At 56.3% G+C, this 57671-nt stretch carries 59 protein-coding genes and 1 tRNA gene (1 of these 60 running past the window's edge); 12 read left to right on the top strand and 48 right to left on the bottom strand.

All coding sequences use genetic code 11. From position 1 onward, the window contains the following. The 4 genes from BMAGN_RS07715 to BMAGN_RS07700 form a co-directional block, all read right to left on the bottom strand. Window positions 1-351 carry the 5' portion of a trimeric intracellular cation channel family protein gene (locus BMAGN_RS07715; protein ID WP_022859511.1) on the bottom strand. 459 nt of this gene lie to the left of the window's left edge, so only the first 351 of its 810 coding nucleotides appear in the window; its start codon is at window positions 349-351; the stop codon falls past the left edge of the window. Window positions 352-491: 140 nt separating this feature from the next. After that, window positions 492-1610, bottom strand: coding sequence for a branched-chain amino acid aminotransferase (locus BMAGN_RS07710; RefSeq protein WP_022859512.1), 1119 nt, complete (start codon window positions 1608-1610; stop codon window positions 492-494). Window positions 1611-1866: 256 nt separating this feature from the next. Next, window positions 1867-2469 (bottom strand): 50S ribosomal protein L25/general stress protein Ctc, encoded by a 603-nt coding sequence (locus BMAGN_RS07705; protein ID WP_022859513.1) that lies wholly within the window; start codon window positions 2467-2469, stop codon window positions 1867-1869. 176 nt (window positions 2470-2645) lie between these two features. Then, window positions 2646-2918 carry a hypothetical protein gene (locus tag BMAGN_RS07700; protein ID WP_022859514.1) on the bottom strand — a complete coding sequence of 91 codons (273 nt, stop codon included), beginning with the start codon at window positions 2916-2918 and terminating at the stop codon, window positions 2646-2648. Between BMAGN_RS07700 and BMAGN_RS07695 the strand changes: the two genes are divergently transcribed. Further along, window positions 2917-3801 carry an alpha/beta hydrolase gene (locus BMAGN_RS07695; RefSeq protein ID WP_022859515.1) on the top strand — a complete coding sequence of 295 codons (885 nt, stop codon included), beginning with the start codon at window positions 2917-2919 and terminating at the stop codon, window positions 3799-3801. The genes BMAGN_RS07700 and BMAGN_RS07695 overlap by 2 nt on opposite strands. A gap of 128 nt (window positions 3802-3929) precedes the next feature. Here BMAGN_RS07695 and BMAGN_RS07690 read toward each other — a convergent pair whose 3' ends face one another. The 3 genes from BMAGN_RS07690 to BMAGN_RS07680 are packed head-to-tail and all read right to left on the bottom strand — an operon-like array spanning window position 3930 to window position 6788. After that, the gene (locus BMAGN_RS07690; protein ID WP_022859516.1) at window positions 3930-5339 is read right to left on the bottom strand and encodes an NAD(P)(+) transhydrogenase (Re/Si-specific) subunit beta; all 1410 of its coding nucleotides are present in this window, start codon (window positions 5337-5339) and stop codon (window positions 3930-3932) included. Further along, entirely contained in the window at window positions 5340-5645 is a 306-nt protein-coding gene (locus BMAGN_RS07685; protein ID WP_022859517.1) for an NAD(P) transhydrogenase subunit alpha part 2, read from the bottom strand. It lies immediately after the preceding gene. A gap of 3 nt (window positions 5646-5648) precedes the next feature. Then, window positions 5649-6788: an NAD(P) transhydrogenase subunit alpha gene (locus tag BMAGN_RS07680; protein WP_022859518.1), complete on the bottom strand. Its 1140-nt coding sequence runs from the start codon at window positions 6786-6788 to the stop codon at window positions 5649-5651. A gap of 317 nt (window positions 6789-7105) precedes the next feature. Between BMAGN_RS07680 and BMAGN_RS07675 the strand changes: the two genes are divergently transcribed. Further along, window positions 7106-9160: an AMP-dependent synthetase/ligase gene (locus BMAGN_RS07675; protein WP_022859519.1), complete on the top strand. Its 2055-nt coding sequence runs from the start codon at window positions 7106-7108 to the stop codon at window positions 9158-9160. A 119-nt stretch (window positions 9161-9279) separates the two neighbouring features. Here BMAGN_RS07675 and era read toward each other — a convergent pair whose 3' ends face one another. The 6 genes from era to BMAGN_RS07645 all read right to left on the bottom strand — a co-directional run bounded on the left by era (window position 9280) and on the right by BMAGN_RS07645 (window position 14614). Continuing rightward, window positions 9280-10257, bottom strand: a complete 978-nt coding sequence (gene era, locus BMAGN_RS07670; protein WP_022859520.1) for a GTPase Era — start codon at window positions 10255-10257, stop codon at window positions 9280-9282. Beyond that, window positions 10250-11647, bottom strand: coding sequence for a hemolysin family protein (locus tag BMAGN_RS07665; protein ID WP_022859521.1), 1398 nt, complete (start codon window positions 11645-11647; stop codon window positions 10250-10252). The genes era and BMAGN_RS07665 overlap by 8 nt, the downstream gene beginning before the upstream one ends. 42 nt (window positions 11648-11689) lie before the next feature. After that, the gene (gene ybeY / locus BMAGN_RS07660) at window positions 11690-12238 is read right to left on the bottom strand and encodes an rRNA maturation RNase YbeY (protein WP_022859522.1); all 549 of its coding nucleotides are present in this window, start codon (window positions 12236-12238) and stop codon (window positions 11690-11692) included. Beyond that, complete coding sequence (locus tag BMAGN_RS07655) at window positions 12235-13344, bottom strand: PhoH family protein (protein WP_022859523.1); 1110 nt, start codon at window positions 13342-13344, stop codon at window positions 12235-12237. The genes ybeY and BMAGN_RS07655 overlap by 4 nt, the downstream gene beginning before the upstream one ends. A gap of 21 nt (window positions 13345-13365) precedes the next feature. Continuing rightward, complete coding sequence (locus BMAGN_RS07650) at window positions 13366-13701, bottom strand: histidine triad nucleotide-binding protein (protein WP_022859524.1); 336 nt, start codon at window positions 13699-13701, stop codon at window positions 13366-13368. Window positions 13702-13816: 115 nt separating this feature from the next. Then, the gene (locus BMAGN_RS07645; RefSeq protein ID WP_022859525.1) at window positions 13817-14614 is read right to left on the bottom strand and encodes a 16S rRNA (uracil(1498)-N(3))-methyltransferase; all 798 of its coding nucleotides are present in this window, start codon (window positions 14612-14614) and stop codon (window positions 13817-13819) included. Window positions 14615-14724: 110 nt separating this feature from the next. Here BMAGN_RS07645 and BMAGN_RS07640 point away from each other — a divergent pair. Together BMAGN_RS07640 and BMAGN_RS07635 are read left to right on the top strand one after the other, a co-directional pair. Next, window positions 14725-14812 (top strand) — tRNA-Leu (locus BMAGN_RS07640). A gap of 571 nt (window positions 14813-15383) precedes the next feature. Next, the gene (locus tag BMAGN_RS07635; protein ID WP_022859526.1) at window positions 15384-15911 is read left to right on the top strand and encodes a hypothetical protein; all 528 of its coding nucleotides are present in this window, start codon (window positions 15384-15386) and stop codon (window positions 15909-15911) included. A gap of 515 nt (window positions 15912-16426) precedes the next feature. Here BMAGN_RS07635 and BMAGN_RS07630 read toward each other — a convergent pair. Beyond that, entirely contained in the window at window positions 16427-16876 is a 450-nt protein-coding gene (locus tag BMAGN_RS07630) for a Panacea domain-containing protein (RefSeq protein WP_034250480.1), read from the bottom strand. 116 nt (window positions 16877-16992) lie between these two features. Between BMAGN_RS07630 and BMAGN_RS07625 the strand changes: the two genes are divergently transcribed. After that, window positions 16993-17442, top strand: a complete 450-nt coding sequence (locus tag BMAGN_RS07625) for a hypothetical protein (protein WP_034250479.1) — start codon at window positions 16993-16995, stop codon at window positions 17440-17442. A 156-nt stretch (window positions 17443-17598) separates the two neighbouring features. Further along, the gene (locus BMAGN_RS07620; protein ID WP_022860294.1) at window positions 17599-17994 is read left to right on the top strand and encodes a helix-turn-helix domain-containing protein; all 396 of its coding nucleotides are present in this window, start codon (window positions 17599-17601) and stop codon (window positions 17992-17994) included. Between the two features lie 364 nt (window positions 17995-18358). Here the strand turns inward: BMAGN_RS07620 and BMAGN_RS08205 are convergent, their stop codons facing one another. From BMAGN_RS08205 to BMAGN_RS08195, 26 genes are all read right to left on the bottom strand, one after another. Next, complete coding sequence (locus tag BMAGN_RS08205; RefSeq protein WP_022860295.1) at window positions 18359-18733, bottom strand: holin; 375 nt, start codon at window positions 18731-18733, stop codon at window positions 18359-18361. A gap of 1 nt (window position 18734) precedes the next feature. Beyond that, the gene (locus tag BMAGN_RS08200; protein ID WP_022860296.1) at window positions 18735-19607 is read right to left on the bottom strand and encodes a peptidoglycan recognition protein family protein; all 873 of its coding nucleotides are present in this window, start codon (window positions 19605-19607) and stop codon (window positions 18735-18737) included. A 59-nt stretch (window positions 19608-19666) separates the two neighbouring features. Further along, window positions 19667-20068 carry a hypothetical protein gene (locus tag BMAGN_RS07605; RefSeq protein ID WP_034250476.1) on the bottom strand — a complete coding sequence of 134 codons (402 nt, stop codon included), beginning with the start codon at window positions 20066-20068 and terminating at the stop codon, window positions 19667-19669. A gap of 10 nt (window positions 20069-20078) precedes the next feature. Continuing rightward, window positions 20079-20612: a hypothetical protein gene (locus BMAGN_RS07600; RefSeq protein ID WP_022860298.1), complete on the bottom strand. Its 534-nt coding sequence runs from the start codon at window positions 20610-20612 to the stop codon at window positions 20079-20081. Window positions 20613-20723: 111 nt separating this feature from the next. Further along, on the bottom strand, window positions 20724-21095 hold the full coding sequence (locus BMAGN_RS07595; RefSeq protein WP_022860300.1) for a hypothetical protein: 372 nt from the start codon (window positions 21093-21095) through the stop codon (window positions 20724-20726). Then, window positions 21092-21220, bottom strand: coding sequence for a hypothetical protein (locus BMAGN_RS08625; protein WP_022860301.1), 129 nt, complete (start codon window positions 21218-21220; stop codon window positions 21092-21094). Before BMAGN_RS08625 ends, BMAGN_RS07595 begins: the two co-directional genes overlap by 4 nt. Before the next feature lie 11 nt (window positions 21221-21231). Beyond that, window positions 21232-24780: a collagen-like triple helix repeat-containing protein gene (locus BMAGN_RS08620; protein WP_026502135.1), complete on the bottom strand. Its 3549-nt coding sequence runs from the start codon at window positions 24778-24780 to the stop codon at window positions 21232-21234. A gap of 12 nt (window positions 24781-24792) precedes the next feature. Then, the gene (locus BMAGN_RS07585) at window positions 24793-26166 is read right to left on the bottom strand and encodes a hypothetical protein (RefSeq protein ID WP_022860303.1); all 1374 of its coding nucleotides are present in this window, start codon (window positions 26164-26166) and stop codon (window positions 24793-24795) included. Between the two features lie 13 nt (window positions 26167-26179). Continuing rightward, the gene (locus BMAGN_RS07580) at window positions 26180-27142 is read right to left on the bottom strand and encodes a hypothetical protein (RefSeq protein WP_022860304.1); all 963 of its coding nucleotides are present in this window, start codon (window positions 27140-27142) and stop codon (window positions 26180-26182) included. A 10-nt stretch (window positions 27143-27152) separates the two neighbouring features. Next, a complete protein-coding gene (locus BMAGN_RS07575; RefSeq protein ID WP_156095745.1) occupies window positions 27153-27965 on the bottom strand; it encodes a hypothetical protein in 813 nt (270 codons plus the stop codon). 144 nt (window positions 27966-28109) lie between these two features. After that, window positions 28110-34037 carry a hypothetical protein gene (locus BMAGN_RS07570; RefSeq protein WP_022860306.1) on the bottom strand — a complete coding sequence of 1976 codons (5928 nt, stop codon included), beginning with the start codon at window positions 34035-34037 and terminating at the stop codon, window positions 28110-28112. Between the two features lie 18 nt (window positions 34038-34055). Further along, window positions 34056-34421: a hypothetical protein gene (locus BMAGN_RS07565; RefSeq protein ID WP_022860307.1), complete on the bottom strand. Its 366-nt coding sequence runs from the start codon at window positions 34419-34421 to the stop codon at window positions 34056-34058. Window positions 34422-34459: 38 nt separating this feature from the next. Continuing rightward, window positions 34460-34885: a hypothetical protein gene (locus BMAGN_RS07970; protein ID WP_022860308.1), complete on the bottom strand. Its 426-nt coding sequence runs from the start codon at window positions 34883-34885 to the stop codon at window positions 34460-34462. A gap of 117 nt (window positions 34886-35002) precedes the next feature. Beyond that, a complete protein-coding gene (locus BMAGN_RS07555; protein ID WP_026502137.1) occupies window positions 35003-35629 on the bottom strand; it encodes a phage tail tube protein in 627 nt (208 codons plus the stop codon). Between the two features lie 83 nt (window positions 35630-35712). Further along, window positions 35713-36171 (bottom strand): hypothetical protein, encoded by a 459-nt coding sequence (locus BMAGN_RS07550; RefSeq protein WP_022860310.1) that lies wholly within the window; start codon window positions 36169-36171, stop codon window positions 35713-35715. Window positions 36172-36178: 7 nt separating this feature from the next. Then, window positions 36179-36532: a hypothetical protein gene (locus BMAGN_RS07545; RefSeq protein ID WP_022860311.1), complete on the bottom strand. Its 354-nt coding sequence runs from the start codon at window positions 36530-36532 to the stop codon at window positions 36179-36181. Continuing rightward, window positions 36529-37053, bottom strand: a complete 525-nt coding sequence (locus BMAGN_RS07965) for a hypothetical protein (protein ID WP_238548785.1) — start codon at window positions 37051-37053, stop codon at window positions 36529-36531. Before BMAGN_RS07965 ends, BMAGN_RS07545 begins: the two co-directional genes overlap by 4 nt. Window positions 37054-37058: 5 nt before the next feature. Beyond that, the gene (locus BMAGN_RS07535; protein WP_022860313.1) at window positions 37059-37493 is read right to left on the bottom strand and encodes a hypothetical protein; all 435 of its coding nucleotides are present in this window, start codon (window positions 37491-37493) and stop codon (window positions 37059-37061) included. A gap of 17 nt (window positions 37494-37510) precedes the next feature. Then, window positions 37511-38575 carry a major capsid protein gene (locus BMAGN_RS07530; RefSeq protein ID WP_022860314.1) on the bottom strand — a complete coding sequence of 355 codons (1065 nt, stop codon included), beginning with the start codon at window positions 38573-38575 and terminating at the stop codon, window positions 37511-37513. Window positions 38576-38643: 68 nt separating this feature from the next. Beyond that, entirely contained in the window at window positions 38644-39141 is a 498-nt protein-coding gene (locus BMAGN_RS07525) for a K structural protein (protein ID WP_022860315.1), read from the bottom strand. A 28-nt stretch (window positions 39142-39169) separates the two neighbouring features. Further along, on the bottom strand, window positions 39170-39709 hold the full coding sequence (locus BMAGN_RS07520) for a hypothetical protein (RefSeq protein ID WP_022860316.1): 540 nt from the start codon (window positions 39707-39709) through the stop codon (window positions 39170-39172). Between the two features lie 19 nt (window positions 39710-39728). Further along, window positions 39729-40790 carry a hypothetical protein gene (locus BMAGN_RS07515; protein WP_022860317.1) on the bottom strand — a complete coding sequence of 354 codons (1062 nt, stop codon included), beginning with the start codon at window positions 40788-40790 and terminating at the stop codon, window positions 39729-39731. Continuing rightward, window positions 40787-42433, bottom strand: a complete 1647-nt coding sequence (locus BMAGN_RS07510) for a hypothetical protein (protein WP_022860318.1) — start codon at window positions 42431-42433, stop codon at window positions 40787-40789. Before BMAGN_RS07510 ends, BMAGN_RS07515 begins: the two co-directional genes overlap by 4 nt. A gap of 42 nt (window positions 42434-42475) precedes the next feature. After that, window positions 42476-44374, bottom strand: a complete 1899-nt coding sequence (locus BMAGN_RS07505; RefSeq protein WP_022860319.1) for a hypothetical protein — start codon at window positions 44372-44374, stop codon at window positions 42476-42478. Next, window positions 44374-44811 carry a phage terminase small subunit gene (locus tag BMAGN_RS07500; RefSeq protein WP_238548784.1) on the bottom strand — a complete coding sequence of 146 codons (438 nt, stop codon included), beginning with the start codon at window positions 44809-44811 and terminating at the stop codon, window positions 44374-44376. The genes BMAGN_RS07505 and BMAGN_RS07500 overlap by 1 nt, the downstream gene beginning before the upstream one ends. A 579-nt stretch (window positions 44812-45390) precedes the next feature. Continuing rightward, complete coding sequence (locus BMAGN_RS08195; protein WP_033510740.1) at window positions 45391-45720, bottom strand: HNH endonuclease; 330 nt, start codon at window positions 45718-45720, stop codon at window positions 45391-45393. Between the two features lie 424 nt (window positions 45721-46144). Between BMAGN_RS08195 and BMAGN_RS08190 the strand changes: the two genes are divergently transcribed. The 6 genes from BMAGN_RS08190 (at window position 46145) to BMAGN_RS07465 (ending at window position 52314) form a co-directional block, all read left to right on the top strand. Continuing rightward, window positions 46145-46462 carry a helix-turn-helix domain-containing protein gene (locus tag BMAGN_RS08190; protein ID WP_081931582.1) on the top strand — a complete coding sequence of 106 codons (318 nt, stop codon included), beginning with the start codon at window positions 46145-46147 and terminating at the stop codon, window positions 46460-46462. A 799-nt stretch (window positions 46463-47261) separates the two neighbouring features. Continuing rightward, window positions 47262-47576 (top strand): hypothetical protein, encoded by a 315-nt coding sequence (locus BMAGN_RS07490; RefSeq protein WP_022860321.1) that lies wholly within the window; start codon window positions 47262-47264, stop codon window positions 47574-47576. Window positions 47577-47714: 138 nt separating this feature from the next. After that, window positions 47715-48593 (top strand): hypothetical protein, encoded by an 879-nt coding sequence (locus BMAGN_RS07485; RefSeq protein ID WP_022860322.1) that lies wholly within the window; start codon window positions 47715-47717, stop codon window positions 48591-48593. Between the two features lie 870 nt (window positions 48594-49463). Continuing rightward, window positions 49464-50048, top strand: a complete 585-nt coding sequence (locus BMAGN_RS07475; RefSeq protein ID WP_152593284.1) for a hypothetical protein — start codon at window positions 49464-49466, stop codon at window positions 50046-50048. Window positions 50049-50193: 145 nt separating this feature from the next. Beyond that, on the top strand, window positions 50194-50904 hold the full coding sequence (locus BMAGN_RS07470; RefSeq protein WP_022860325.1) for a hypothetical protein: 711 nt from the start codon (window positions 50194-50196) through the stop codon (window positions 50902-50904). Between the two features lie 141 nt (window positions 50905-51045). Beyond that, window positions 51046-52314 (top strand): beta clamp domain-containing protein, encoded by a 1269-nt coding sequence (locus BMAGN_RS07465; protein WP_022860326.1) that lies wholly within the window; start codon window positions 51046-51048, stop codon window positions 52312-52314. 121 nt (window positions 52315-52435) lie between these two features. Here the strand turns inward: BMAGN_RS07465 and BMAGN_RS07460 are convergent, their stop codons facing one another. The 8 genes from BMAGN_RS07460 to BMAGN_RS07430 form a co-directional block, all read right to left on the bottom strand. After that, window positions 52436-53608 (bottom strand): RNA-guided endonuclease InsQ/TnpB family protein, encoded by a 1173-nt coding sequence (locus tag BMAGN_RS07460; RefSeq protein ID WP_022860327.1) that lies wholly within the window; start codon window positions 53606-53608, stop codon window positions 52436-52438. Further along, a complete protein-coding gene (gene tnpA, locus BMAGN_RS07455; RefSeq protein WP_022860328.1) occupies window positions 53605-54048 on the bottom strand; it encodes an IS200/IS605 family transposase in 444 nt (147 codons plus the stop codon). Before tnpA ends, BMAGN_RS07460 begins: the two co-directional genes overlap by 4 nt. 431 nt (window positions 54049-54479) lie before the next feature. Further along, window positions 54480-55505 (bottom strand): AcrVA2 family anti-CRISPR protein, encoded by a 1026-nt coding sequence (locus BMAGN_RS07450; protein WP_022860445.1) that lies wholly within the window; start codon window positions 55503-55505, stop codon window positions 54480-54482. Then, on the bottom strand, window positions 55492-55884 hold the full coding sequence (locus BMAGN_RS07445; protein ID WP_022860446.1) for a hypothetical protein: 393 nt from the start codon (window positions 55882-55884) through the stop codon (window positions 55492-55494). Before BMAGN_RS07445 ends, BMAGN_RS07450 begins: the two co-directional genes overlap by 14 nt. A gap of 22 nt (window positions 55885-55906) precedes the next feature. Further along, window positions 55907-56053 (bottom strand): hypothetical protein, encoded by a 147-nt coding sequence (locus BMAGN_RS08585; RefSeq protein WP_155802542.1) that lies wholly within the window; start codon window positions 56051-56053, stop codon window positions 55907-55909. Further along, a complete protein-coding gene (locus tag BMAGN_RS08445; protein WP_152593282.1) occupies window positions 56028-56279 on the bottom strand; it encodes a hypothetical protein in 252 nt (83 codons plus the stop codon). The genes BMAGN_RS08585 and BMAGN_RS08445 overlap by 26 nt, the downstream gene beginning before the upstream one ends. Window positions 56280-56347: 68 nt before the next feature. Continuing rightward, window positions 56348-56773 (bottom strand): hypothetical protein, encoded by a 426-nt coding sequence (locus tag BMAGN_RS07435; protein ID WP_022860449.1) that lies wholly within the window; start codon window positions 56771-56773, stop codon window positions 56348-56350. 311 nt (window positions 56774-57084) lie between these two features. After that, window positions 57085-57621 (bottom strand): hypothetical protein, encoded by a 537-nt coding sequence (locus BMAGN_RS07430; protein ID WP_156095743.1) that lies wholly within the window; start codon window positions 57619-57621, stop codon window positions 57085-57087. Window positions 57622-57671: the final 50 nt, after the last annotated feature.

The raw sequence follows: 57671 nt of genomic DNA, 5'->3' as shown, positions 1-57671 counted from the left end.
GAGGGCCTTGCTCGTGCCGTTGACGGCGAACAGTGCCAGTGCGAGCGCGTCGAGCGTGAGCATCGTCCATTTGAGCTTGTGCACTTCGGGGTGGATCACCGCGACGATCAGTCCCGACACCAGAGCCGTGAGCACGAATCCGATATTCGACACGCCCACGGGCGGCAACGCCCCCAGAAACACGTCGCGGATCATGCCGCCGCCCAAGGCCGTCAGCCAGGACGTGATCACGATGGTCAACAGGTCGAACTGTTTGCGGATGGCCGCCATTCCCCCGCCGATACCGCAGAAGAACACGGCCAGGTATTCGATCAATTGGAAGAATGGGCTGGTCTGAAGAGCAATCCCCATGTCCCCGCCTTTCCGACGATTCGTATGCAATGAACCCAACCTTGGAAAGTATAGGGAACCGTGCCAACTGATCGCGCCCACAATGAAACGGTCCCGGAACCAACCGGCCCGGAACCGTTGCGATTACTGACGACGCGCGGTCAGTTCACACGCCACATCCAGTCGTGCGGATCCTCGATCTCGCCCATCTGGATGCCCAGCAGCTTGTTGCGCAGCGCCATGGTCAGCTTGCCCGGCGCCCCGTCCCCCACGGTCACGTCGAAGTCTTCCGACTTGAAGCGGCCGATCGGCGTGACGATGGCGGCGGTGCCGCACGCGAACACTTCGGTCACCTCGCCCGAGGCGATCTGTTCGAGCAGCTCGTCAAGCACGATCATCGTCTCCACCACGTCGCGACCCTCGTCGCGCATGAGCTGGATGAGCGAACGGCGCGTGACGCCCGGCAGGATGTTGCCCGTCAGGCTCGGCGTTTCCACATGGCCGTCGCGGTGGACGACCATCATGTTCATGCCGCCGAGCTCCTCCAGGTACGTCTTGGTGGCGGCGTCCACGAAGCACACCTGCTCACACCCCTGTTCCACGCCGCGGTACTCACCCACCAGCGACGCCGCGTAGTTGCCGCCGCACTTGGCGAATCCCGTGCCTCCTGGGCCTGTGCGGAAGTACGTGGTCTCCACCCAGATGCTCACGGGCTTGATCTCGCCCGGGAAGTACGGGCCCGACGGGGAGGCGATCACACAATAGTCCACCTTGTTCGGTGCGCGCACGCCTAGGAAAGATTCGGAGGCGAACATGAACGGGCGCAAGTACAGCGTGTATTCGCGTCGTCCCGGAACCCACTGGATGTCCTGCTGGACAAGGGCCGCCACCGAGCCGAGGAAGTCGTCGATGGGCAGCACGGGCAGGTACAGGCGGCGCGCGGAATCTTGGAAACGCTGCGCGTTCGCGTCGGGGCGGAACAGCCATGTGGAACCGTCGGCATGGCGGTAGGCCTTCAACCCTTCGAAAATTTCCTGCGCATAATGGAGCACCGAGGCGCCCGGATCCAGCTGCAGCGGCGCATACGGTTCAATGCGGCGGTCCGACCATCCCCCTTCCTTGTGCCATGTCATACGTGCCATGTTGTCGGAAAACACTTCGCCGAACGCCGGCTTGTCGATCAGTTCGGCACGCTTGGCGTCACTCGCCGGGGAGGGATTGTCGAGAACGGTGAATTGCGCGGCCAGCGCGTCGAGCGCGGCGGGATCATGATGAGTCATACGCGGATCTCCTTGTTGCCACATGCCTTTACACCGCATCACTGTCCCACACGTGTTCGCATCGCAAAAGACGATGACCACATCGCGGACAATTTTTTGGTCATCCGGTGGCACGCCTGTTATCTTCCTTCTCCCGTACTCTTATCTTTCTTCTTCCGCCTCTTATCTTCTTTTCTCGCACCGCATGGTCGGGGAACATATGAAAAAAGGGACCCGCCACAGGGCGGATCCCTCCAATACGATCGTCAGGCGCGAATCACTCAGCCTCAGGCTCAGCAGCTGGAGCAGCAGCTTCTTCTGCTTCAACCGTAGCATCTTCCGGAACCGTGACGGAAACAACCGGTTCTTCCAGATCCGTAGCGTCGAGTTGTACGCCTTCTGGCATGACCAGATCCTTAAGCAGGACGCGATCGCCATCGGTCAGGCCGTCCACGGACACTTCAAGGCGCTCAGGCAGGTTGGCGACATCGGCGCGAACCTTGATCTCCTGCATATCGACGAATGCGATAGCAGCACCCTTCGGGGTACCTGTAACGAACACTGGCACCTCGACGTCAATCTTTTCGCCGGCCTTGACTTCGTAGAAGTCCACGTGCTCCACGATGCGCTTGACCGGGTTGGTCTGCACGTCCTTGACAACAGCCGTCTTGGACTGGCCGTCGAACTTCAGCGTGATCAGCGCGTTCGTGTGACGCAGAGCCAGCGTGGTTTCCTTCATCGGCAGCTTCAGGTACGTCGGCTGGTCGCCGCCCGCGTACACGGTTGCCGGAATTTCCTTGGCCACGCGCATGCGGCGAGCCGGACCCTTACCGAACTGCGTGCGCAGTTCGCCTTCAAGAACAATAGCCTTGTTAGCCATAATATTTTTCTCCTTGTCTATGTGCATTTTGACGCTTCATCGAGCCAAAAGACGCCCACGCAAGGAGCGAATTTTCGCGCCGAGTCGATAACGGAGCATACGCTCCCTCGCCAAAGCAACTTTTTCACCATACCGTAGGCCCCGAACAACACGCCGCCGCGACATGTTCGCCAATATTATTGCTGCAAGAGAAGACGGTGCGCGGCAATGAAAAACGGGAACAATGGAACCATAGGCAATACATCCAACAGAAAGCGGACCATCATGACCACACAGCACCGCGCCTGACGTCCCACCGCAGGCGGCATCCTCAAGAAAACGGCGATCACGCTCGGGGCTTGCGCCGGCGCGTACGCGCTCGCCTCGGCCTTCGCCTTCCAGTTCACCATCGACACCAAATCCCCCGTCTCCGTATTCGCCATGAGGAACAGCGGACGGTTCAAAAGCATGGAGACGCCAAGCGACTTCACTACGGAAGCCGCCGCATGGTTCCAAAACCAGAAGCAGGCCGTCTACACGGACGCGCCCGAAGGCGGCATGCTGCACGCCTGGAAGTTCGAGCCGTTCGATTCCACGCCGCGCCCGCACCAATACGTCCTGTGCACCCACGGCTACATGGGCAACCCCACGGAAATGCAGCCATGGGCCTACCACTTCGCGATGCGCGGGTTCACAATCCTTGTCCCCTCCCTGAGCGGCGACGGCCTGCATAAGGGACGCTACACGGGCATGACGCGCACTGAAAGCATCGACACGGTCGCGTGGATCAACTACATCGTCAAGCAGGACCCGCAAGCGCAAATCCTGCTCGACGGCACCTCGATGGGCGGATCCACCGTCATCCTCGCTGCCGGAGACAATCCCATGCCGAGCAACGTCAAGGCCATCCTGTGCGACAGCGCGTTCGACTCCCCTTATGAGGAAATGATCGGATCCACCGAGCGCAACACGCACCTGCCGCGACCTCTTGCCAAGGCGCTTGTCGCCGGCGTGGACGTGATCAACCGCATGGTGCAGGGATTCTCGTTCAAGGACATTTCCACCATGGACGCCGTGGGCCGCATCACGCTGCCGATCCTGTTCCTGCAGGGCGCGGACGACAAGGTCGTGCCCAAGGATTCCATCAAGCACTTGTATGAGGCGTGCCCGTCCACGGACAAGCACGAACTCGTGATCCCCGGCGCGGCCCACGTGTTCGAAGTGCTCACCGAGCCGCAGCGCTACTGGACCACGGTGGACACCTTCGTCGACAACCACTTCCCGGCCCCCGAAGCGGCGAAGCCTGCGCAAAAGCAACAGCCGGCAAAGAAGCAACCGGCCAACAAGAAGTAAAGAAGTGCCGAATAAGCGGCAGCGCCCCGGCGGCGCTCGCCGCACCAGACATATGAAAATATAAGAAGGGGCGGGATGGACACCTGACGTGCCATCCCGCCCCTTTTTGGCTTTATTACCTCTTGATCTTAGGCCAGCAGCTCCTTGACTGCGGCGATCACCGACTGCAAGCTGTTCTTCGCGTCGCCAAACAGCATCTGCGTGTTCGGCTCGAAGTACAGCTCGTTCTCGATGCCCGCGTAGCCCTTGCCGCGGCCGCGCTTCATGACGACCACGTTCTGGGCCTTGTCCACGTCGAGGATCGGCATGCCCGAGACGGGAGTGCCCTCGCGCCGGGCCGCCGGGTTCGTCACGTCGTTGGCGCCCACCACAAGCGCCACGTTCGCGGACGGGAACTGCGGATTGACGTCGTCGAGGTCCACGAGCTCGTCATACGGCACGTTCGCTTCGGCCAGCAGCACGTTCATGTGGCCAGGCATGCGGCCGGCCACGGGATGGATCGCGTACTCGACTTCCACGCCGTGCTCCTTGAGCAGCTCGCCAAGGTCGGCCAGTTCACGCTGCGCCTGCGCTTGCGCCAAGCCGAAGCCCGGCACGAAGATGACCTTGTCGGCGTACACGAGCTGTACGGCCAAATCGTCGGGTGAGGTTTCCTTCATGGTGCCCTGCGGGCCTTCCCCTGCGCTCGCGGCGGAGGCGTCGGAGCCGAAGCCTCCCGACAGCACGCTCATCAGCGGGCGGTTCATGGCCTTGCTCATGAGCACGGAAAGCGTCACGCCGGCCGCGCCCACGAGGGCGCCGGCCACAATCAGGGCCACATTGTCAATGGCCAGGCCGCTCATGGCCACGGCCGTACCCGTGCAGGCGTTGAGCACCGAAATGACCACGGGCATGTCCGCGCCGCCGATGGGGATCACGAACACCAGGCCGTAGCACAGGGCGAACACGGTGGTGAGCACCGACCACAGCAGGCGCTGGCCCGGGAACACGCACAGCATCACGAGCGAGGCCACCATAAGCAGCGCGAACAGGATGTTCCATACGCTTTTGCCCGGAAGCGAGAGCTTCTTGACCCAGCGGATGCCTTGCAGTTTGCCCGCGGCGATCAGCGAGCCCGTGAATGTGACCGAGCCGATCAGCACGCCCAGGCCCGCGGTGATCAGCACCACGAGGTTCGGCGTCTCCTGCGCAAGAATATCGTTCAACGCCACCAGCGCGGCTGCGCCGCCGCCCACCGTGTTGAACACGGACACGAGCTGCGGCATGTCGGTCATCTTCACCTTTTTGGCGGACACGACGCCCGCGAGCGCGCCGATGGCAATGCCGGCGATGAGCACGACGACGGCCACGACGGAAACGAATCCTTCAACGAACAGTTTGATGAACGCCATGGCCACGGCGATGACCATGCCCACCGCGGAGATCGTGTTGCCGCGACGTGCGGTTTTCGGCGAGTTCATGCAGTGCAGGCCCATGACGAACAGCACGGCCGACACGAGGTACACGAACCACGACACGATGTCGATTGTTGTTGCCATTTACTTGCCGTCCTTTCCGTTGGCCTTCTTGTCGCTTTTGAACATTTCCAGCATGCGGTCGGTGACCACGTAGCCGCCCACCACGTTCATGGTGCCCAGCACTGCGGCGAGGAAGATGAATACGTAGGACAGGACGGAATGGGCTTCCGCGGCCACAATGACCACGCCCACGATCACGATGCCGTGGATCGAATTGGCGCCGCTCATCAGCGGGGTGTGGAGCGTGGCGGGCACTTTGCCGATCACCTCGATGCCGATGAGCAGGGCGAGGATGAACAGGGTTATGGACACTACCAGATCTGGCATGGGTCATTCTCCTTTCGCTTCATTGCCGGGGGCGGTCACCACCATGGCCTGGTCGATCTGGTCGCCGGCGTCGACTTGCAAGCGGTTGTCGCGGATGAAATGGACGAGCACGTCAGCCACGTTGCGCGCCAGCAGGTTGGACGCGGTGGTGGCCACTTCGCTGGCCAGATACGGCGCGCCGATAAGCGTGACGCCGTTGTCCGTGACCGTGGAGCCAACCGTGGATCCTTCCACGTTGCCGCCCAGGTCGCTGGCCGCGCAGTCCACGATCACGCTGCCGCGATGCAGGCCGTTCACGCCCGCGCGCGTCAGCAGCACGGGAGGCTTGCGTCCGGGAACCTTGGCCGTGGTGATGATGATGTCGAATCCGGCCGCTTTCGCGTCCACGGCGGCCTGCTGGGCCGCCTGCTCCTCCGGCGTCAGAGCGCGCGCATAGCCGCCTTCGCCCTGGCCGGCCGAGAAATCGAGGCCAAGATCGAGGAATTTGGCGCCCAGCGACTCGACTTCCTCCTTCGAGGCGGGGCGCACGTCATAGGCCGTGACGACGGCACCGAGGCGCTTGGCCGTGCCGATGGCCTGCAATCCCGCGATGCCGGCGCCCAGTACGAGCACCTTAGCCGGGCGGATCGTGCCCGCCGCGGTGGTCATCATCGGCAGGAACGACCCGTACGCGTTGGCTGCCACGAGTACCGACTTGTAGCCCATCACCGAGTTTTGCGACGTCATCTCGTCCATGGATTGCGCCGAGGAAAGCTGGCGCGGCAGACGTTCCATGGCCACGGCCACAAGCCCCGCCTTTTCCAGCTGTTCTACATACTGTTCATCGGTGAACGATCCGAGCATGCCGATAACCCACAAGCCCGGACGCATGGCCTGTACGAGCGCGGCGTCGGGCCTGTCCACGAACCCGAACGCGTGCGAGCGCGCGAGCACGTCCTCTTTTGTGCCGACTTCGGCGCCGGCCGCGGCATACGCCTCGTCCGGATAGTCGGCGCGCAGGCCCGCACCATGTTCTACGAGGCAGCGCACACCGGACTTGTTCAAGCGTGTCACCATGTCAGGCGTCAGCGCAACGCGGGCCTCGTCGCTCGACGTCTCATTGAACACTCCGAAAATAATGTCCGTTTTCGGTAGTTCAGTCATACTTAACCTTTCCATTAATGGTCCAGCCGCCGTGCATTTATGCGCACTATTGCATAAACGCATGGCGATACGCCGCCAAGTCTAACGGACAGCGGCGTTTCACGCCTAGCTATTCCATTTTTTCTTTACGAAAAAGAACATGCGCGGCCCGCGGAATTTTTCGTAGCATGGTGTTGTAGTTCAGCGGAATACCACCATTTATCTTACGCAACCGTAATATGCGTGCATCGGCATGCGTCGTTACGATTGCCCCTGTAACTGTTATTTGTTCGCGCGCGAGCGCCTATAAGGGGACTTCATCGGCAAGGAGCTAACACGTGTCCGCTTTCCATTCATTAAAGAACATTGCGTCCAAGACCACGCAAAAGATTTTGAACCTCCGCGGAGATTTCACCCATCCGGTCACCGACGATACGCCGGACATTCCCGACTACATGGACCAGGACTCGATGCCCCAGCATCGCAATTATGAGGATCTGCCCCACGTGGACTATTGGGGACCGGATCGTCCGACCACCACGTTCATCGACGCGGACTCGAACCTGCTGACGGCCAGCACGCAGGGCAACGAACCGATGCCCGACGACTTCAACGTGTACGACCTGTATGCGGACCGCGCGCACCGCATGGCCGACGAGCCGCTGTACACGTACCGCAAGAACGGCGAGTGGATCACCAAGACGGGCCAGGAGGTGCTTGACGACATCCGCGCCACCGCCAAGGGCCTCATGCACCGCGGCATCCAGAAGGGTGACGGCGTCTCCTTCATGTGCCACACGTGCTACGAGTGGGACGTGTTCGACGCGGCAGTGCTGTCCATCGGCGGCGTGCTCGCCACGATTTACGACACCGATTCGGCCGAACAGATCCGCGACATTTCCAACAACTCCGACGCGAAGCTGCTCGCCGTGGAGACCAAGGACATGTACAAGAAGACGCCGCTGGCCGTCAAGGAATGCCCCAAGCTCAAGCACGTGCTGTGCTTCGAGACGGGCGGCCTCGACGAGCTCAAGGCTTACGGCAAGGTCGTCAGCGACGAGGAGCTCGACAAGCGCATCGCCTCCATCAGGAAGACCGACCTCGCTTCCATCGTGTACACCTCGGGTTCCACCGCGGCCCCCAAGGGCGTGGAGATGACGCACGAGGATTACGGCATCACGGCCGTCAACCTCCCGGCGTTCATGCCCAAGCTCATGATGGACAAGCGCCACCGCGTGCTGCTGTTCCTCCCCCAGGCCCACACGTTCGCCCGCGCCATCAACTACATTTGCGTGGCGTCCGAAATCCACATTTACATCGCCCGCGGCATCAAGACGCTCACGAGCGACTTGCAGGTGGCGCGCCCGCACACCACGATCGTGGTGCCGCGTGTGCTCGAAAAGATTTACAACGCCGCTTCCCAGAAGGCCGGCAACGGCCCCAAGGGCATGGTGTTCGCCGCGTCCGTGGTCGCCGCCCAGAAGTATATGGACGAGATCAGCGCCAAGGGCAAGCCGAGCGCCTTCGCCACGGCCCGCCGCAACATGTTTGACCCGCTCGTGTACTCGCAGATCCGCGAAGTCCTCGGCGGCCACGCCCAGTGGATCGTCACGGGCGGCGCCCCGATCGACCCGGAGCTCATGAGCTTCTTCCGCGGCGCCGGCATCCCCGTCTACGAGGGCTACGGCCTGACGGAAACGACCGCCCCGTGCGCGTTCAACCCGCTGACCGTCCCCTACCACGAGGGTTCTGTCGGCATCCCGTTCCCGGGCTTCGAGCTGCGCATTTCCGAAGACAACGAGATCCAGGTGCGCGGCAAGGCCGTCTTCCACGGCTACCACAAGAACCCGGAGCAGACCAAGGAAGCGTTCACCGAGGACGGCTGGTACAAGACGGGTGATCTCGGACGTCTTGACGCCGACGGATTCCTGTATATCATCGGCCGCAAGAAGGACCTCATCATCACCGCAGGCGGCAAGAACGTCTCCCCCGGCCCGATGGAGGAAGTCATCAAGCGTTGCCCGCTCGTGTCCCAGGCCCTCGTGCTCGGCGACAAGCGCCCGTTCATTTCCGCCCTGATCACGCTTGATCCGGACGCGATCCGTTCCTGGCTGCTGTCCAAGGGCCTTGACGGGGACATGCCGATGGAGGAAGTGTGCAACAACGCCGCCGTGCGCGCCGAAGTCCAGAAGTATGTGGACGAGGCGAACGAGGGCGTGTCCCGTGCAGAATCCGTGCGCAAGTTCATCCTGCTGCCCGAGGAGTTCTCCCAGGAGAACGGCATGATGACCGCTTCCATGAAGGTCATCCGCCCGAAGGTCATCAAGCATTACCAGAACCTGCTGAACACGCAGATGTACACGAAGCGCACCGCGCCGAAGAACAATCAGTGACATGTGGGCCGGCTTATGGCCGGCCCGTCACCCATGGATAACAGTTGAGGGGGCCGTTCCGCAAGGATCGGTCCCCTCATTTCGTTGTGTTGTGCGTTAAGTCGCCGGCGCGCAGTCCGTTAGAATCCGAGGCGTTCCAGCTTCTTCGGATCCGACTGCCAGCTCTTGGCCACCTTCACGTGCATGTTGAGCTGCGCCTTCTGGCCCACGAGGCGGTTCACCGCGGTACGCAGCTTCTTCTTGACGTGCACCAGATGCTCGGCCTTGTGGCCGATAATAATCGGCTTTTGCGAATCGCGTTCCACATACAGCGACACCATCACCTGCGCCTTGCCGTCGTACGGGCGTCCCGTTTCCGGATCCACGGGATATTCGATCGAATCGACGACCACGGCCAGCGAGTGCGGCAGTTCGTCGTCAAGTTCCTCGAGGAACGCGCCGCGGATAAGTTCCGCGATCGTCTCCTCGGGCCGCTCTTCCGTGATCTGCTCGGTCGGATACATTTGCGGGCCTTCGGGAAGGTTTTCGATGAGCACATCGCGCACGGTGTCGAGATTGTCGTCTTCCAGCGCGCTGACGGGCACGATGTCGGTGAAGTTGGCGAACTGGTCGATTTCGATAAGTTTCTCGATGAGTTCCTGACGGCCGAGCATGTCGATTTTCGTGACGATGGCGATCAGCGGAATCTTCCACGTGAACGTGCCGTCGTCGTGCTTGATGCCGAAATCGGAACGCAGACGGCTCAGGATGCGCTTGTCGCCCGGACCGATTTCCTGGTCGGCGGGCAGCAGGAACGCCACCACGTCACTGTCGGCCAGGGATTCGTCCACCACGTCGTTCAGGCGCTGGCCCAGCAGCGTGCGCGGACGGTGGATGCCGGGGGTGTCCACGAGCACCATTTGCGCGTTGTCGGTGGTGAGGATGCCGCGGATGGCCTTACGCGTCGTTTCCGGGCGCGAGGACATGATCGCCACCTGCGTGCCGATCAGCCCGTTGATCAGCGTGGACTTGCCCACGTTCGGACGGCCCACCACTGCCACGAAACCGGACCGGTACTCGTCATGGATGTCGTGCGTGCTCTGCTCTGGTTCACTCATCTTCTTCGTCTTTCTGTTCCGTGCCGTCCCCGGCCGGTTGTTTCTGCTGCTTGCCAGTTTCCTCGTTGCTCTCGACGGGCACACGTTCCACCACGATCGTGGAGACTTTCTTGCGCCGTCCGGCGGAATCCACGGCTGTAAGTTTCAACCCGTGCGTCACGGCGCTGGAACCCACGATCGGCACGCGGCCCAAAATCTTGGTCAGCAGGCCGTAGACGGTGTCCACGTCGTCTTCCTCAATGTTGAGCGCGAAAATTTCCTCGAGGTCCGCGATGGGCGTGCGCGCGGGCATGCTCCACGAACCGTCCTCCAGCTGCTCGGGCTCCTCGTGCTGCTTGCGGTCGTGCTCGTCCTCGAGCTCGCCCACGATCTGTTCGATCGCGTCCTCGATGGTGACCATGCCCGCGATGCCGCCGTACTCGTCGACCACCATGGCCACATGGTGGCGTGTCACCTGCATTTCATGGAACAGGTCGTCCACGGGCTTCGACTCGGGCACAAGCATGGCGGTGCGCACGATGGACTGCACGCAACGGTCCAGGGCCTTGGGATTGTACGAGGTGGCGCGCACGGCGTCCTTGAGGTACGCAATGCCGACCAGGTCGTCCACGTCGGATCCGATGACGGGCACGCGCGAGAATCCCGAACGCGAGCACAGGCGCAGGAAGTCGCCCAATGTTTCCGTCTGCTCAATGCAGATCATGTCGGTGCGCGGCACCATGATTTCGCGCGTCAACGTGTCCGACAGCAGCATGATGCTGCGCAACATTTCGGACACTTCCGGATCGAACCGGTTGGTTTCGATCATGCGTTCCAGCGCGGCCTTGCCCTGGTCCTGCTGCAACTTTTCCAACGCCTCGTCGTCCGAAAGTTCGGCGCGCTTGTTCTGGTTGCGCTCCCCGCGCGCCACGGGCACCATATAAAAGGCCGTCATGGCGAGGGACACATGCTTGAGCAGGAATTCCAGCGGCTCCATGGAATGCGCGTCCCGCGGACGCACCACCATGCTGACAGCTGCCATGAGCAATGCGGCCACCAGGCCCGCGATCAGCGAACACCACCACGGGAAGGAGAACAGACCGGTAATGCATGCCACCAGCGCGCCGATGAGCACATTGCATGTGATGCGCATGAACGAGCATGCCGCCGACGCGGCATGCCGGTTCGCGAGCAGCCGCTGGACGCGGTGCATCCTGCCCACGAGCTTCATGCGGGAAAAATGCGACAGTTCCCCGTCGGTCTGCAAGTCGATCATGGCGTTGTTGACATTGGCGCGCGTCACGCGCACAATGGCGCCCTCAAGCCCGGCCATCAACATGGACACGGCCGCGAGCAGTACGGCGGCCACCGCCATGACAACACTTAGCGTAATGATCATCGTCTCGTCCATACCACGCCTCCGCCTATCGCGTCACCGTCCATACGTCCGCGTTCACTCTCCCAACAGGTTGCGGCCGGCGCCATGCTCGGCGTCCCACTGCTCCAGCGCGTTCGGCACGCCCTGCGGAGACGTGATAAGCCAGTTGTTGCCTTCCCTGACCGCGAAGAACGTGAGCAGCAGCTGGCGCTGCAGGCCGAACATCTGGCGCTCCTGGTCCGGGGAGCCGTGGTCGTAGCCCAACAAATGCAAAATGCCGTGGATCGTCAGCAGCATCATTTCCTCCATGGTGCCGTGGCCGGCGGCGAGCGCCTGCTGTTGGGCGACCCATGGGCAGATGACGATGTCGCCCAGCGTCCCTTCGGTCAGCGTGCGCTCGTCGCCCGGGCGCAGTTCGTCCATCGGGAAGCTCATGACGTCGGTGGGACCTTCGAGGTTCATCCAGCGCATGTGCAGCTGGGCGATCGGTTCGGGGTCGACGAACATGATGGTGAGGTCGGATTGCGTGCTGACGCGCATCTGGTCCATGACCCATAGTCCGAGATCGGAAAACACTTTGGGGTCGATGCTCCATTGTGTTTCGTTGATTACTTCCACGCTCATTGGTGCGTGTCCTTTCTGGTGTTGTGTCGACTATGGGTTTCTTGTTCGCGCGCGGCGTCGGCCTTGTCGTAGGCCTGGACGATGCGTCCGACGAGTTCGTGGCGCACGACGTCCGCGGATCCCAAGTGGATGAAGGCGATGTCGTCGATGCCGCCGAGGATGCGTTCAATGGAGCGCAGGCCGGAGCGCGGCACGTCGAGATCCACTTGGGTGCTGTCTCCCGTGACCACCATGGTCGTGTTGAATCCCAGTCGGGTGAGGAACATTTTCATTTGCTGTTCCGTGGTGTTCTGGGCTTCGTCGAGGATCACGAAGGCGTCGTTGAGCGTTCGCCCGCGCATGTAGGCCAGGGGCGCCACTTCGATGGTGCCGTCGGCCATGAGGCGGCGCAGCTGGTCGGTGCCGAGCATGTCGCCGAGCGCGTCGTACAGCGGACGCAGGTACGGGTCGACTTTGTCATTCAGGGTTCCGGGAAGGAATCCCAAACGTTCTCCCGCTTCCACGGCCGGTCGCGTGAGAATGATGCGCCGGATGCTGCCGCGTTCGAACGCCTGGACGGCCTGGGCCACGGCGAGATAGGTTTTGCCCGTGCCGGCAGGTCCGATGCCGAAGGTGATGGTGTGCGAGGCGATGGCGTTCACATATGCGGTTTGTCCCGCGGTTTTCGGCCGCACGGGGGCGCCGTTGGCGAAAGCGATGGTGCCGTACGCCTGCGGCTTGCGGTATTGCGCGTTTTCGTCGCGCTTGGTCGGCTGGACGCTGGCGGTGGCGCGGCGCAACGATTGGGCGCCGGCCCCGTGTCCGGGGACGCGCTGGCGTACGGGTTTGCGCAATACGCGCTGGTCGAGCATACGGCGCACCATGTCTTTGGTGATGGGCTCGTCGAACGCCATTTCGATCAGCGTTTCGAGCGTGTCCTGCGCCTCACTGGCCTGGTGTTCCCCTTCTTGCGTGGACGAGCGGATGACCACGGTGTTGCCGCGCACGCGCATGGTGAGCTCGTCGTAAGCGCTCTCGAGTTCTCGTAATACTTCGTCGTACGGTCCGAACACGGCGACCGGGTCAAGCTGGTCCGGGACTGTTACCGTTCGTGTTGTGGTAGCCACTGCACCTTCCTGCTATGTTGTCTATTCTTCGAGTGGTTCGCCCGTGAGCACGTGCGCGTGCACGTGGAACACGGTCTGTCCGGCGTCTTCGCCGGTGTTGAAAACGAGGCGGTAGGAGCCGTTGAATTCACGGTCCGCGATGCGCTGCGCCACTTTGACCATGTGGGCGAGCTGGTGCTCATCCTGCTTGGCGAGTTCGTCCACGTTGCGGTAATGGTCCCTCGGCACGATCAGCACATGCACTTTGGCCTGCGGGTTGATGTCCTTGAACGCGTAGGTGGTGGCGTCTTCATACACCTTTTCGCTCGGAATCTCGCAGTTGACGATCTTGCAAAACAGGCAATCCGGATCTTTCATATTTCCTCCATAACGGCTTGTTCCTATTGTGGTCCGCCCTGTGCGGGCGCTGGTTCGCTATTCTAGCGGCGCGCATGCGTGCGCGCACCCGTGCTAGGGCGATCAACAGGAATTCTTACAAAATTCTTCCCAACGTGCGCGAGAGCAGCGACAGCGCCACGGGGCCCGCGCTGGAGGCGCGCAAAATGTTGTGACCGAGCAGCGCCACTTGCGCCCCAGCTTCCTTGAACATTTCGATTTCCTGGTCGCCGATGCCGCCTTCGGGGCCCACCACCACGCTGATCGTGCGCGGCCGCTCGTCGCGTACGGCGCGGTTGAGCACTTTCTGCGCCTGCTGTTCAATGCCAGACCATGTGGCCGTCGCGTCCTGGTGCAGCACGACCATCAGGCCGCCCTCATCCGTGATCGTGCGGCACAGCGCGGCAAGCTGCTTGCTCGTATGGCAGTCTTCCAGCTGCGGTTCCCATGCGCGGCGCGACTGTTCCGTTGCGGCGTGCAGCACGGCCTGCCATTTGCGGTCCGTACGTCCGGCCTTCCAGCGGGCGATCGAACGGTCCGCCTGCCATGGCACCACGCTGTCGACGCCGATCTGCGTGGCTACGTCGATGGCCTGCTCATCATGGCCGTTTTTCGCAAGCGCCTGTACCAGTTGCAGGCGCACAAGCGGCAGGTCTTCCGTTTCGAACGACGTGACGCGCACTTCCCCGTTGTTCTCGTCGCACACCTGCGCGTGGATGCGCAGGCCCTTGCCGTTGGAGAGCTGCAATTCGTCGCCGTCACGCAACCGCATCGACTGCAGCGCGTGCCTGCGTACTGCGGGCGGCAACGTCAGGTGCCAGCCGATGTGGAGCCCGTCGCTATTCATGGGCGTATCGTCGTTGGTCTGGTCGATCAGGAACAAAGGGTTCGTCATAATGCTCAAGGCTAGTTCACAAAACGCCAATTTTCTGCGCGACACGCCGAGGTTTGCATTATCGGGACAGGTCGCTTATAGTTTCATTTCGTTGCTTCGGCAACGCACCTGTCCGGGTGGCGGAATGGTAGACGCGCTAGCTTGAGGTGCTAGTGCCTATTTTATACAGGCGTGCGGGTTCAAGTCCCGCTCCGGACACTTTGGTTGCCCTTGTTTTCCGGCGTGTTGCGTTGGAAAACAAGGGTTTTTATTTTTTCACGCTCTCCCCTTTTTGCCCTATTTTGAACGTTTTTGAAATATTTTCTGGGCACGAACTGGGCACGGGACTCGTTTGTCCGGTTAACGGTTCCGGTTGGAACCGTATTCGACGGTTTATCGGCGTGTCGCGGCGTGTCGTTTCAAAAATTTTTTTGTCGGTCAAATTTCAGCGTCCATTGCCTGAGCGCTGGGAGCTGTTCCCCGCTTGCGTGGGAGCCAACTATTCGATTTCTTTTTGCTCTTTTTATTTCCTTGGCTGGAAGGCAAGGCCCCTTATATAAACCTATACTAACTAGTTCTATCTATATGTAGTTAGTTCTACCTAACTCACAGACTAGGTAGAACTTCATCATATGATGTAGTTATAACTAACTTGCGTAATGTAGTTCTACCTTGTATACTGAAGAATATAAAAAACCGGCTTCGCTAAATTTTCAGCGACAGCGAAGCCGGATAACTCACCAACTAGAAATAGCTGGTTTACCTATCGTAACACCTGAGGGAGCCAGCCATGAGCGAAAAGGACATGATCGTGGGATACAAGAACAGCGACCTTGTTTATGAACTGGCAAGCCAAGGAAAATTCATGCGGCCTAGGGGCAACTCGGTGTCCTTCGATCCGATGCAACTCTCACTCATGGAATACATGGCGTCCACCACTTACGATTTCCCGCCAACGCCAGACATGAAAGACCGTTTCCTTCCGGCTCGTTTATATGAGCGTGGTTGGGATCATGTCGCGGAACGGTTTGGCATGTGGCTTCCGGGCGGCGAAGAAGACTTCCAAATAATGAGGGAACCGGGCGGCATGGAACGTCTCTCGAAGAAGAAGATGAATGCCGCGCGTTGGCGTCTCGGTGCCACTTCCAAATGCCTTCAAGAAGCCGGTCTGATCAAATGCTTGAGGAAGGCTGATATCCATCGTGGCGTTCCCGCGAAGTGGCTGCTCATGCTTGGCGACGATGAAGAAAACCGTGCAGTAGAAGCTTGGGCGCGTAGATGTATCGCCCATAAGCTTGAATCTGATCGCAAGCCGTGACAGAAGCCGTTGATGCCATGATATTCGCCTACAAAACGCTATCAATGTCATCCAGCTCAAGCAGCTGGCGGACGTTTTAGGGGTCTACCCGCACGAAATCATCGAGATGGCCGAAGCCTTCGCGCGCCTCGCTTTTCGTCTTGCCGCGCGCCCCATGTGGAAACGCAAAAAGGCGCGGTTTTCAACGTCTTCAAGTGCGAGAAACGTTGGAACCGCGCCGATTTGAGAGCAATAACGTTAGGCTTTGCTCACATTGAAGATTGCAACGCAAGTAGATGAATCATGGCCAAGGTGAAGCTTGTGAAGGAGAATCATAATAATGCAAGTATCCTATTAATAAGAGTCAAGAATATATAAATATCTTATGAGGTAAGATATCATCACCTTTAAAAGTAATATTCCATGAATCTTTTTAATGGCAACACATATTTTTCTGCCTACACAAGGCACTTTCAATAACTATATTTCCTAGTATTTTGGGCCTCCATCGAATAGAGACCCAAAATACTAAAAAACTAAACAATAATCTTATTTACCTTGTAGTATTCACAGATATCTTGTTTAGGAATGACTATATTACAAGAATCATAGGGGCTGAGTCCTTTACGCGCATCTTTCCACGGATCCTCCATATGCGTGCGCTCACTCAGCTCGTTTCCTGTCAAATCACCTAGATATTTACAAATCCTTTCAATAGTTGTCTTCTCAACTCCATTTAGACGAGTAATATCCGGTTCACCTGCAAGTTCCCCATCATGAATTAGAAACATACCACGATGTCTATTAAAAAGTTCCGGAGCCACAGGCCCATTCTTCCAAGCTTCAAAATTCTCATCGAACAGAGGGGTTTCGTACAGACTTAGGTAAAGAGCTTGCGAATAATAAGTAAGCTTCTGCAGCTTCATTGTAGTCATAGTAGAACGTTGCTTAAGAATATATGCAGCGACATCAATAATCCTAGCCATATACCTCACCACCTTCCAGTAAAATGAGTATATTATAGTCTCATGACCCAGACATATGATTTATCTCACCCGCTTAGTCGAACACAGGCAAATTCCTCCAGCCATACGGATCAAAAATGACGTTGGATTCCATGCAGATGTGTCTGCTGCAATTCATGGCGCTTACCACATACGATTTCCCGCCGACCAAAGAAATCAAAGAACGCCACCTTCCGTGCCGCCTGTATGAGCGCGGATGGGAATACGCGGCGCGACAGTTCGGCATGTGGCTGCCGGGTGGCGAGGAAGTTCAAGAGATTTTCAAGGAAGGCGGGATGCAGCGTCTTTCTGAAAAGAACATGAAGAGCGCGATTCGACGGTTGAGCGTTACCGCAAAGAAGCTCGAAGAAGCCGGATTGATCAAATGCATCCGTAAGGCCGACATTCAGCGCAATATTCCCGCGAAGTGGCTGCTCATGCTTGGCGACGATGAAGAAAACCGTGCAGTAGAAGCTTGGGCGCGTAGATGTATCGCCCATAAGCTTGAATCTGATCGCAAGCCGTGGCAGAAGCCGTTGATGCCATGATATTCGCCTACAAAACGCTATCATTCCGGCCCGCAATACGATATAATAGAAGCTCAACCATTGAATGCGTCGATAAATAACAAACCCCGGCCAACCACCGGGGTTTTCACATACCAATACAATCAATGATGCAACCCGAAAGAAAGAAGAAGCATCATGAAACACACACCAGCCGCGTTCAAACTACAGCGCGAAACAGTCGGCTGCTCACAGCAACACTTGGCCGACCTGTTGGACATCGGCGTGCTGCAAATCAAACTATGGGAAAAACCGGACGGCAAACCCGCGCCCGACACCGCATGGCGACTATTGGAAGCGCTGATGATCGAACACGAAACGATGATCAGCACCGCGTTGGAACAAATCCATGAGCAAGGCTCGAAAGACCAGCCGATCACGCTCATGTACTACAGGGACAAAAACATGTTCGCCGCACAGCACCCCGTGGAAGACGCGGACGGATGGCAAATGGCAAACACCCGCATACGCGACATAGTGGCCCGTCTAACAGCCGAAGGATACGAAGTGAACATAGTTTATCCAACCGAGTGAGAACGCCCGTTACAACCGTTTTCCATGCTATACTGAAGCCACTGAGACAACTCAGTAGTCAAGTGGGACGCCACTATAAACGCAAAAAATCCCCCTGCACGCATAGCGCACAGGGGGATCACTTGACTTTTGTGGTTGAGAACACAATCTGATTTTAGCGGCGGCGACGCTTGCGCGAAGTCGTCTTCTTCTTCCTAGTCTTACAAGCCATACACTCCCCCTTCCCGCACGAAAATGATAAAAGTATCACATAGGGAACGTGTACAAGCCCGTTGAACGCCCGTTTACCGTCGCCTATGTGATACTTCTACCACATAGATTAAAAATACCCCCCCTGCCGCTCTTGGCTGCAACAGGGGGAAGCTTAAACGTAGTCGTCTAGGTGTTGGTCTGGTAGTTCGTCGCCGTCTTCGTCCACAAGGCGAGGATGCTCGTTGCGCGAGTCCGTGCACACACCCGTTTTCAGTTCCGTCAAGGTCTTGACGTGCCGCGCGTGCCCAATGGTTTCCTCACCGTCCAAAACTTCGGACAAAGGCGCGCCACTGTCAACTTCCGGCAAGCCAGCGATAGACGTGAGCAGACTCATGATGCCCGCCATGATCATCACAGAAATGACGTTCATCCAATCCACGTCCAACACGCCGATCAAACCAGTACCAAGCACAGCGAGTCCCGCCTGAGCCATCGTCTTGACGGCTCGAATGCCAGCGGCGGCAAGCCATTCAGAAATCAGATTCATTTCAAGCCTTCGGCGTGGCAGTAATCTGAATATCGATTTCGTCCAGCTTGTTCTTCACCGCGTCCTCGACAATCTTCGCAATGTCAGCCGGATTCGCGCCCACACTCTTCGCAAGAGCGTTCATGGCGGTCTCCATGGCCGTCACCTTCGTCTCGCACACAGCCACACGGTTCATGATGTTCGGGACACCATGATCACGAAGCCAGAAAGCATTCTGGCACGCGGGGCTAATCATGTCGCGGGCGACAGCGCCGGAAGGAAGCTTATGCAGCCAAACTTTATCAGCAGTAAGCTTCGCAATCTTTTCCATATCCTGAGTCGTTACCATGTCGTCGTCTCCTTGCTGTGTGTTGATGTTGGTTTTGCCGGCTTGCATGGCGTCGTACCATTCGCCGGCGCGCTTGAAATACGCGTCCCGCTGCGAGCCGGCTATGGACGCCGGGCATTCGGTCGCGCAAAAATCACGGTGGAAAAACACGTTTTTGCCGTACTGCGGTCGTCCCAGCTTGTAGTAGCGGCACAAGGCGGCGACCAAGTGCGCGCCATTATCCAAACATTTGTCGCTGATACGCCACGGGTTGCTGCTGATGTCTGCGTGCTCGATACCGATGCCCGTGTAGTTGGCTAATGCGTCGCCAGCATGCCACGCCGTGTCCGAATCGTAGACAAGCTGGCCGATACGGCCGTTCGAGTCCACCTGATAGTGGGCTGACGCTTCGCTGGTCTGCCACACATCCCAGCAGCCTTGAATCGACAGATTGCCGGCGTTGTGGTGCAGGATGATCTTGTCGATCTTATGCCCCGCGCGCCCAGCCGTATAGTGACGCGTAAGCAGCTTGACCTCGTCCGCGTCTAAGGTTTCCCAATTTTTCACACTAGGCTCTCCTTTTCTATAAGAAAGACCGCCCCAAAAGAGCGGTCTAGTACGTCCAATCATTTTTTTTCGAGCCTCTGCTGATAGTCAGCCTCAAGCTGGTGGAGTCTGATCTTTCCCGCACCATTACCGCCGAGAGCAAGATAGTGCTTGCCCGCCTCGATCAGGTGCTCGTGATCGACGCGCCCTTGCGGGCTGCTGAAAAGCATGTGCCGCAAGGAGCTGAGCTCGTGAGCGCGCAGATCAGTGCGCACAGACGCCAAGGTAGCGGTATTTTTTTCGATCTGCTCAGACAGTGCGCGCAAGTCTTTGCTATTAGTGAGTGACCGGCTGATCAGCTCATCAATCTCACTTTTGCGCACCATCTTCGATTTTCTTTCCGCATACCACTGGATCAGCTTCCACAAGCCTTCGCACCCGGCGACGCTGAGGATGATCGCTATGACTTCCGTCCCTGTCATAAGCACAGCTTCATCTGATTGCACACCGTATTGGCATAGTATCCCCGTCAAACCACGGGAACTGGAGCACGCCACGCTCGTACAGCTGCACGACCTCCTGATAATCTTCAGCCTTGCATACGATCAGCCGACGATAATTCGCAGTCCTACCCGCAGTGTTGGGCGCTTGGATACGCAGTCGTATGCGCGTAGGCTCACTCAACGCGAACGGCACTGTATACACGCCCTGACCACTGTCATAGCGAACGTTGGCCAGCTCGCGCTCCCTGCCATTATCATCTACTGCGATCACACGCAACACATCCAGCCGCTGCTCTTCACACACCACATGCGCGGCATACACGTACGAGCCAGCAGGCAACACACCCACATCGTAACGGCAGTATTTATCACTCAAGTCATTTATTGCAGTCAACAGGATATAAGCGTCAGTGGTACTATTCTCCACATACTCCATTTGCATATCATTCTCGCCCCTCTTAGGAATAAACCCGCTAGTAGACGCGGGCTTAGGATTGGGCATCAAATTACGCAGCGCGATCATGATTCCTCCTCACTAGCGTGTGCGAGGCGTTCGGTGAGCATACCGATGCGTGCCTCCAACAGTGCGATATCGCGGTTCGTGGCCAATGGCTCAATCTCCATGCTTACCTCCTTAATATTGCCAATCGTCGTCGGAAAGACGGCGCTTATAGTCGTCCGTGAGCTGTCGATACCTGAGCTTGCCGGCGCCGTTGCCGCCGACTTGCAGATACCTTTTACCGGCTTCCAGCATGTGCTCCTGCTGTGCGCGGGAATGCGGGCGCTTGAACAGTAGCTGCCTGAGTGTCAGAATCTCATGCTCTTTAAGGTCAGACTGCAATTCATGCAAGCTCTTGGTGTTGCGCCCGATCTGTTCGACCAGCTCATGCATCTCCTCACGCTTAACGGTGCGCGACCTACGCTCAAGCACCCACTGAACCGCCTTCCACAAAGCATCACAGCCCACCACAGCAACAACAATCGACACGATATCGGTACTCGTCATACAGTCTCCTGAGACTCGTCAGCGCGTAAAGCCTTGATCTGGGCTTCCAACACGGCGATACGCTTCGCCTGCTCGCCAATCTGACGCACAAGCGAATCCACCACATCTTCCACGCTAATATTCATTCGGCACCCCCTTAAACCGTACGAATTTCCTTACCGTCGATATACAAAGCACCAGCCTTGGGGCCGGTAGCAATCTTATGATTACCCGGCCAATCCAAAGACCAGCCGCCCGTAGAAATACTCAAACCAAAACCGCTCTTATGCTTGAGTTCGACAGCCGACGTACCAAGCGTCATCTTGCTGCCATCACGAGTCTGAATCAAAGCACCACCCGAACCAATACTGATCTTGCTGCCGTCACCAGCAGTAATGCTGATACCGCCAACACCCGAAACCACAGTTCCAGCAGCCGTCGTAAGACTGATACCGCCAACACCCGAAACCACAGTTCCAGCAGCCGTCGTAAGACTGATACCACCATCACCCATCTCAAGCGTGTTCCTCAACGTGTTCATGGTGATACCGTTACGGCCCATATCCAACCGAGTGTCCGACACGACCGTCACATCATCCTCGTTCACGTCCGCATACTTGCTCGTAAGCGACACAAAACCCGGATTAATGTCAAGCTTCGCCCAATTGTTCGGATTCTCGCCCGGCACCGTAATACCGTTCTTACGGAAAGACGTGAGCACGGTAGTCTCGTCCTCGTCCAAAATGTCAAGGCTCGTGGAAGAGGAAACGAGACCGCCGTGGACGTGAGCGCCTTCAAGCACACCGTTCGCGAAAATCGCGCCGTCCGTATACAGATACCCGGTTTCCGTATCAAGCAGCACGCTCGTTTTTCCGTCACGGTCGGTAGCCACCAAGCCGTCATCGACGAACTTCATACGCCCGTCAGTGGTTTGGATCGTCGCGCCCGTAATCGTCGTACCGCTAATCTCGCCACCGGACTGTATCGCACCATTGATCGACAGCTTCCACTCGCCATCAACCTTCGCATAAGACAACGAATCACCAAACACGAAACCGGAAGAGTTAAGCTTGCCAATCTGCCGCCCAGCATTATCCGTAAGCGTGAAATCCGCGCCAGTAATCGTACCGCCAGCAATCGCGGGCGTCGTGATACCACCGTTCACGATGCTCACATCATTGAACGTTGCGGAACCGCTTGCCGCGTTCATCGTGATCGTCGCACTACCCGAAGTGTCATACAGGTTGAAACCCGTATTGTTGATCACCAGACGGTCGTTCGACGTGCGGAACTCGCCGCCCTTGACAACCTTGCCATAGAGCGCTGTGGCGGCGATCGTGTCGGCCTGCACGCTACCCGCCTGAAGCTTCTCAGCACTCACACTGTTCGCCGCAAGCAAGTCTGTCACCACACTGCCGTTCACCAGAACGTCCTGCGCGTACAACGTGTGCGAAGCCCACTCGGAACCGTTCCAAATCCACATGTGCCTGATTTCATCGTCACACACATACAAATACGATTCCGAATTGTTAGGCTCGCCCGCCCACTCGGTGTAACACATGGTTTCCCACCACATGTCGCCCGGCTTGATCTTCGCCGCAACCTCAGGATCATTACGAGGATCACCCAGCTGAGCAAACACACGGTTCTTGCTATCAGCCGTCGTTTGAGCGCCCAACGCTTTCTGCTCGGCCGCAACAGCCTTCGCGTCAGCATTCGCCGCGTCCACCACAGCCTTGTCAGCCGTCGTCTGAGCCTGCTGAGCGGCAGTAGCGGCATTGGCGGCGGCAGTCGCCGCATCCACGGCCTGCTTGTCCGTCACCGCCACCCACGCGGAACCATTCCACCGTTTCGGCGTGTTCGCGCCACCAGTAGTATCAATCCACAAGGTAGTGTCCTTGCGCATTGCTTCGGACGGGGCAGTCGCCTGAATCAGCACGTCAGCCTTGCCGTTCGCAATCCCAGCAGCGCTAGCAGCCTGGCTTTTCGCTTCGTTCGCGCTAGTCGCCGCACTGGTAGCGGCCTGAGCGGCACTCACAGCCGTAGCGTTCGCCTGAGTAGCCGTAGCCGAAGCACCATCGGCAACACTCTTCGCGTCAGCCGACTCGCTCTTAGCAGCTTCAGCAGTCTGATTCGCCGTCTGAGCCAACGTATTCGCGTTCGTTGCCGTCTGCACCGCGTCCCTAGCGGCCGTCTCAGCGGCCTGAGAAGCCTTGTACGCGCTGGAAACCTGAACGGGCGTCCAACTATAGGAACCGTCCGTATAGTCCACTCTCGTCGCCGTATACAAGGTTTTCGCACGATCATATTCCGGTTCGGCGGTAACCCATCCCGAAGGCGGATTCTTCGTCGTCGGCTGTGAAGGCTCGCTAAGCGAGAGCATGTAGTAGTCGGTGACCGCGCTCACGCCCACGCCTTGAGCGCCAGTTTCACCCGTAGGGCCTTGCGGCCCCACGGCACCTTGTGGCCCCTGTGGCCCGGTCTCACCCTGCTCACCCTGCGGGCCTTGCACACCTTGCGGGCCAGTCACCGGCGTAGGAGAAGAATACGACACGTCCCCGTTCGCGCGGGTAATCTTCGTGCGCATCCACACCACCTGAGCGGCCGAAGGATTCGGCTGCACCGTATTCCAACCGGAAGAAGGAGCCGTCACATTGTCCGCGCCCACCGCATACTCGACTTGAGTTCCCGAAACAGAACCAAGAGCGGCAGTCTTCGCCGCATCAGCAGTAGCCACAGCAGCATCAGCAGAATCCTTCGCACTAGACGCCGTACTCGCCGCCTGAGACGCCATGGCCTGAGCAGCAGACGCCGTAGACTGAGCAGAAGCGGAAGCCGTAGCATTCGCCAAAATATCCTGCTTCGCCTGACTTACGTCAGACTGAACAGCGTCCAGCACACTCCCCTGATCGGCAACAGTCTTGTCAAGGTCAGCCATAGCCTTGTCAGCAGCCTGCTTATACTCGTCCAACTCGGCAGACTCGGCCGCAATCGCCTGAGCGTTCGCGTCAGCCTTATCATTCGCCTCCTGAGCCAACTGCTTGCCCGCTTCAACACCAGCAGTATTCGCGTCAATCTGCTGCTTATGCGCGGCAATCGTCGCGTTCACCACCGCAATCTGCTGCTTCGCCGCCGCATCAGCAGAAGCAAGCACCTGATCCGCCTTCGAATCCAACTCGTCCTGAGACACCAAAGGTTCAATCGTGACCACCACGGGGACAGTACGCTCGGAAATATTCGGATTCGGGCAACCATACTCGTCACACGCCAAATCAAACGCGACAGCATACACGGAAACCACCGTGCCCACCGGCGCGACAGCGCCCGTAAGCTCCCCGGCAGCCGACAAACTACCCACCGTAACCGGCTCGACCAAACCATCCCACGAAGCGTACACGGTGATATTGCTGAAATCGTCGGGTACTCCACCACCCAGAGTACCGTCCCAACGAACGATCAACACGCCGCGCCTACTGGACACCTCAACACCCGTAGGAACACCCGGAACAGTCGTGTCTCCAACCCACTGAGCCGAACCGACAACACCAGCGTCCGGGCCCGACAGCGACAAAGAACCATCCGCATTGCGCGTCGCAATCGTACCTGACGGTTTCGCACCCGCATTCCGCGCCGTATCCAACGCCTTCTGAGCCACCAGCAAGGCGACAGACTCACCATCGGGCGCAAGCTCATAATGCCTAGCCAACACAACCCCCTTTTACATCACCGGATCAGCAACCACATCAAACAACAGTTCGACTTTCGCGCTCTCATCACCAGTCATCTGCATCAAACGCATCGGATACACGCCGTCCGGCAAATCCGGGAACCCGTCAATAGCCACGTCAAACAGTTCGCCCGGCCAGAACGAACCCAGCGGATGCAACGGCAACCCCGAAGCGTCCACATCATCCGCCCAAATCTCGCCACGCACCTGCATGAGCGGACGGTTCGTCGCGTTCAGCAACGACTTCGCCTGACCATCCAACGTGCGGAAATCCTCCACATTATTGTTCGACAGCACGCTCTCACGAAGCGGCCACGGGTCTGCACGGCTCACCAGCGACAAATCCTGTTGAAATGCGCACAACGTCGCATCATCGGAACCCGCGCCAGTGGCGAACACGCGCATGTACGGGGCGGCGCGGTCAACCCGAATGTTCTCCAACGTGCCACCCCAAGGGCCGCTGCTCAAACTCAACCGGGTCTTCTGCAACAGGAACACGTCAGCGTCGGAACCCGCTTCGAACCGGAACCGTATATGCTGATCGTCGGCCAAATACGGCCTGAACTGCAAATCCGGCCCCTTGTCCTGATTGCTAATGCTTGTCAACAGTTCCGCGACGGAATGGGAAGACACGTCGAAATCACGGTAAATGCTACGGCCGTCCAAACGCGCCTTCGCCGCTTCCCACTGTTTCTCGGCGGCGTCCTTGCGTTTGTCATACGCTTCACGCTGCTCTTTGCTCATGTTGTCCGGCTGCTTGTCCGTCAAAATGGGAGGTTTGGGAGGCTCGTAAGTTTGACCGTCGTCCGGCAGCTGATGCGTGCCTTTTTCTCCGAGATATGGCAGATCGATTGGTAGCGCGCCGCCCGGCTTGCGTTTGATCGCCTGCTGCAAAATTTCGCAAGCGACCGCACGCCAACTCAAATTCTTGAACTCCCAAAACCCCGTGCTCGTATGGTTCGGCCCCGAAGCGAACTTCGGGTCTTCATGCACGAAAAACCTGTCCTCCAACAAGCCCATCATGCTGACGAACGGCATCTCCACATCGTTGCGGGTACTCGTGCGCACACCCAACGCGCCCGCCAACACGGGCACGCCAAGCGAATCGTCACCCTCCTGCTTCCAAAACAGCACTATCCCACGCTTGTAAGGCATCAGCATCGCCGCACGCGCTTCCGGCGTGGAAGCGTTGATTTGAGACCACGGGACTTGCAAGCCAGACACGTCGTCCACGCCAGTGCCCTTGTCACGGGTCGTTGAAAACGACGAGTCGGACACGCTCACAGACCAGCTGAACGCCGGAATGTCGATCTTCTGCCCCAACGCGCCCGTCACCGTGTCATACAAATACGCATTCCACACCACAAGCCCACCTCAGTTACCTTACAATCGTCGTCTTGCCAGCCACCGCGACACCAGCGTCATAAATCGTGAAACGGCGTCCCACCCACAAGTCTCCAGTACCGCCCGTAACACTCTGATCGTCCGAATAGTGGAACCACGGCCTCTCGCCGTTTTGGCGCCATGCACGGAGACGGAAAGTATGGGTGCCCGCCGGGCACTCGGCGATAAATTCATGCTCCTTCGTCTCCCAAGAGCCTTGAGCGATAAAATTGGCGCCAGAGTGGTCGATGTCTCTGCCGTCCAGCTGGAAGCAGAAAGCCCATTCGGTGCGCTTGGACTGGTCGCCCCAGTTCGTGTTGTACGCGCTCAGTGACGCGACCATACGCAAGCGGACAAGCCTTTTCGTCGGCACGGTAATCGTCACAGGCATTTCATAGTAATCTTTTTTCAAGGTGTCGGCACCCACCAAGTCGGCCTGCCACCAATACTCGCCCAACATTCCAAGGGAAGCGCCGTGAGGCACCGCGTACACGCCGTTCTCAACAGCCGTAGCGCTACTCGTGTTCGTCGCGTTAGCGGGCATACGGCGCGTACCCAACAGCAACGCGCCAGCCGGAATCGTAGGAGCCACAGGATTCGCACTAGCCGTACCCTGAGTGACACCCACCACCACAAAATTGTCAGCATCATTATGCTCGATCAGATTATGCGCACGAACCCACACCGCATCAATACGCGGATTCGTGGGATCACCAGCATCCACCTTCGGCGTCACACCACCCTCCCAATAGGAAATAGTGTTGCCGTCAGCCACACCAATCGACGTGACCGCCACACCAGCCGACACGTTATACGTAAGGTCGTTGCGGCCAGTAACCGCAAGACCAGTCATGATGCCCGTAGACGGGTACATAGCGGCCAAAACCTGACGGTGCGTGAGCGGCGTCACGCCATTGTCATTCAAATCCGGGCTCACGCCCAACGCGGTAGTAACCAATTTTTTCTCCTTACATGTACGTGTCACGAACCGTGACGTTCACGTAGCCGGTTCCGGTAGTACGAAGCACACAATTGACCATCCCGTCCGGCGGAACAGTCGGGAATCCGCGCGACACCAGCGTGCGCGACACGTCCAAACCGCCCACAGTGGCGGTACGAGACCGCGAATCCAACACCAGCGGCTCCCCATACACCGGTTGGGTACAGCGAAGCCACAGGTTCTCGCCCGGAAACACGATGTCAACACCATCCGGCATGTTCCCGTAGCAGGTAAAAACCGGGTAGGCGCGGGAAGAACCATGGTTCTCCACCAGACACGAGTTCGAACCGGCAGTGGGTTTCTGCACCGAATACGTCAACGGATAACGCAAGCCAAGCGTGCCCACAGTGGACAGATACAAGTAGCTTTCGCTATCATTCGGGGTGACGTCACACTCGGTAAAGTAGCCGGGCCCGTACATTAAGCCACCGCCACCGCCAGCAGACGCACGATGAGGAATCAACGAAAGAACCGACGGCGTATGCGCGACACGCTCAGGTCTCGCGCACACCACCGTCAAATCCCCCAACAAATACCCCTCATGCCACTCGCCCTCAGACACCGTGGACACCATGCCCACACACTCGGTATCAGTACGAGAATCCCTGATACGAAGCGTGACCTGACGGTGCGTGAACATCAACAAGCGACGCCACTGCTCCAACGTTTCGTCACGGTCACGGCCAGACGCGAACACACGAAGAGTGACGGTACGCGCCGCATACGCGACAGCCGAATCCGGCACATCATGCGCACCGTCACCATCACCCCGCTCAGTCAACGACACCTTCAAATCCGGCGTCGAATACCAGCCTGCACGCCCTCCTGTTCGATGTACATGCACGGGTCTGAAGCCGTATCGCCCTCCAAACGCAATGTCGGAATATTCGGCGCGGACAATTCAGCAAAACCGATCCTCAACTTTTCACCTTCCCACCATCGACGCCGTTCGAGCGGCGTTACGGTACAAAATCGCGGAAGCAACATGAAGGTCAGCGTCGGAACGCACAATCTTCTGGTCGAAATTCTGGGTGACATACGTGTCGCCCTTCTTCGCGCCGTCCGGCACTTCCACGTTGATGACGGGTGAAAGGTTGACTTCGAGTTTCACCGCGTCCGAAGAGACGCGCCCGCCCGTCGCGTAAGCGAACCGTTGAGACGCGGCACGACTCGAATACGATCCGGCGTTCGCGTTCAACGCTTGGTTGATGCTTCCCGTAGCGTTCAAAGCGTCAAGGAAACCCGTACCGTAAGCGGCATCAAGTTTCCTCACGGACGACGCCTTGAGCACCATTTCACCGTTGGACAGCCAGCGAGGAATGGAATCGGACGTGGACGTACCCGGCCCGTAGATACGGCCACCGTTCGCTTCGCCTTCACCGTCACCGCCACCGAAGATTTTCTTCGTGACACGCTGCACCACGTCGATGAACGCCGTCGCCACGGTCTTGCCTTTAAACGCACTCACCGAACGTGTGAACGGACTCGTGTTCGCGTCCACATCGATTGTTGACTGGCCAAGCGTCTTACCCGCACGAGCGTTCTTTGCCGCATCAAACGACGACGTGATTGCACCCAACGGAATATTCGACAACGCGAACTGTTGACCGGCACGACTGTTCTTGTCCACGTCAAACAATCCCGGCAACGCGCCAAGAGGAATGTTCGACAACGCGAACAGTTGGCCGGCACGACTGTTCTTGTCAGCGTCAAACAATCCGGCAAGAGCAGCCAACGGGATAAACGCCGACAAGAACGTTTGACCGGCACGCGAATCCCTGTCGAAATCGAACAAGCCAGCAAGAGCGGCAAGAGGAATGAATGATTCGAAGAACGATTGGCCGGAACGCTCCTGCACCCCCGAATCAAACGGTTCCGTGTTGGCATCCACAGGAATCGTCACCTCGCCACTCTCGGCTTCTTCCTTCTTCTGGAACAAAGTGCCGTCAAACAGTTCCGGGTTAGCGTCCAAAGACACCTTGAACGTCGCGCCCTCGGCTTCATTGCGCTTCTCCTCAAGCGTGGAATCAAACGCAATCGGATCAGCGTCAACCGGAACCTTGGCCGGTTCCTTCTCGGCTTCCTTCTTCACCTCGTCGGTCTTCTGCTTCGCCTTGTCGGTATCCGCATCAACCTCGACCTTCGCCGGGTCTTTCTCGGCTTCCTTCTTGGCCAGTTCCACCCCATCCTTGAACAGTTGGATGGAACCGTCATCTTTGACCTTCAAAGTGATGCCTTGGCCTTCAAGCTCCTTCTTCAAGCCTTCCACGTTCTCGAAGATGCTGACGCCATCAACCTCGGCGGGAATCTTGACGCCCGTTTCCTCAAGCTTCTTCTTCAACGCTTCCGTCTCGACCATGGCCGGTTTACCGTCAGAGTTGATCACGACCGTGTACTTGCCCTCGGTAGCCTTCTGCACCGCCTGCATGATCTCTTCGGGAGTCTTGCCCTCCATAACCATTTTCAGAATTATGGAACGCAAATCCTCACGCTGACCAGCCGGGAACAAAATGCTCATCGTCTCAACATACTGAGCCAACAACGCCTTGCTCTCAGCAACCTCAAGGTCAACCTTCGTCTTGATGTGATCCGGCGTCGTCAACAGCTGATCAACATACGCTTTAGCCGTCTCACTATTGCCCGTCAACGCGGTAGCCTGATCAATCAACGTGTTGCGAAGAGTCGTATAACGTTCATTCAAAGCGTCAGCGGACATGCCCTGAGCAGCCGAAGCGTCCAACCATTCGTTAGCGGACAACACCAGCGAATCAATCGTGGAAGCGGCAAGACGGCCCGCGCTAGTCGTCAAATCAAACGACTTCGCCTGATCGTTCCAAACACGCTGCCCGTAGGAAGCCATCTGGTTGACCGACTCGATTGCGCTCTTCGTAGAATCCAACGCTTCATAGTAGGAAGCTTCGGCGTGCGTCGCGTTGCGGATCGTGTTGACGCCCTTGTTCAAAATCTGGTTCTTAAGCTCAAGGGCTTTCGCTGAAGCATTCTGCTTCAACGCTTCACCGCCAGCAACCTCCATGAGCGTGCGCATACCCACGTTCATGTTCGCATACGTGCGGATCGTCTTCTCGGAAACACCGTTCAACTTGGCGGTATCCATGGCCGTCGCGACCATTTCCTCCCTCACCAAGCCCGTTGTTTCCGTCAGCTTCTTCTGGGCATTCGACAACTTGTTGTACTTGTTTCGGGCGTTTTCCGCGTCCTTGCTGCTCTTGTCCAACACGCTAGCGGACGCCGCCTTCTTCAACTCCTCGAAATTGTCCTTCGCCTTCGACACCGCGCCATTGACACGGTTCTGAACCTTCGTGTAATCCGAACCGCCATTAATGATCGCGTCCGTCAACTCGGTGGAAGACACGCCAAACTCCTTGGCGGCTTCCTCGGCGGTCTTGAACTCGTCAGTGACACCGTTCAACCATCCGCCAAGCCCCTCGGCACGACCATACTCGTTCGAAGACCAAATGCCCGACAGTTCGTCACGAAGCGACGACACGACGCTAGCGGAATCCTCAACATCCGTGGCGAGACGGCGCATTGAATCAGCCAGCGACATGTTCGCGGACTCGGTAGCCTGAGCCTTGTGCTGGTAGTCGCCAATCGCGGCAGCAATCGCCGCGAACGCGGCGGTCACGCCCACGCCAACAGGCCCACCGAACGCGGACAGCAAACTTGAACCGAACGACTTGGCGACACCCGCCGCATTCGACAGTTTCGCCTTCAAACCAACAACCGAAGTGCCCACACCGTCAACAGAGGAACGGGCCTGACCAAACGAACTCACCACGTCAGCGCCGTTCAACTTCGCCATAGCCACCGCCAGCGTGCTGAACTTCACTTTCGCCTGATCCGCGCTCATACCCAAAGACGCCATGGTCTTCTGGTACTGGAGCGTGTCCTGAATGTTCGTGAGCATCGACGTTTTCAACGTCGTCATGGCCGTGGACGCCGCCCTACCGAACGTCGCCCAAATCGCAATACCACCCTTCAACGAATCCGGCAGCGCGTTGAACGCATCAGCAACAGCGCCAGCAGTCTTCGCCAAACCCTGAAGCAGCGGCGAAGCGGTACGAATCGCGGCGGCAAGCGTGTTGCCGAACGTGCGGGCAAGCTTGCCCACCATCGTCAACAACTCGTTGATCACATGCGAATTGTCGCCCAGCGCGTCAAACATCGCCGTCAAACTCTCGGCAGTACCAGTCGCGAACGTGCGCAAACCAGACTCGGAACCCTTGATCACACGGCTCAAATTCTTGCCGAACGAAGCAATCACCTCGCCCGAACTGACCATCACCTGACCAATGGTTTCCCGCACCGTATACAGCGCGTCACCCATCGAACTGAACGAGTCACGCACCGTGTCCTTCGTGACCAGCGCGGCAGCAGACCACGTTTTCAACGTCTCTTGAAAACGGACGCTATTAACCGCGTCAGCCACATTGCCCACCGCGTGCGAGAACTGTTCAATACCGTTCTGGTTGATCGCGATAGCCGAATACAAGCCAGAGAAAATGCTGATCACCGACTTGACGGTGTTCTTCAAATACCCAGCCTGTTCAATGACCTGTTCAAGAGCGTCCTCAACCGCGCCAGTCTCACGCGCACGGTTCACCCAGTCAGCCCAGCCGGACGCCAAATCGCTAACATAGCGGGCGGCACGCGGCAGATACTGGCTCGACAAGTCACTAAGGTTCAAGAACGCGGCAACCATGTGTTCAAGGCCCGGCGACAGTTCCCTGACCGCCAGATTCGTGTTATCCATGATCGTCGCCAGATAGCCCGCGTCATGGGCGGCAGTGGCCACACCAACAAGATTGGCGATAACCTCGCTCTCGGCGTCAGCCAAATCCAACAACGCCGGTTGAAGTTCAGCGCCAACCGTGTTCAAAAACTCGACGGTAGCGGGAAGAGCCTTGCCCTTGAACGCTTCATCAAGCTTGTCGCCAAACCCCGTAAACGCCGTTTCCGCGTCCTGCAAATCATTCTTGAACGCTTTGAACGAGTACATGGCCACACCAACAGCGGCACCCACACCCATCAAAGCGGCGGGAGCGGCCAACGCAACCTTGCTCATCGACACCAAAGACGAACCGACACCCAGAATCGAACCCGACAAGTTCAACGCGCCAGCAGACAAAGAAGCCAACACCGTGCCCACAGCAGCAATACGCGGCACCGTGCGGTCAAGATTGTCAAACGCATTCACCAGCGAATCAAACTTGTTCTGAACGCCCGCCAAACCGGTTGCACCATACGTGACACCGTTCAACAGCTTGCCCAGCTGAGTGTCACGCACCTTCGCGAAAATCTCGACCGTGCGCGGACGGGTCAAATACGCCAAATGCGCGGAAGCGAGCTTCGACTGCAAATCAACATCAAGCTCAAACTCCTCGTGCCGATCCTTCCAACGGCGCAACTCGCGGGAAGCCTCGTCAAGGTCAGCGCCAATCTGAAGCTCACCACGCCAATCAGACCAATCCTTGTCCGGGTTCAACTTGACCTTCTGTTCAAGGTCACGAAGCTGCTTGATCGCATTGTCATACGTCAAGTTCACTTCAGCCGGAACATCCAAATGCGCCGCGTTCAAACGCGCCTGAGCACGCTCAATCGACTCGCGCACACCCGAAATCTCATCCAAACGAGCCTGAAGTTCAAGGGGCTTGCTCAGCTTGTCAATACCCTTGTCAATGCTCTGCATCTGCTTGTCGAACTGCTTGTAGCTGTCCGTCAACAGTTTCACATCACGGGCCGCGTTCAAACGTCCCGAATGAAGCTCCTTCTGCAAGAAGTTGATGTCGTTCAAACGGTTGCTCACGTCAGCGACAAGCTTCTGATACTGCTTGTCCGTCGTGCCCATGGGGAACATGTCACGAATCGCCTTCTTCGCGCCGTTCGCACGCTTCTCCATGCCCGCAAGCTGATCAAGAGCCTTCTCACGCGCTTCCCACACGCGCACCTCTTGAGCTTCGTTCGACTTCAACTGTGCGGTATAGTCGCGCAAACTCTTACGCGCCGACTTCAACGAATCCTCAGTGTTCGCCACAGCCTTCGCGTAACGCGCCTGCTGCTTCTGAGCGGCCTTCAACTTCTGGGTAGCAACATCATACAGCTTGCCGTCCTCAGACGCCGTAAGCTTCGACTGTTCCTTCTCCAGACGGCGGAACTCACGGAACGCCGAATTCCTCTCATTCTTCGCGTTCCTCAAACTCGTCGTAACCTGATCAATCTGGGAGCGGACAGACTGAAGCTCATTACGCGCATCATCCGACTTGCGGTAACGAAGCTCATCACGGGTCTTCTTCAAATCCTTCAGACGCTCATTGAGCGAATCAACCTGACGGCCCGCTTCCAAATACTTGCGCTCAGCATCATCCAAACCGGCCTTACGCGCCCTCGAAGCCTGCTCATTGACCTTCCGCGCCTTCTCCTCGGCGGCGACAAGCTCCTCCACATGCGACGTGACCTGCTGATAATCGGCCTGCTGCTTCTTCAACTGGTCGGACATGGAAGCGATATACTTCTGCAACGCCTTCTGCTTCGCTTCCACACCATGCAAATCAAAATCGGGACGAATCGGCTCCTCGGCAGCTTCACGAAGCTTCTTCTGCTGAGCCAAATACGCGCGGGCCGAGTTCGGATCGGTCTTGAAATTGACCGGAACGTCAACCTCACGCCCCTCCCAACGCCGGTACGTCGCATACGCCGCGTTATCGTCAGCATCAAAATTGACAGGGAGCGTAATGTCGCCGTACTTCGCCAGCTTCCGGCGCAACTCGGCACCGAAACCACGAGTATCAGGACGAATATTGATACCAACTTCACCGGCAGTGTACAAAACCATCACGCTCTCCTTGCCAGACTAGCCGCCGAAAAAGTCGCGGGCGTTCTCAAACGTCGCGGCCTTCACCACCGGCCCTTCTTCTCCATCACTCATGCTGGGCGGTAAAATCGGATGGAACTCCACCCGCTTGCCGTGTTCGTCCACCAGCATCGACGTGGCCAAACGGCCAACCCAATTGTTAATCTCCATCAACAAGCCCGTGTTCTGGGAATAGCCATAGAACGACAAACGCCGCGACTCGTCCCCAGCCGGTTCGCCCACATCGGTGTCCGGGTCGGGATGGGCCATCACCCACGCGCGGTACAAGCCGCCCTCATAACCAGCCAACCCCACCATCAAGTTGAACAAGAACGTGCCGTCCTCAGTGTCGAAGGCGTCAGGCAAGTTCAACCCGTAAAAACGGCGGAAATCAGCAGTCAGCTCTACTCGGCATTTCCTGTACGTGTCGAGGAGAGAGCGGATTTTCCCAGTTCAATCTTGTAGAACGCGCACAGCGTCAAATACGCGGCCGCAAGGTCGGCGGCGGGCTTGCCCTCAGCCCAACGCTCATACGCCTTCTTGTCCTTCACGATCTTCGTAAAGAATTCGTCGGCAACCTCCACCACATAGCCCATGCGGATCGCCTGCTGAACCGGCTCCTTCTCAATGTCAAGCTTCGCGAGCGTGTCCTCAACCACCGTTTCCAACACAAGGAAATCAGCGGACTGCTTCGGCTTCAACTTGCCCGGAACAACCATCATCGGGAAACCCTCCAACACCGGGGTTTTCTCGATCAGCTCTTCCAACGTGGCCGGAAACTCGCCGCCCGTGTTCTCAACATTCTCAACGTTTTCAATATTTTCAGTCATCGTTTCACGCCTATCCTTGAAACCAAATCGCCTACCTAGTCCAAAGTGAAGGGAATCCCGCCCGCACGGATAGGCGCGTGCGAGCGGGACAATCTAAAAGAGGGGTTACGCCTGAGCTCAAACGGCGGGAGCCGCCTTAAAATCTTCCGGGGAGAAAATGCAGTAACCGCCAAGTTCACCGTTCGGCCCCTTCGGAAGCGTATCGGTGCTCTTCACGACAGCTTGGAAGCTGATCTCGATGAAATCCTCACCAGAAAAATCAAGCGTGTCGTAAGAGAAATCGGTTTCCGGCAGATACATGCCGAAGCTCAGCTTGTCCGTATCGTCGTAAGCGAGAATGAACAGAGCGGTCTGCTGCACCTCGGAATCGATCGGCACAACCACGCCGCCGCCCGAAGTGTTGTCCCAGCCGCCCGTAATCTTCTTGATCGTCGCCTTGTCAACCTGAGCGGAAGCGCCCGACACGGTAAGCGTGGAAGGCTCCTTCTTCGTCTTAGCGGAAGAAGACAGCCACGTAGCCATGCTCGTAGTGTCGCCGCCCTCCTTCGAGAAGCTTAGACGGTTCGAATTGGACGTGTGGCCAAGATTCTCCCACTTGGCGCCCTCCAGATCGGGACTAACCTCAATCTCTCCCGCGTTCAACAGGAACTTGGACACGCCGCCAGTCGGCAGCGCCGTACCAGCGGGAGCCGTAAACAGCGTTCCACGCGCCGCCTGCATCAAAGCCTTGTTATTGATAGCCATAATCATTCCCTCCTAAAGGAACAGGTAAAACAAAAACCCTCCCCGACATCGGGAAGGGCCTGAATAAATAGAAGTGACTGAAATTAATAAGGGTCTCTGGCAGTAAACGTCACGTCGAATGCGTACTCGCTCACGCTCTTGCCAGCGTTCTCCTTCGCGTCCGAAAAACGGCGGGGCGCATCAATATCCACAATCTTGCCCAACGATCCAGCATCAGTACCCTCTTCCAAAGGCCAATGCTTCACACGCCGGTACAAGTCGCGGGCCAACACGTCCACACCATTGCCCGTAGCGCCAAGGACGGTGAAAGACACCGTGAACTTCCAGAACATGCGGTTGATCTGCTGTGGCGACGTGACCTGAAACAGGATCACACGCCCTTGGTCGGCCATGGCGGTCGTATCCAAATCCATATACGTATACAAGCTCACATCCTCGAAGCCTTCGCACGGGTACGTGCGTTCAACCAAGTCGAAAATGAGCTGTTCCGCGTCGATTGCATCCCTCACATCAATCGCGAGAGTTTCGAAAATATTGTCCATCAAAACCTCACAACTTCAACGAGGACGCCACTTCGGGCATCACATGCATACCGCGCAAATACCGTTTCGCCCAATAGTTCACGTAGCCGAACTCAAGATGAGACGCGACTTCCGTTCCACGACGGCCAGTAACGGAAAGAACGATCTGGTGATGCCAGCCAGTCATGCGCGACTCCACATGCACGTTGTCGGCAAGATTGGCACCAACCACCGTTCCCACCGTGGGGTCAGCGGCCTTCGCCAGCACAGCGGCACGAAGCTTAGCCGCGCCCTTCTCTGCAAGCTCGCCCGTCAATTCGGGGCCGAACATGATCGCAATGTCACGTCCGACATTCTCATTGATTTTCACGTAACCCATCATCGTCCCCCTACTGTTTCAACCCATGCGGGTTCCGGTATGCCGCCGTCACGAACCATGCCGCCCACAACCACACGACGGCAACGCACCTCGTAATGGTTGGACAGTTTCGAACCTGAAGGACGGTATACGGGAGAACCGTCAGTGTCGTACCAGTCGCCCTTGTACCAGACACGCGAATGAATGTCGCCCGGCCACTGTCGCGCAATGATCTGCAAAGGAGTGACCTCCTGCAAACCGCCGCCCTCCTGGCCGGAAGGACTCTTGTCCTCAGCGCCGGAAATGGAAAACATGCCCGCTTGCTGGGCGCGGCCTTCCACAGAGCAAATCACCTTGACGGGATCGCCGCTCTGCACATACTTGCCGCCGTGAGCGGTCTGCACCACCTTGCGGGGAACAACCACCACATAGTCGGAATCAAACAACTGTTCCGGCCCCTTGCAATCCAAATCCACGCCGTCATACAGGAAACCCCCGCCAAGTTCGGCGGGGGAAACACCATCGTACAACCGTGACAAATCCATACGCATCACATCCCGTACATGCGATCAAGTCCGGTATGAACCGTACCCATCGGGCCGTGACCGTCCAAGTATCCCTGCAACAAGGTTTTCTCCCTCTTGCTTAAATACAAGTTCGGTGACGCATCCTTGCCCGGATCGTTCGGCAACGGGTCGGCGTTCGTGTACGTGTACGTGCCGTTTGACTCGGACTTGAACCGCCTGTAACGGACAACCCTGAGCACCATCATGCAGCACACGTAAGCGAACGTTTCCTCACTGAGCGTTCCATCGTCTAAACGGGTTTGCGCTTCGAACGCTTCCGTCAGCGCCATGCGAGACGCGATACGGCACATCGCGCACACCCATTCCACCGGGTAGCGTTCCGTGAACAAATCCGGGTCGTCCAACGCATAAATGCGCATCCACTCAACCCAGTCAATCTGATCGACATTCACCGCCATACCGCGTCACCCCCTTGTCAGAGCACAGAAGCCTTGGCCGTAGAAACAGCTTCCTGAAGAACCGGCATCATAGTGCCGTTCGCCCACAGGTCGTAAGACACAGGAGCGTCATGGCGAAGCATCGCGCCCACCATGCCATCATTCACGCTCTTGTTAATACCGTAATCGCCGGAAGCTGCTTCAGCGGTCGGGCCGGAAGCAGTGAAACCAAGGTCGGTATCCATGTAAGCCGGGAACATGACGAACGTACCGTCCGGGATGGCCGTGGACATGTCAAGCGGAACACTGAAACCGTTATTGGTTTCAATCTCCTGATACATTTCGTCAATCATGCGCACATCGTATACGCCGATACCGGCCAGAACCTCCATCACCTGCTGGACAGTAAGCTTCGGCATGGAATCCGTGAGCGCACGCTGGGTATACGTGGTGATCATTTCCTCGTTGGTACGAAGAGCGTCAATCACCTTGCTCGTCGTCAGCACAGCAGCCGGACGACGGCCACGATTGTTCACAATCAGCTTGATCCACGTTTCAATATCCGTGACAGGCGTAGCGCCAGCGGCGTTCCACTTCTTCTTCGGCGTGATCGCGGACAAGTCTTCCGGACGGTCAAACGTGTACTGGACTTGAAGGCCGTTCTCCTTCTCCAGCGTGATCTTCGCATCCATCAGCGCGGCGACACGGGCAAGCTCGATACGCATAGCGGCCTGCTGGCCAAGCTTCTCGAACAGACCCTCGGCCTTGTCACGAACCCACTTCGGATCATCGTTATGCGCAATCACATCCTTTTCCGTGATATGCGACATCTTCGACAGCGGCAGCAAATCCATGTACTGTTCACCGGATGTCACCTCGGTGTCCATGTGGCCCGCTTCGGCGTCCCAAGCACGGAACACCATGGTCTCCATCGGCTTCACCGGCACCACAGAATGCCAGTTCACCACTTCCTTGCCCTCGTTGGACACCACCGGGAACACCTTGCTCATCGGCAGCAAACCGTTCACGAAATCAAAACCCGCCTGCACAATTCCAGTTGCTTCGGCGGGATTCATAATGTCTTTTACCAGAGTCCCACTCATTTAAAACACTCCTCACAAATAAAAACCCGCCAAGGCGGGCACAACGTCAAACAAAAGAAAAGAAGGGGTCAGGCCCCAGCTCCGGCGGCGGGAGCGGCAGACAGGTACGTGACCACATCGTCCTCCACGTCGTAGAAATCGCCACCCCACACGGCGTCGTCATCGACGGCAACCGGAAGGTTCGCCTTCACAATGTCGCCGCGATAGCGCATACCAACGTTCGGGTCAGCAACATCCCAGCCCGCCAGCGTGATATTCACCTCGATCATCGACTCCAGCAGACCGGCAATCTTCTCCTGACGGCCATCAGAGGCCTCCGGATCATACGGGCCGTACTCGCCGGAAGCCGTAATCTTCGCCAGCGGAATGCCGGAACGCAAATACACGGTCGTCGCCTTGTCGGACACGCCCGTCAGATACTCGTCCTTCTTCTCTTTCGCGGCGTTCTCAAACAGCGACATGTCAAGCGTCACCGAAACGGTTCCGTCCTGCATGTTGCCAAAACGCCAAGAATTGTTTTCCTCCACGGTCGTCAAACCAGTGGAGTGAACCATCTCCTGCACCATGTTTCCTCCTTGGAAATCGTTGAATCAACTATTTCTTCACTTGACGCTGACGCTGACGTTCCATCGCCCGCTTGTACGCGGATTCACGGCTCGTCGGGTCAGCGGGTTTACCAGCGGAATTGTCGGAACGCGCCAGTTTCTCGGACAAATGCTGAGAATCCCCATACGGTTCCTTCTTTTCCGGTTCCGCCGTGACAACGGGAGCAGCAGCCATGCCGGTTCCAACCCCGAACGTCTTGACCACACGTTCCGCCCACGAAGCAATCGCTTCGGGATCGGATTCCGTGCAAAACTCGAACATCTCGTCAGTCAACGCGGGATGCGTCTTCTGAGCGCGTAGAATCGCTGACTCGCGACGCGCCTTCTGAAGCTCGGCGGTCTGCTCGTCAAACGACGTTTGCAGCTTGCCCAGCTTCGCGTTCAGGCTCTTCTCACGATCCTCATGCTTGCGCGACAGCGCTTTCCAATCAGGCCCGCTCGTCCGCTCTTCCTCGACAGGTGCGGTTTCCATGTCGGCAACCGGCGTTTCCTCGGACTCCATGACGGGTTCCGTGTTTTCAGTAGGCATCGTGCCCCTCCATACTCTGTTACGATGCAGCTTGCAACGCTGCTTGTGCCTGCATCCGCATCTGTCGGACGCTATTCAAGGCCCGTTTCAAATTCGGGGACGGCGCGAAAACATGGGGAATCCCATCATGGCGGAACCGGACACGCTTACCGGACGACAACACCTCACGGTATTTCGACTCGTACACGTTCGCCCGTTCCACCATCTTCCGCAACTGCTCCCTAGTCCGCCTACGGTCGGGCCGTACCCAAGCGGAATGCTCAACCTTGCGGCCAAGCTCACGCGCGTCACTCATGTAAAGAACGGGGCCAATCTCCCCGTTATTCACACTCATGACACGCACATCCATCAAATCACGGCCGAACTTGCTTCCGGCCTCTTGGTAAATACGTTCCAAATCCTCACGGTTCAACTCGAAACCGGGATCATAATCCGAACCTGCCGGTGCGACACCGCATTTGCAGCGGGAATGCAGCGGCATGAGGTTCGATGTCGAATACCAGCGGTCGGCGGCAACGACACACAAGCCGCACGAACCCGACTGGGACAGTTCCGGGTGCAGCACACGACGGTACGACAACACCTTGCTACGGTTGTAACGGTTCAACACCGCGTCCGTAGCCGACATGTGCGTATCCGTGTCAGCAATGTCCAACAAGCGGGAACGGGCGCTTTCACGCCAACGCGCGGCAGCGCCATCCTCATCCTCGAACGTTTTCGGACGAAGCGACGGTTCCTTCACCGCCGCATCACGGTACGCGGCGGCGGGACGCAAATTCACACGCCACGGGTCGGTATTCGAACGCGGATACACCAGCATGTCAACGTCGCCCTTCGGACTGACACCAACCATGCGCAACGTCTCATCCGCATACGAGACACCCAAATGCCGCGCCTGCTCCACCATGGAAAGCTCGGCCATGGAAGAAGCGGCGGCGACACCCTCAACAACACCGTCATTCCAAAAATCCGACGGCGTTATCTGATCCCACAACGAAGACGAATACTCGTAAAACGATTTGTACAAGTCGGAACGCATCGTTTCCAAAGCGTTCGACGCGACCTCCAACGTGCCTGTCACGACTCACCGCCCGACAAATCCTCGGACATGTCCATTTCGGTAGGCTCGTCCGGGTATTCCGCGTTGAACGTGTAATCATGCACGCCGAAACCCGAAGTGCCACGGTTCGAAGACGGGTACTGTTGCCCCGCATCGTCCAACATGGCCTTCTCCCGCGCCATAGCGCCGATAAACTGGGTATCCGACAAATCCTGCAACGTTTCGTTGATCTCAATTTCGGTCATGCCGTAGTTGCGACGCAAATTCGTCTTGAACGGAAGGTTGTTCTCGGAATACTGGGCAGCTTGCGCCTGCTCCAACTGTGACGGCGGATTGATCGGCTTCCACACCGTCTCAAACCGGTTGTCGGCGGCAGCGGACTGGCCGGACGACACCAACGCCATGCGCATGATACGGGTAAACCCGTCATTCGCACGCGCGTTCATATCCTCAACCTTGAACACAAGTCCCTCACGCTTCAACTGGGCGCCCTCAGCGGAACCCGCCACATCAGGACTCAGAATGTCCAACGGCGTGCCCGACGCGGCAGCAAGATGCTTAATATCCGACGCCACAGCAGTAATCAGCGGGTTAATGTCCGTCGAAGAAGACTCCCAGAACTTCGCATCATCCGGCACAAGCCACAAGGCGTCCGGCCCCGACTGGAACATCTCGGAATAATCAACCTTGTCACCGGCCCTCGCCTGACCGTTCAACACTTGCGGATCATGCTCACGATACACAGTCGGCGCGGAACCCATACTCACCGCACGCTGCTTGAACGCCTGAAGCTCCTGAATGCAGAAACGTTGGAAACGCTGCTGGTCAATCGAAGACAACATCGGAATATGCGGTTCGAACTGCCCCATGCCGCCCGGCGCATGAATACGCACCACAGGCAGCGACGCGCACTCACGCGCATACCGGAAATCATCATCATTCGATGACACGTCCATCCACGAAAACACGGGCGAAAACTCAGGGGCAACCGCGTTGTCCTCATTGTTCGCGACCGCGTAAATCTGCTCGGCGTCACCCTCGGCAAGCATCGTGCGCTCCTCCACTTCGGCGGCGGCAACACGACACGTCACACCCGTAACCTGCCCCTTGTCGTCACGCACCACACGGTAAAGCGCCAAATACTCCTTGCCCTCAGCGGCCTGATACGAGTAGTGGACAGCGGAATCCTCATCGCCCGACACATACGTGTCCCACGGCGACAACACGTCAATATACGACGGCGCGTCCGGGCTATGCACAATCGCATACGCATTCCCGTAAATGCTCAAATCCCTGAACATCTGCCGAGACTTGAGTTCCATACGACAATCCGCCCACATGTCGTCAGCTTCCGTCGAACGAAGCGTCTTGTCCGCGATCAGACGGAACCCCGTAGGACGCTGACGGTAAATCACCGCGTCAGCAATCGCCTTCGCTAAATCCAACTGGCAAATGTCGATAAACCGCTTATACACGGCGTAACCGTTCTGGTTAGCAGACTTCGGGATACTCTTCGACGGAATACGCTCACGACCGTCATAAAACGTCTTCAACATACACAACGTGGGAATACGCGCACACAACGCGGACGCCAACTGGGTCAGCAACATGCCGTCGCCGCCCGGCTCCTCGTCACCCGGAACAAGGCTCACCAAATCAGCCATGCGAACAACCTCCTAAACATTAAGCAGCCCGCATGGTCGCCATCACCACACGCGCATAGGCATGAACACCGGTTCTTCCTGTTCGACCGCCGCACCCAAATAACGGTCGCGGGCACGGTACGCCAACAAGCCAGCCATCAACGCATCAATCTTGTGAGGACTATTAGGCGTCTCCTTGAACACCAAATACCCCTCAGGACGATCACGACGTCGCCCGTTGCGGAAATGGTCAAGCAGCCGCGGATCAGCAAACAGCATGATGTTCGTTAAATCCGGTTCCGAACCGGCAGGAACCTCACGCATCGGCTCGCCAAACGCCGCATACATGGTCTTCAACTCGGCCATCACGTCACGCTTGTAACCGTTCATCGGGAACCGGATATGCGTGCCGTTATAACGCGGGAACACCTTCAAACGGGAACCGTAATCGTTCTCCCACTGGGCGATAAACGGCTCCCACTCGTCCGTATCCGCAAACATGCCGACAACGTTGTAGTTGTCGAACATCCACCGAACCTTACCGTCAAAAGCGTCACGGTCAACACGCCAGCCAGCAGCTTGCGGGCCGTCCGGCTTCTGCTCAATCTTGATCAAAAACAGCAAGCCGTCACGCACACGGCAACCAACCAGAGCCGTAGAATCGTCCGACACGGAACCGTCAAAGCCAAGCGTGATCTCATCGTCCGTGGAAACCACGTCACGCCACGCATTGTCCAAACCGATCAAATCGCGGGAAGACACATACCGGTCAACAACATTCCGGTACGCCGCGTGAGACTGCACCATGTCCTCGGACAGCCACGAATCCTTAGCAGACGCCAACGTGTTGAAATAAAACCTCAGCGCGTTGTTCGGATCATAACCCGGATCAAGAATCTTCTTCTCGGTACGGCGCAAATCACACCAGCCCAACCGTGAAGGCCCCGGCTCAACACCATCATCCTTCAACGACCAGCCAGACTCGGTACGACCATCCTTGCCAACCGGCTCCATACGGCCGTCAGGAGTAAACACGTAATCACGGTCGTCAGGAGACCGCATGGCCGAACCATACGACTCGTACAAGGCTGTCTCCAACTTGCCACGATTCGCCATGTCAGCACGCGAAATCGTCGCGTACCGGTGATCGAACAGCAAATCCTCCCAGCCCTTCAAACGGCCGTCCATCACATCATGAGCGGTCTTGTAAGCGTGCTCAGCCACAGAATCCTCACCCGGCGCATACATGGTCGTAGTCTCCAAATACCACGGGTCATCCATCACACCACGCTTCGTCAAATTCTGAGTCATGATGTCATGCATGTCACGAAGCCGCTTGTTGTTGTACTGATGCACCTCATCAAAACACACAAACGTCTGCAAACCGCCATCATTGCTACGCGCAGACGTGGCAACAAACCGAATCTCCATACCAGTCTTCGGATACACGATACGGGTTTTGCCAGCATCCATGCCGTCGCCCTCAAGAAACCGCAAATAGCCTTCCGTACAGTTGTAATAAATCGTGTCATACACTTCGCCAGTCTGATCCTCGGCAGTAGCGACACAAGTCACCAGCGGGGCCTTAACCGGACGGCCCAACGGCTCGCCCTTACGGTACGTGTACGTCACACCCAAAAACGTGTAGGTTTCGCCACCCTTCGCCCAGCCAGCAAACCGGCACGGGCCAAACGCTTCAAACAACGCGATCTCAGCAGCCAAACCACTCTTGTTGCAACCCTTCGGACGCGACAAAAACACATGACCAAAACGACGCCGCCCATGACGGTCAAGCGCATAACAATCCACAATAAACTGGAAATACTCAGGCGAATGATACACACGCTGACCAATACCCGAACCACGGCCAATCAACGTGAACGTCTCAATCCACCACACCGCCAAACGGCCCAACGAACGCTGACGATCCTCACGAGACAAACGCGGAATCACATCATGCATCACATCACCGCGCCCGCACGCTCATCGAAATCAGCTTGCGAAACCGGCACAATCGCAAACCCGCGAATGCCAGCAGCCATATCATTCGCTTCAGGCTGCTCAATCTTCAGCTTCACCTTCGACTCAGGCGTATTACCATACTGGTTCAAACGCTGACGAAGCTCAGGCCCCAAACCGTCATACGAACGACGCTTAATGCTCTTGTCCATAATCGCCATCGACAAAATAAACTCGTTCCACTCCCAACGCGAACGAAGCTTGCGTGCCTGTGGACTACGACGAAACGACTCATAATATTGACGCACAAACAACGACCACTCGTCATTGATCAGATTCAACGCGGTAGCAGGCGGCAAATCAGGGCCAATAGGCTCCAACTCCTCAAACTCGTAATCGTCGCCCACATCCTCGGACGGGTTGACAATCTCATTCGACATGCCCTCATGCTTCCTCGCGCTCCTATGCCCGTTCCCGGCCATGATGCACAACCTTTCCGTCCCATGACGGGACAAAAACCATGCACGCCGCTTAACCCTGACGGCCCAAGCAGCGGTAATGAACAATCACACTGTTCGACAATGTGCGCGAACCACCAAGCTTCGGCGGAACAAGCCACGAAGGAGCGCCAACATCACGCGAATACACGTCACGCGACGCCGGTTCCCCACACACATGACATATGCCGCCCGAAGCCTTCCACACATCCCGCTCGGAAAAAACCTCAGCAGGAACAGAAGTCGCTTCCGCCACAGGCTCCACAGGAAGCTCATGCAACGGCGTATGCGGATGCTCAGCAAGCCAAGGCTCACGCTTACGACGGCGAAAATACCGCAACCGGCACACGTCCGAACAAAACTGTTGAGACGACCGTTTCACCTCAAAAGCATTCCCACAACACGAACACAACCGTTCACGCCGCTTAGGAACCGCCGAACCCGAATACTGCCAACGGTTGTAATGCGACTTGCACATGCCACGCGCAACAGCCGGACGGTCACAACCGGCAACCTGACAACTCAATGACCGAATGCGGGATGAGAATACCATTCGTTATCCTCCCGCCGCTTCCTGTACTTCTCTTTCGCTTCAGCGGACTCGCGCCAAGTTTTCTGAGCATGATGGTAATCACACAGCGACCACAAGTTAGAAGACGAATCGTCATCATGCACCGGGTCACGCTGCTTGTGATCCACCTGATTCGCATAAGCGCCACACGGATGGTACAAGCCGAACTCGTCCATCACAGGCCAACGGCACGAATGGCCGTCACGTTCAAGGATTTTCGCGCGGATTTTAGCCCAACCGGGGTTAAAACGCTTCTTGCGTTGCGAAGAAGACCACGCCATGAGCACCGCCAAACATTGAAGAATACAAGGAAGGACACCGGCAACCCTAGAACAGCACATGACGACTGTTTGGCAGTGTCCTTCCTGAACCGCCCACCGTGTATCGAAGGCATCATCACTTGTTTCGCGCCCTACGGCGACCCCTTCACAACAGTGGGAAATTATGAAGCGTGCCGAAATATGAGAACTTTTTGTTTCATATTTCGGCACGTTTTCTGGTATCAATATTACTCAAAATAAGCGTCTCAGCAACCGTCGCCACGGCTTGTCAAATTCGGCGTGTCGCCAATCGTTCCAAACTCTCCCAGACATAGTGAAACGCGAATTCAGATTCCGTCCGTCACAGCATTCACAGCCAGAACCAGAACGGCCAGCGGCCCCGGATTTTTTTGACGGGGACACCCCCCGGCCCTATACTTTTCATATGACTACTGAGAGAAATGCGGCCGCGGTTGAGCGCGGTAAAAAATTACGTGAACTTAGGCTTAAAAGAGGATTGACTCAGGCGCAAATTGCTGAGCGTGTCGACGGGTGGAATCAGTCCCGTGTCGCGTCGTTCGAGCGTGGTGACTCTGACCTTGCTAATGCTACTTTCCGTAGCGTTTTGCAGCTCTCTAGCGCTTTGGGCTGTGCTGTGTCTAAGCTTGCCAAGATTTATTTTAATTTATTTTTTTATTTTATTTTTATTTTTTTTATTTTGTTTTGGGCGTGCGTTTTTAACGTGCGCCTATCTGTATGTTGAGATGTGCTGTTGACATGTGGCGTGGCGGGTGCTACGCGCACATGTGGGCGTAGTTGTCTCATTCTGTGGGATAGGTCTTGACTTGGGTGTGTGGTCTGTGGTATTTAGCAGCGTCCGCATTTTGAGATTGGTCTTGACATTGTCTGTTGCGTAGTGTATCACGCATGTGTTCTATTTATCTTGGCCATGTTTTTGCGTTGCGCGACACGCCGTAGAGCCGTTCTGCCGATTGGGTTTTATTGGGGTCACTTGCAGTCCGTTATCGGACTGTGTATAGTGAATGTCATCAACAAAACAACTGAACACCCCCGATAACAAGGTGGGAATGAAGTTACCTAACTGAACAGTGGACGCGAATAACACTATTAAATAGTGTGTGTGAATATTCGTTAAGCGACGCCCCTGTTGTGCCTACGCAGAGCATGTGGGAGGGGTAAAGGTGCGGCCACGCTAAACGTGGTGGTTTGAGGTATTAAGCACATATGTGGACTGGTACCGCTTTACGCGACGACTGTAAGCAAGCCCAAGGCTAGAAGATACTTACACGAGCGGCTAACTGAGAGGAATACAGACGTGCCGAACTGTGCGGAAAGGATGATTCATGTCTTCTGCTTCCTACGATCAACCTCGGTTGATCCCGTAAATAGACTTCGGGGGCGTGGTGTATCACACGCCACGTCCCCCTATTTACCTACCGGTTTTGGAATGTGGAATGTTCCGTAACCGGGACTAGTGCGCATCCATGCGCATCCTACAGGCGTCCGACGGCGCCGAAACTACTGCAAAGGAAGTATAAGAAATGCGTATCTACAATATTGCTGAGTACCTCAGCGCGCTCACGCCCGACATGGTTGACAATACCGAACTGTACTTTGTGACAGACGCGGACGACTATTCATGTGACGGCGGTCGTGTATACGACTCTAGGCGTGAGGCGTTGGAAGACCTGTACAGCATGGCCGTCAACGATCCGACGGATTACATCGGTTGTGAGTACAGCGTGTTCAGCATGGCGTTCGATGTCCACCACGGTACAGCGTGGGGGGACGACGAGATTGCATGTTACAGGGTTGAATCCGACGGGTCCACTGTTTACTGGGGGCCGTCTATCTGACCATCGTAGGGGCCACGGCAACGTGGCCCCATTCTCTTACCAAATTTGGGGTGTGGAATGTCTCGAATTTGGGGCATACGCATACGATCGTATGTGTCCGACAGGCGTCCGACGGCGCCGAAAAGTAAGGAAACCAAAATGACCTACATCATCGATATGGATACCCAGACTACTCTCACCGTGGACGTGAGCACGGACGAGTATGGTGACATCACCGTCACCACTGACGTGGTGGCGGCATCCGGCTACCGTCATACGCATGTGTATGAAGATTGCAGTGAGGCGCGTGACGCGCTGCACGACATTCTTCGCGCCGTGCCATTGGGCGACGTGGCCATAGTAAAATTCCTGTACCACGTCGGCTATGAGATGCGTGAGATTGAAGAGCCGGACGCGCCGAAGCGTTCGCCCGAAGAGAGCGTGACGCGCATCATCAATAAGGGGCGTGCGCACACCATTGCACGCAACACGCGCGCTTGCGTGGGGGACCCGTGCGACGACAGGGACGGCATCGACTTGCGTCACATCGCCGCCGATATCCGTGCCGCGTATGCGGACTACGGTACGGCTGAAAGCCGGATCGTAGACGTGACCGTGTCGCAAGACAGGGACGGCTCTGACATGATCACGGTAGAGCTGTCCAACGGGCGTGTCGTGACAGGACGCCCGGACGCCAATTTTACAGAGTGCCTCACTTGGTACGATCATGACGGCGATTTCATCCACGGCGACAATTTCGAGCCGATCATTTACGACACGCCACAATACAGCGACATTATCAGCGGCATTGTCGCCGTCTTGGTAGACCAGGCGGCGCTACCGCCTGTTTTCCGGGACGTGAATGGCGTCACGCAAGATTATGAACCGGCTGTGCATCTTATGGATGACACGCTACGCGACGCGCTAAGCGCCGAAATGGTTGGGGCCACACCCCAAGCGTTCATAGAAGCCTACGCGAACGCACACAGGGAAACGTTCGGGGAAGACTTCGAGCCGTATGACGGCTATGTGTGGTGACACACGTCCGGGGCCACGCTGATCGGCGTGGCCCCATCCTACCCAATCCCATCAATCTAAGCAAGGATGTATCAAAATGCGTAATCAAATTGTGCGGCTGTGGTCTGCAATTATCGTAATTATCATATGTGCGGCAGTGTTGCCCTTGGCATCGGTTCCCCATTGCGTCTATGAAGACGGCTCTAGTAGCGTCGGGCTGTGTGTGTGGGATGCGCATACGGACGGCAACGGCATCGGTACAGGCACGTACCTGTATGCGTCCGGCAGTGAGGTTGCAAGGTGGTAGCCATGCGTATGCTTGACATGGCAACTTTTGCCGACGCTGTAAAATCCCGTGTGGCCGCGCCTGTAGACAGCGTTACCACTGTACAGACTACGGACGGCATGGCCGCGCTTATAGTCCGGCTATCTAATCGCCATACTGTGACAGTGACGCCACAGGCCGGGTTTACGGACGTCTTGCTAGCGGATGATGTTGCGACGCTAGCGGACGGTACTACAGAATGCGACGCAATGGCCTTAGTGTCAGTGCGTTCATACGCGGACTATATGGCGGCTATAAAGGTTGTTGCCGCCATGGTTACGGACGCGGCTCAGTGCGCGACGTTTATGGTTCTCAAATAGCGTATGGTGACACGCCGAACACTTGACTAGCATACCAATGGTATGCAACAATAATCATACGCGGCTACCATCGTAGCCAACTACTTTTAAGGATACTAAAATGACAACTCTCAAAATGGATGCCCCGATCACGTCCGTTAATTGGGCGGAATTTTCCAAAAACGTGAATAAGCGTTTCCACAGCATCAAAAATCGTACCGTGTACGTGGAACCGTCCGGCAACGGGATCGTAGCATATATTTCAACGTGGGGCGACCTGAACCAGTTTCAGGTGAGTTCACATGGAACGGCTACGATACGACGCTCAACGATGTCGTTGCATGGCTCTCTACTAACGCGGAATGGTTGGACGGCTACACTAGATGGGTATGGAGTACAGCGAACACAATTCTCGTTGATATAGGTTCACCTTACGAAGACATCGTTAAGAAAGAAATTCTCAACACGTTGGAAACGCTTACGCCCGATACTGATTCGTTTGGATGGTTGGAAAATCAAGTTTGCTTGAGCGCCACAGCATCCGACTTAGACGGCTATGACATGACTTGTTTTGTTGCCGATATGCATGACGATGAAACTAGCCTTGAGTATGCGCGCGAAAACGTTGCTGAATGGCTTGCTCATTGCACGCCATATGAAGCGGATTGGATATTTTGGGCCACTGATGTGACCTATATGGAAGCGTTGTCGTCCGATGAAAATGTGATTGCTTACGATAGGCTTCTACGCTTTTGCGTGTTCCCTAAGGTGTGGGATTCCATGGGCGATGAACTTAAGGGAATTGCCGCGCAATGCGATATGAACGCATACGCACACGGCTACGTTTGCTAATTCTTCTACAGGCCCCCGATTCGTTGGGGTTGGGGGCCTTGTTCCTCTCACGGCTTTGGGGTGTGGAATGTTCCGAAGCCGGAACATGCGCACACAACAGTACGTTAGTACAGGCGTTTACGACGCCGAAACGAAAGGAAACACAATGACCTACGCAATTGATATGGACACCGATGCCCCTGTATATTCCGAGAACGGATTGTGCCTGTCGGGCATCTTGGAAGAAATATGCAACGCATACCCCGACTATGGTACGGAATCATGCAATGTCACGTCAATGTATGTGACACAGGATGAAGACGGGTTTGACGCTATAGCGGTTGAAATGCGTAATGATCGTACTCTGTATCTTACGGCTAGCCCATGGCATCGGCATGGATTATTCTACTATGATGCGCATTCCATGCAGACGCTAGTAAAGTTTGGCGGTAGCTTCAAACAGGTTGAAGACGCGATAAGCCGGGTTGTTGCCGACGTGCGGGAATATTCCATGCTACCGCCTAAGAACCGTGCGGCCGAACAGTCTGAGATTACTCTTGATTTAGGCGGTATTGCTCACGACATTTGGCGTGAGTATGCGAAACGCGGCCGCGTTGGTAAGCCTATTGTAGACGTGTGGCGTGAGCTGACTGACGATGAATCTCAAATAATTGTAGCCAAGCTGATCAACAGTCGTTATGTGTTTATGACGGTATCGCCCGACAGCTCTGCATGTCTTACGTATGAGAATGCGGCATGGTGGCCGACTGTTGCGGATTTTCGTGGCCGCGTTTATTCCGATGTGATTAGCGGCATTGTAGACGACTTGCTACAGGCCGCGTCCGTTCCATCCATTTTCGTGGAAGAACATAACTGAATATACGCCAGTGGTGTGTGGTAAACCCCACGTTTGCGACACGCCGATAATCTTGACAAACATACCAATGGTATTCGATAATGGGTACACATACAGGCTACAGACTGTAGCCGATTACATTAGATAAGGAAATGACCTAAAATGAGCAACACTAAGATTACTGTTGATTTTTCCGCTCTCTCCGCAATGGAATCCCGCATTGTGAAGAAGCTCGCCGCGCAAAGTGATCGGGCGGCAACCAAGAACAAGGGTGTTCCCCCGTTCGTTTGGAACAATGGAACCACATTGAACGTTGAGTTCTTTGAAAACATTATTGTCCAGGCACAAACCGATCAGCATGACGGCGTTCACGGCGTCATGGTTAACGGCTCTTGGGAAACTCTGCTAGGAAGCGTCAAGCGTCCGGCTCAGCTTCGTACCGATGATATTCCGGCCCCCGTGTTGGAACATGTTCATACGGTTCACGTCAAGGATGCTACTGCGATGCTGAACGTTCTGCATACGGCAACCGTCATTGCGCGAAACGATAAGCATCATTCTATTCTGCAATGCGTTTGGTTGCAAGGTTCCAAGGGTTCCAACAAGTTGACTGTTGGAGCTACCGATCGTTTTCGCGCTACGTACCGTGAGATTGATGTGGAACCGTTGGAAGCGGATGTTCACGCGCTGATTTCAAATTCCACACTGTCGGGTCTGTTGACTAAGCGTCGCGCGGATGCCGGTTCGTTCGACATGGATGTTGTTACGAACGGTAAGAACAATTATGTTCGTTTCCATTGCGCACCGAACATTCTGTTCTATGCGCTTGGTTCCGATCATGAACCACCGGCTATACAGCGTCTGTTCCACCGGGTTGAGGAATCTAATATTACGATCACGGCTAATGTTAAGGATGTTGTTAAAGCGCTTGACATTGCTAGCCATGGCGCGGCCAAGTGCGAGAATCCGGCCATTGTGGTCGAGTTCGATAGTAAGCAGAACGTCATGTGGTTCCATGGTGGTGACAAGGATGACGCGGTTGCGGCCGTGAATGCGGTTGTTGACGTGCGCGGTGAACGGTACCGTATTATTCATTTGAATAGGAAATATTTCATGGATGCGCTCAAGGGCGTGGCACGCGGTTCCGAAACTGTGGTGTTGTCTATGCTCACGCCTGTAAAGCCGGTTATTATCTGCTCTGCTGAGACGGTTGACGATCAGTTCCCGTTCGGAACGATTATTTGCCCGATACGTGGTGGTGTGGATTGCACGAATGATTGGACGTCTGAGTATGCTCAATCGGCTACCATGATCGGCTCACGGGATGATGTGAGCGCCAGGCGTGAGACTGTCAAACCTGTAAAGAAGCGCAAGACTGTCAAGCGTGAGACTGTCAAGGTTGAACCGTCTACTGATTTGACACTCCCGTGATTGAAAATCACGGGATTCCTGCGAACTGGGCGTGCTTGGCACTTGGCTTGCGCGCCTGATGTCAGAGGCTTCCCATATTGAGCAGGCTATCCCCGATTGTCGGTCGGTTCCTCTTTTGTCGTTATTCCCCGCTTCCGTTGAGTCGAAGCGCCTCATCCCTGATATTCAGGGCGGCGTTCACATCGCGATCGTGCAGGGTGCCGCAATGCCCGCACACCCATTCGCGTTCAGACAGCCGCAGCCTCTGGTACTTGTATCCACACTCGTGGCAGAGTTTGGAACTGGGGTAGAATCTGTCCACCCGGATAAGGGCGCGTCCGTACCATTCCGCCTTATAGGACAGCTTGTCCACGAGGCCGCTCCACCCGTCGCGGAGTATGGAACGGTTCATCGCGCGTTTGCGCGCCTGACCGTTGCGCATCGGCTTGCCATCTGCATCTAGTCTTTCCCTCGCCTTTCGCGTCATGTTCCGCACCATCAGGGTCTCCATGCCGATGAATTGGTTCTCTTCGATCAGCCTGTGGGACAGTTGGTGCTGGAAGTCGTCGCGGTAGTGACGGAGCTTCGCGTAGGCTTTGGCGAGCTTTTGCTTTTGCCTGATGTAGTTGCTTGCCCCTTTCTTCCTGTGCGACAGTCGGCGTTGTTCGCGCTTCACTTTTTCTTCTAAATCTCGAAGTCGTGTCGGGTAGTTGATTTTCTCGCCCGTGCTGAGCGTGAGAAAGTCCTTGACGCCCAAGTCGATGCCGATGCATCCTTCCGCTGGGGGTTTCGGCCGGACGTCCACGTCGAACAGGAGCACCAGATAGTACGTCCGGTTCTCACGCTTCACCGTCCAGCTGGACAATGATTCGATTGGATAGCGTAGTCGGTCGCGTTTGCGGATGCGCACCGAACCGAGCTTCTTGGACAACGGGTACCGGTTGCCATCCATGCGGCGTATGGGCATGGTGTTGCGAAACGATTGGATGTTGTCGTTCCTTGAGGCGAAACGGGGACGATGCTTCTCGTAGTCGGCCTTGCGGAAGTACGCCGACCGTGCCTTGCGGAAGTCCATGATGGCGTTGCTCAACGCGTTCGACGGGATTGGACTGTCACTGAGCCATCCGTTCGCGTTTTTCATGTCGGTCACGTTCGGATACTCGGGGTTCGGGTTCGTCTCTTTGTCGTACGTGTTGAACGCCTCGACCTGCTGATTGTAAGCGAAACGCCTATCTCCGAAACACTGTTCCAACAGTTGCGCCTGCGTTTTCGACGGCGTGAACGGTATGCGTTGCGCGATCTTGCGTTTGGTCATGAGCGTTCACGCTCCTTGGTTCTTTGGTTGTCGATGTATTTGGCGACCGCTTGTTCGTTCACGGCGCCGATGCTTTCCGCGAAGTAGCTGGGTGACCACAGGCTGCGTTCCCCTTTTCGTTTCCAGTAGGTGCTTTTGAGTTCGGGGTGCATGGCGAACAAGCGCAGGCTGCTGGTGCCTTTCAGTTGTTTTACGATGCTGCTCACGCTTAGTTTCGGCGGCGCGGACACGAACAAGTGCACATGGTCATCCAAGCCGACCTCGACATGCGGTATGCGATAGCCGTGTTCCGCCGCTATGGCGTGCAGAATGGTCTTCAGATCCTCGTCCACGCCGTTCGTGAGTACTTTGCGACGATATTTCGTGCACCAGATGATGTGGTAGTTCAGATTGTACACTGAAGTTCTACCATGTGTGAATCGTTCACCATATGTGCTCATAGGTTTTATGATACCATATTCACTACCATATGCAAGGTGGAAGCGTTCTAACCCGGCATTGAAATACCGGGTTTGCGAACGCCAAAATTTCATCAACGACCGAACCCACGCCATATCCGCGTTGGCCCGCGTCAGCCAATACGGGACGCCCGCCGAAAAGAAACAAGTACGGGCGGCGGTATACAAAAAATACCCGTCCCTAAAAAAGGGACGGGCACGAAAATAGGGGGTATGTAAAATCTGAGGTTGGAATTGGGGTGGGCGTCTAGCCGATAGTCATGTGCCAATGAAAAGAGTGTTTGGTAAATCTGTGGTTGAAACGGAAACACGTCTCGAACTATTTTCAACCAGACGGTTCCTCCTAGGACTTAACGGATGAACATCCTTCGGAACCCGTCATTCAACCAGAGATTTTACATACCCAAAATAGGCTAAAGGACGTGTACTTTCTCACGAATCCTTAACGGCTTGTCTTCAGGCCCCGCAATGTACGGCGCGATCCACACGCGCTTACGCTGCTTGTGACCCTTCCCGTAGGCTTGATTACGGAAATGGCCACTCACAATGTAACGGTGGTCTCGTGGACGGTATTTGCGGCCCGTGGGCGCTGACGGTTGGGTACGGCGTAAACGTATTACACTCACCTCAGACTGTTTACGTTTCACGGGCTTCTTTATGGTTACGCGCGTCCGTGTCTGTTCCGCCACTTTCGGCTCACGTGCCAACGCATACGCCGCCGCGATCAGACACACGGGAAGCGCATCCTCAGGCTCAACACAGTACGCTTCCCGACGGCAACGCGACAACGCTTTCATACTCAAACCCTTGGGAAGAATCGGCTTGTAATCGCCAAACAGCACGGGCACATGATCCATCGACATGCCTTGGAACGCCGCGTAATACGAACGAATGTCGGTCTCTTGAAAATATTTTTTTTCCAACATGTCGATCACATGCTTGCCTTGCCGCAACGTGGCCATGGCTTCCTGTACATGCCCGCGCAATTCAGGCAACGGGATCACAGGTGCAGTCGAAAACCCTTCCGTTGTTGATGCGACAAGAAACATGCTTGACGCGCGTGATGGAAGCTTCACGGTATCCCGTCCTTGTATTCCCCCGGCCATTGCTTCGGGCATCTCCATCGGGGCGATGTTAAAGCCGGGAGCCACATCAGACAACGGTTCAGGGAACACCACTAACAGGCGCAACGGCAACAAATCCTGCCATTCGTCCATGATCCCAGTGGTTTCCAACGTGTCAACTGCAAGCGCGAAAATGTCGGGCGTAATCACCAAAAGTTCCGCTTCATCCGCAACGTTTTCCCAAATACCGTAAGCACGTTCGCCCTTCTCAAGAGTTGAGTAACGCGATATAATGTATTTGAGAGTCTGCTTGCAAGCGTTCAAATACGCGCACATGTCAGCGCGGGCTTCTACCAACTGTTCAGGCTTCATCATCGGTCAACCCCAATTCATCCTCATATCCCGTGTAGTCGGTTTCATCGATCGTGTAGCGGATACGCGCACCCGTGTACTTTTGCGCCGCCCACGCGATAGACCGCCACCAGTCAGCCGGAAAACCGCCGTCAGCTTGACTATTCACGCGCGGAACAAGAATAACGTCAGCGTCTTCCTTGATCAGCTTCTTCACTTGTTCCGTCCACAAGTCTTGTAGCGCCCACAAATCATCCGCGTACTCTTGCGGAACGATACGGTTGCGCCCCCAATTGTGAACCGTGTGTTCTTTCACGCCCCAACGAAGACCAAGCCACCTGTCGGATAATCCCATTGATTCACGGCACGCCTTCAGTTCGGCGGGTGTCATCATCGATGTCATTTCAGGTCAGTTCCTTTCTTAATCAGTCTTCAAACAAATCCGTGAACGGCTCACGCAACGTGTCATAGTCTGGCAAACCTTCATTCGCATACAGGTACAACACCGCATGTTCCGAAAACACGTCGCACAACATGTCAAGCTCTTCACGCGAACGCATAATCGCCCGCATACACTTTCTTCGTCTGCTTGTCCTTGATCAGATACAAAGTGTTCTTGTCGTGTTCCACCATGGCGAAGCTACTCGAACCGTCACGCATATCAATCGTTGTGCTACCGTCAGCGTTGGCCAGCGTGACCGTTGCCCCGTCTGATACAACAGGGCCGTTCGGTGTGAGCCTTATCGAAAAACCGTTAGAATCATGAATCCCATGGTTGTCAATCAAAATCTTTCCCATGGCCAAAACCCTTTTCGCATAAAAGGCGTGGGCTACGGGTACGCAACCCACGCCAATATGGCCAGCAACTAATGACGGCATTCCCGTTCGTTAATCTGCTGTAGGAAATCGTTGCCGATCATCGACTGCAACACGTCAAACAACTTTTCATCGATGCCGTACTCGTTCATACGTCCGCTCATCATGTCGCTGGAATAATCGTATTCGCCCAACAAATCGCCCTCAGAATCGTGGAACGACCACTTCAACTTAGTGAATTGCCATTCATCCATGTCGCGTTCTTCAACAACCTCAACATCGAGAGCCAAGAACGGAACCCACACACCACACTCCAACAGTCTAGGATCATTCGTAATATGGATGTCTGACTTTGCAACCATGGTGTTTTCGTGTACTTCGTCCGCTAGTATGTCCATGAACTTCAGGACTTGCGCGTACACTTCCTTACCCGTCCACGATTCATTGAACTGGGGGAATTCCTTAACGTTTTCCATGATATTTTTGGCCTTTCCTTAAATTTGGGGAACAATTGTTCCCGGTTTTTTTATTCTAAAATCTTTCAGATTAACGGACAATGCTTAAGCAAGCGCCGTTGAGATCCCGGTAAATCTCTTCCCATTGCTCTTGGTTTTTCACCCGCTTCGTAAGCTCCACAGGCCCGGACGCTCATTGACTGTCCCACGTAACCCGATTGCCCGTAAGTTACTTTGCTCATTTCAATCACTTACTTTCGTATAAAAATTGTTGGATTCAATCCGGGGACGCCGCATTGCATCCCCGGAATTTTTTGGAAACGGTAGAACCGTTAGGAAGCTACAGTAAACCCGCGTTCCTCAACAAGCGTCTTAATGTGACGCTCTACAGCCTTGTCCTTGGCTGCTTCGTACCATTGCCGGACAACGACCACACAGCGCGTCCCGTCGCTTCCAACGTAACCAATCTTGCGCCCCTTGGCATCCCGCACATACACGGTTTTCAGACCACTGAGCACGGGAATCTGCTTGACACTCAACCCGGATTCCACCACATGCCGGACGGCAATTCGTTTCGCTTCTACCGTTGGAATCTCAACGGTAGGGGTGGGATCAGTTGCGACAGTCTCAACAACCTCAGCAACAACAGTTTCCACAACCTCACGGCTTGGCTCATGCTTGACCATCGCGCTAGGATCAATAACAATCGTCTTGATCATGTCATCGGGATTGACGGTTGCAACCGGCTTGATGAAATTTTGGCGTTCGCAAACCCGGTATTTCAATGCCGGGTTAGAACGCTTCCACCTTGCATATGGTAGTGAATATGGTATCATAAAACCTATGAGCACATATGGTGAACGATTCACACATGGTAGAACTTCAGTGTACAATCTGAACTACCACATCATCTGGTGCA

The sequence above is a fragment of the Bifidobacterium magnum genome (assembly GCF_000741255.1).
Taxonomy (GTDB): Bacteria; Actinomycetota; Actinomycetes; order Actinomycetales; family Bifidobacteriaceae; genus Bifidobacterium; species Bifidobacterium magnum.
This window is presented reverse-complemented; position numbering and strand designations above follow the sequence as displayed.

Excerpts from the sequence above, each read along its gene's own strand:
- era (WP_022859520.1), bottom strand. The coding sequence starts at position 10,257 with ATGAGTGAACCAGAGCAGAGCACGCACGACATCCATGACGAGTACCGG.
- BMAGN_RS07600 (WP_022860298.1), bottom strand. The coding sequence starts at position 20,612 with ATGATCGCGCTGCGTAATTTGATGCCCAATCCTAAGCCCGCGTCTACT.
- BMAGN_RS08445 (WP_152593282.1), bottom strand. The coding sequence starts at position 56,279 with ATGGGAAAGATTTTGATTGACAACCATGGGATTCATGATTCTAACGGT.
- BMAGN_RS07635 (WP_022859526.1), top strand. The coding sequence starts at position 15,384 with ATGAGCGAAAAGGACATGATCGTGGGATACAAGAACAGCGACCTTGTT.
- BMAGN_RS07470 (WP_022860325.1), top strand. The coding sequence starts at position 50,194 with ATGACCTACGCAATTGATATGGACACCGATGCCCCTGTATATTCCGAG.
- BMAGN_RS07460 (WP_022860327.1), bottom strand. The coding sequence starts at position 53,608 with ATGACCAAACGCAAGATCGCGCAACGCATACCGTTCACGCCGTCGAAA.
- BMAGN_RS07690 (WP_022859516.1), bottom strand. The coding sequence starts at position 5,339 with ATGGCAACAACAATCGACATCGTGTCGTGGTTCGTGTACCTCGTGTCG.
- BMAGN_RS07665 (WP_022859521.1), bottom strand. The coding sequence starts at position 11,647 with ATGGACGAGACGATGATCATTACGCTAAGTGTTGTCATGGCGGTGGCC.
- BMAGN_RS07595 (WP_022860300.1), bottom strand. The coding sequence starts at position 21,095 with ATGACGAGTACCGATATCGTGTCGATTGTTGTTGCTGTGGTGGGCTGT.
- BMAGN_RS08625 (WP_022860301.1), bottom strand. The coding sequence starts at position 21,220 with ATGAATATTAGCGTGGAAGATGTGGTGGATTCGCTTGTGCGTCAGATT.
- ybeY (WP_022859522.1), bottom strand. The coding sequence starts at position 12,238 with ATGAGCGTGGAAGTAATCAACGAAACACAATGGAGCATCGACCCCAAA.
- BMAGN_RS07500 (WP_238548784.1), bottom strand. The coding sequence starts at position 44,811 with ATGTCGAATGAGATTGTCAACCCGTCCGAGGATGTGGGCGACGATTAC.
- BMAGN_RS07965 (WP_238548785.1), bottom strand. The coding sequence starts at position 37,053 with ATGGATTTGTCACGGTTGTACGATGGTGTTTCCCCCGCCGAACTTGGC.
- BMAGN_RS07545 (WP_022860311.1), bottom strand. The coding sequence starts at position 36,532 with ATGATGGGTTACGTGAAAATCAATGAGAATGTCGGACGTGACATTGCG.
- BMAGN_RS07605 (WP_034250476.1), bottom strand. The coding sequence starts at position 20,068 with ATGACAGGGACGGAAGTCATAGCGATCATCCTCAGCGTCGCCGGGTGC.
- BMAGN_RS07435 (WP_022860449.1), bottom strand. The coding sequence starts at position 56,773 with ATGGAAAACGTTAAGGAATTCCCCCAGTTCAATGAATCGTGGACGGGT.
- BMAGN_RS07650 (WP_022859524.1), bottom strand. The coding sequence starts at position 13,701 with ATGAAAGATCCGGATTGCCTGTTTTGCAAGATCGTCAACTGCGAGATT.
- BMAGN_RS07530 (WP_022860314.1), bottom strand. The coding sequence starts at position 38,575 with ATGAGTGGGACTCTGGTAAAAGACATTATGAATCCCGCCGAAGCAACT.
- BMAGN_RS07630 (WP_034250480.1), bottom strand. The coding sequence starts at position 16,876 with ATGGCTAGGATTATTGATGTCGCTGCATATATTCTTAAGCAACGTTCT.
- BMAGN_RS07620 (WP_022860294.1), top strand. The coding sequence starts at position 17,599 with ATGAAACACACACCAGCCGCGTTCAAACTACAGCGCGAAACAGTCGGC.
- BMAGN_RS07685 (WP_022859517.1), bottom strand. The coding sequence starts at position 5,645 with ATGCCAGATCTGGTAGTGTCCATAACCCTGTTCATCCTCGCCCTGCTC.
- BMAGN_RS07485 (WP_022860322.1), top strand. The coding sequence starts at position 47,715 with ATGACCTACATCATCGATATGGATACCCAGACTACTCTCACCGTGGAC.
- BMAGN_RS07645 (WP_022859525.1), bottom strand. The coding sequence starts at position 14,614 with ATGACGAACCCTTTGTTCCTGATCGACCAGACCAACGACGATACGCCC.
- BMAGN_RS08190 (WP_081931582.1), top strand. The coding sequence starts at position 46,145 with ATGACTACTGAGAGAAATGCGGCCGCGGTTGAGCGCGGTAAAAAATTA.
- BMAGN_RS07680 (WP_022859518.1), bottom strand. The coding sequence starts at position 6,788 with ATGACTGAACTACCGAAAACGGACATTATTTTCGGAGTGTTCAATGAG.
- BMAGN_RS07695 (WP_022859515.1), top strand. The coding sequence starts at position 2,917 with ATGGAGACGCCAAGCGACTTCACTACGGAAGCCGCCGCATGGTTCCAA.
- BMAGN_RS07550 (WP_022860310.1), bottom strand. The coding sequence starts at position 36,171 with ATGGACAATATTTTCGAAACTCTCGCGATTGATGTGAGGGATGCAATC.
- BMAGN_RS07535 (WP_022860313.1), bottom strand. The coding sequence starts at position 37,493 with ATGGCGGTGAATGTCGATCAGATTGACTGGGTTGAGTGGATGCGCATT.
- BMAGN_RS07705 (WP_022859513.1), bottom strand. The coding sequence starts at position 2,469 with ATGGCTAACAAGGCTATTGTTCTTGAAGGCGAACTGCGCACGCAGTTC.
- BMAGN_RS07625 (WP_034250479.1), top strand. The coding sequence starts at position 16,993 with ATGACGTTGGATTCCATGCAGATGTGTCTGCTGCAATTCATGGCGCTT.
- BMAGN_RS07490 (WP_022860321.1), top strand. The coding sequence starts at position 47,262 with ATGCGTATCTACAATATTGCTGAGTACCTCAGCGCGCTCACGCCCGAC.
- BMAGN_RS07970 (WP_022860308.1), bottom strand. The coding sequence starts at position 34,885 with ATGACTGAAAATATTGAAAACGTTGAGAATGTTGAGAACACGGGCGGC.
- BMAGN_RS07445 (WP_022860446.1), bottom strand. The coding sequence starts at position 55,884 with ATGACATCGATGATGACACCCGCCGAACTGAAGGCGTGCCGTGAATCA.
- BMAGN_RS07555 (WP_026502137.1), bottom strand. The coding sequence starts at position 35,629 with ATGGCTATCAATAACAAGGCTTTGATGCAGGCGGCGCGTGGAACGCTG.
- BMAGN_RS07570 (WP_022860306.1), bottom strand. The coding sequence starts at position 34,037 with ATGGTTTTGTACACTGCCGGTGAAGTTGGTATCAATATTCGTCCTGAT.
- BMAGN_RS07465 (WP_022860326.1), top strand. The coding sequence starts at position 51,046 with ATGAGCAACACTAAGATTACTGTTGATTTTTCCGCTCTCTCCGCAATG.
- BMAGN_RS07450 (WP_022860445.1), bottom strand. The coding sequence starts at position 55,505 with ATGATGAAGCCTGAACAGTTGGTAGAAGCCCGCGCTGACATGTGCGCG.
- BMAGN_RS08195 (WP_033510740.1), bottom strand. The coding sequence starts at position 45,720 with ATGGCGTGGTCTTCTTCGCAACGCAAGAAGCGTTTTAACCCCGGTTGG.
- BMAGN_RS07520 (WP_022860316.1), bottom strand. The coding sequence starts at position 39,709 with ATGCCTACTGAAAACACGGAACCCGTCATGGAGTCCGAGGAAACGCCG.
- BMAGN_RS08585 (WP_155802542.1), bottom strand. The coding sequence starts at position 56,053 with ATGCGGGCGATTATGCGTTCGCGTGAAGAGCTTGACATGTTGTGCGAC.
- BMAGN_RS07505 (WP_022860319.1), bottom strand. The coding sequence starts at position 44,374 with ATGCATGATGTGATTCCGCGTTTGTCTCGTGAGGATCGTCAGCGTTCG.
- BMAGN_RS07710 (WP_022859512.1), bottom strand. The coding sequence starts at position 1,610 with ATGACTCATCATGATCCCGCCGCGCTCGACGCGCTGGCCGCGCAATTC.
- BMAGN_RS07700 (WP_022859514.1), bottom strand. The coding sequence starts at position 2,918 with ATGCTTTTGAACCGTCCGCTGTTCCTCATGGCGAATACGGAGACGGGG.
- tnpA (WP_022860328.1), bottom strand. The coding sequence starts at position 54,048 with ATGAGCACATATGGTGAACGATTCACACATGGTAGAACTTCAGTGTAC.
- BMAGN_RS07510 (WP_022860318.1), bottom strand. The coding sequence starts at position 42,433 with ATGGCTGATTTGGTGAGCCTTGTTCCGGGTGACGAGGAGCCGGGCGGC.
- BMAGN_RS08205 (WP_022860295.1), bottom strand. The coding sequence starts at position 18,733 with ATGAATCTGATTTCTGAATGGCTTGCCGCCGCTGGCATTCGAGCCGTC.
- BMAGN_RS07525 (WP_022860315.1), bottom strand. The coding sequence starts at position 39,141 with ATGGTGCAGGAGATGGTTCACTCCACTGGTTTGACGACCGTGGAGGAA.